The organism is Streptomyces sp. NPDC001108, assembly GCF_053598535.1.
Genome location: NZ_JBSFKL010000023.1, coordinates 1 through 57,671, shown reverse-complemented (window position 1 = coordinate 57,671; position 57,671 = coordinate 1). Strand labels below are relative to the sequence as shown.

The following is a 57,671-nucleotide window of genomic DNA, read 5'->3' as shown; positions in this document are numbered from 1 at the left end:
GTCGGCCGAGCAGCCACGCCGGACTCCGGCCTTCCAGGAGCCGTGGTTCCCGCGCGCCGAAGTCCGCGATCTCGTCGGCGAGATACAGCCAGACGACCGCCCGGTACCGGTTGAGATAGAACGCGATGGGCGTGAGGCATCCCGCGCGGGCGAGCTTGGTGAACCGGTCCGGGCTGATCCCGAGCTGCTCGGCCCCCTGCGCCGTGCCGACCGTGCGCACCCTGGCTCGCAGGACGTCCGGAAAGCCCTCCTGCGACCGGAGGCGTTCGACCTCACCACAGCCGACCCGAGACCGCCTGCCGTCCCGCGAGGAGCTCAAGCGGATCAGCCCGAGATGCGCGGCGATCACGAACTCACCGCGTTTCAGCTCCAGTTCGCGCGCCGCCGCACCCACCGTCATCGTGCCTTCGGCGGCCGCGCCGCCCGCCCCCGGACCGGCCGCTTCTGTCCGCGCTTCTTCGGCAACAGCCATGTCGCTCTCCCCCACGAGGTTTCGGTTACTCTCTGTGAGCACCGTAACCCCGAAGAGGATCCGCCCGTCGGGCCTGTGGATAACTCCGACGACCGGCCGGATACCGCCGCACCGGTCAGGCGCGGTCGTCCTCTTCCTCCTCCGACTGCCGTGCCTCGACGCCCAGGTGCTCGCCGACCCTGTTGACCAGCAGCGTCATCTCGTACGCGACCTGTCCGACATCCGCCTCGGCATCGCTCAGCACACAGAGACAACTGCCGTCGCCGGCCGCCGTCACGAAGAGCATCGCCTCGTCGAACTCCACCATGGTCTGACGAGCCCTACCGGCCCGGAAGTGGCGCCCCGATCCCCGCGCGAGACTGTACAAACCGGATGAGACGGCGGCCAGATGCTCGGCGTCCTCGCGAGCCAGACCCGCGCTCGCGCCCGTGACGAGTCCATCGTTCGACAGCACCAGCGCGTGCCGTATGTACTCGACCCTGCTCGTGAGATCGTCAAGGAGCCAGTCGAGTCCCCTGTTCAGCGCCATTTCCCCGCTCCTCCCCGCTCATACGTTCCCCGTGCCCCGTTGGTACAAGCCTTACGCACCGGTCACGTGGGGGCAAGGACTCCTCTCTCATGTGGCTTGGTCCGGCACCTACACTGGACGCTTCGGGAACGGAAGACACGAACGGACCGCACGGACGGACGACGGTGTCGCCCGGGCCACGCGGAGCGGAAGCGGACAGGGAGAGCGAAGAGTGCCGACAGCTGCCGATGGCGGTTTCGAGGATCCGCCCCCGGAGGTGCTGGCGGAGGCCGCCGCGGCCTTCGGCCTGCTGGCGACGCCCGCGCGGCTGCACATCGTCTGGGCTCTCGCCCAAGGCGAGAGCGATGTGACCGGTCTCGCCGACCGGGTGGGCGGCACGCTCCCGTCGGTGAGCCAGCATCTGACCAAGCTCAAGCTCGCGGGACTCGTCCGCTCCCGGCGGGAAGGCCGCCGCCAGGTGTATCTGGTCGACGACCCCGACGTGGTGACCGTCGTCCGGCTGATGGTCGGCCAGCTCGCCGAGCGCGCCGGGCACGCCCCCGCACCGCCCTCACGCCTCCGTGGACTCGGTGCCTGAGAGCAGTGCCGCCGCAGGTCCCGGCAGCACAGACCCCACCAGCACCCTCCCCGCCGGCGCCGGTCACGACGGCCCGTCCGCCGTGGTCCTGCCGTTGCCGGGAACACGGAGAGCCCCGGCCCCCGCCGCCGCTGCCGCTGCCGCTTCCGTCCCGACCGCCGGGACGGAAGCCGGTTCCACCTCTCTCCAGGTGCTCCGTTCACTGGACAGCGGTCCGCGCGGGCTGCTGGAGGAAGAGGCCGCCGACCGGCTCGTACGCTGCGGCGAGAACGTCCTGCCCGCCTGGCGCCCGGTCTCCTGGCCCCGGCGTTTCCTGCGGAGCCTGCGCGACCCCTTCACCTCCGTGCTGCTGTGCCTGGGCCTGGTCTCGGCGGCCGTGTCCTCCTGGGGAACGGCCTGCGTCACGCTGGTGCTCGTGGTCGTCAGCTGCCTGCTGCGCTCGGTGGAGGAGCACCGGGCCGACCGTTCGACGGCCGCGCTGCGTGCGCTGGTCGCGACCACCGCGACCGTCCTGCGCCGCACCGGCCCGGACGCGGCACCGCAGGCCCGTGAACTGCCCGTCGCGGAGCTGGTCCCGGGCGACCTGATCCGGCTCGCCGCCGGCGATCTCGTACCCGCCGATGTGCGGCTGCTGCGGGCGAGCGGGCTGACCGTCCACCAGTCGGCCCTCACCGGCGAGTCGGTGCCGGTCGCCAAGCATCCCGTCGAACCGGTGCCACGACCGCGCTCCACAAGGGACGCGCACGGCGGCCCCGAAGGACTGTTCACCCGGCCGGAGCTCTGTTTCCAGGGCAGCAGCGTGGCCTCCGGCAGCGCCACGGCGGTCGTGACGGCCACGGGCGGGGACACCCGGTTCGCCGCCGCCTACGACGGTTCGGCCCGTCGACGCGGTGCCAGCGCCTTCGACCGGTCGGTGCACGGGATCTCCTGGACGCTGATCCGTTTCATGCTGCTGACCCCGCCGCTGGTCCTGATGGCCAACGCGGCGCTGCGCGGCCGGGGCCTGGAGACGCTTCCGTTCGCCGTAGCGGTAGCCGTCGGGCTCACGCCGGAGATGCTGCCGGTGATCGTCACGACCGCGCTGGCCAGGGGCGCTTCGCTGCTCGCCAGGGACCACCGGGTCATCGTCAAACGGCTGCCCGCGCTGCACGATCTCGGTGCCGTCGACGTGCTGTGCGTGGACAAGACCGGGACCCTCACCCAGGACCGCCCGGTCGTCGAGCAGGCGCTGGACGCCTCGGGCCGGGAGGACCCCGAGGTACTGCACTGGGCCGCGGCCAACGCACTGTGGACGCTGGAGCTCGCCGACCTGCCCTCCCCCGACGCGCTCGACGAAGCGGTGCTGGACGCGGCCGAGGAACGCGGCGAGGACTGGTCCGCGTACGACGGTGTCGCGGCGCTGCCGTTCGATCCGGCGCGCCGCCTCTCCACCGCGGTCGTCCGCCGCCCGGGCGGGCTCGGGGTGCACACCCTCGTGACCAAGGGCTCGGTCGAGGCGGTGCTGGAACGGTGCGTGCTGGAGGAGACCGAGCGGAGCCGGCTGCGGGCGCTCGCCGCGCGGGAGACCGCGAGCGGACTGCGACTGCTCGCGGTGGCCCGGACCGACCGGCCTGCCCGGGCGCGCGCGTACACCCCGTCCGACGAGCGGGGGCTGGTCTTCCTCGGCTTCGTCACGCTGCGGGACGCGCTCGCGCCGAGCGCGTCCGGCGCGCTGGCCGCGCTTCGGAACCGGGGGGTCGACGTCAAGGTCCTGACCGGCGACGATCCGGGCACCGTGGCCCGGGCCTGCCGGAACCTCGGCCTCGATCCGGGCGAGGTCGTACCCGCCGAGCGGCTCGACGCGCTGTCGGACGCGGAGGTCTCCGAGGCCGCCGAGCGGGCCACGGTCTTCGCCCGGTGCACTCCGGAGCACAAGGCCCGCATCGTCTCCGCGCTGCGCACCACCGGGCGGACCACCGGGTTCCTCGGGGACGGTGTCAACGACCTGCCTGCCATGCATGCCGCGGATGTCGCGATCTGCCCGCGCGACGCGGTCGACGTGGCGCGGGAGACCGCCGACGTGGTGCTGGCCGAGAAGGACCTCGTCGCGATCGACGACGCCATCACCGCGGGACGACGGTCCAGCGGGAACATCGCGACGTATCTGCGCATCACGCTCTCGTCCAACCTGGGCAATGTCATCGCGATGCTGGCGGCGGGGCTGATGCTGCCGTTCCTGCCGATGCTTCCGGCGCAGGTGCTGGTGCAGAACCTCTGCTTCGACGTGGCGCAGCTCGCCTTCGCCTTCGACCGTCCCGCCGCCGAGGTGCTGCGCCGGCCCGCGCTGCTCCGGCCACGCGACTTCCTCCGGTTCATCACGGGTTTCGGGCTGATCAACGCCACCGCCGACCTGGCGACCTTCGCGGTGCTGGCGATCGCCCTGCACGGCTCCACGGCCTCCGGCGAGCAGGAGGCTTTCCACTCGGGGTGGTTCACCGAGAACCTGCTCACCCAGGCCCTGGTGATGCTGCTGCTCCGCACGGGCGGTCGGGCCGCCGGCGGTCGCGGCGGGGGGCCGCTGCGGATGGCCGCCTGCGGCCTCGCGGTGGTCGGCCTGCTGCTGCCGCTCACGCCGTTCGGCGGACTGCTGGGCATGAGCGCGCTGCCGCCGCTGTACTACCTGCTGCTGGCATCGGTGCTGACCTTGTACGCGGCCGCGTTGCGGGCGGCCCGCAACCGCTACGAACGGAAGTGGAGCCAGTCATGAGCCCACCGCACACCCACCCCTCGACGCAGCCCGGTGGCCATGCGGAGCGCGTTGGCCCGGGCGGGACACGTGCCCGTCGCGCCACGCTCGACGACGTGCCGGCGCTGGTGCGGCTGCGGGGGCTGATGCTGGACGGCATGGGGGTGGAGACCGGTGGCCCCGACGCGCCGTGGCGGGCGGCCTCGGCCGACTGGTTCACCGACCGACTGGGGCGGCCCGGTCTGTTCGCGGCGTTCCTGGTCGACGATCCCGAGCTCGGTGTGGTCTCCGGCGCGGCAGGGGCGTGCGACGCGCGTGCCCCGGGGCCGACGAACCTCGGCGGCCTCCAGGGGCACGTCTTCAACGTCAGCACCGACCCCCGTCGCCGCCGTCTCGGTCACGCCCGGGTCTGTCTCGACGCCCTGCTCGACTGGTTCCGCACGGAGACCTCCGTCGCCGAGGTGGCCCTGAACGCCACCGGGGACGGGACCGCGCTGTACGAGTCGTACGGCTTCGCGCCGCCCCGTCACCCGGTTCTGCGGCTCCGGCTGGCCGGGCCGTCGCGCTGACCGGGCCGGTCCCTGGGGGGATCGTCAGCCGTACGAGAGGTTGGCGCACGGGTCGTCGTCGGCGGACCGGCCCTCGTCGGCGACGGTGGGGGGAACGGTGGTGGGCGCGGTCGCCCCGGGGGCGGCCGTGGGGTTCTGGGCGTACGAGGTCCCCAGGATGACCTGGATGCCAGGGGTGGTGGACTCGACCGCCCTGGCTCCGGCGAAGAGCCGCGCGGTGGTCTCGGCCTGCTCCCGGAGGCCCGGCCCGTACTCGACGACGGTCGTGGCGTGGTCCTGGCTGCTCGCCGTGCCGGTGGTGGTGACGGTGAATTCCCGGGAGCGCAGGAGCTCGGTCGCCTGCGCGGCGAGGCCGGGGGTCGTGGTGCCGTTGTAGACCGCGACGCTGATGCCCCTGCCGGAGACCGGGGCGTTCGCGGCGGCCCCCGGGTTGCCTCCCTTACCGTCGCCGCTGTCGGACTTCTTGCCGCTGGCGTCCTTCCCGTCGATGGTGCGGTCGGCCTTGAGCGCCGCCCAGAGGGCACCGGCGTCCGGCTCGACGATCGCGACACGTGGGCCTTCGTAGCGCCAGGGAACGGTGACGAACTTGGTGTTGTGCAGGTCGACGTTCTTCATCGACAGGGCGAAGGACAGCAGCTTGTCCGCCGATCCGAGTCCGGGGTCCACGGTCATCGCGTCGGTGGCCGCGTTGGCGAGCGGCAGCAGTGTGGTGGGGTTCAGCCCGTTGGACTTGACCTTCTTGATGAGGGCGGCGACGAAGGCCTGTTGCCGTTTGATACGCCCTATGTCCGAGCCGTCACCGATTCCGTGCCGCAGCCGGACGTAGTCGAGCGCCCGTTGTCCGGAAACGGTCTGCCGCCCCTTGGAGAAGATCTTCTCGCCCCGGGTGGGGCGTTTCGGGCTCAGGTCCCGCTGATAGACGTCATTGGGCAGGCAGACCGGGACGCCGCCGACGGCCGAGGTCAGTGCGGAGAAGCCGACGAAGTCGACGACGATGGTGTGGTCCACCCGCAGACCGGTGAGCTGCTCCACGGTGTTCTGGGTGCAGGCGGGATTGCCCTCGGCGGTCTCCCCCACCGTGAACGCCGAGTTGAACATCACGCGGTGCTGCGGCTCGGTCCACTCGCCGTCCCGTCCCTTGCAGGGCGGTATGTCGACCAGCGAGTCACGGGGGATGGACACCGCCACCGCGTGCTCGCGGTCACCGTACACGTGCAGGAGGAACGCCGTGTCGGAACGCCCCACCTCGCCCGTGCCACCACCCAGACCGCTGTTGTCGCCCGAGCGCGAATCCGACCCGATGACCAGGACGTTCTGCCCCTGCGCGGAGCCGGGCGGCCGGTTGTCCGAGATCCCGTCCGCGCTGAAGGTGTCGATGGAGCCGCCGAGCTTGAGGTAGGCCCATCCGGCGCCCGCGACGAGCAGCACCATGAACGATGTCCCGACCAGGGCCGTGCGCCTCAGTCGCACCGCGCCCCTGCTCGCTGCCGCTTTCCGACGTCCCGCCATCGGCCCACCCCATCCGTCCGGTTTCCATGAGGGAGGACGTGCGCCACCCCCTCATGGTTGTACAGTTGCGCAATGTAGCAAGTGTCGGTGCCCAAGTGGATCATCGGACCTGCCCATAGTCAGCCTGAAGCACTGCCAGTCGGCGCGGGGCGGAAACTCCGGCCAAAGAACCGAAAGGAAGGGCGAGACCCTCCATGTTGCGAAACGGCCTCGAACCCTGGCACCTGTTGATCGTGGCGATTGTGGTGATCGTGCTGTTCGGCTCGAAGAAGCTGCCGGACACGGCCCGGGCCCTGGGCAAATCCATGCGGATCCTGAAGAGTGAGGCGAAGGCCATGAAGGAGACCGACACACCGACACCAGGGGCCGATGCGCAGACGCCTCGCACCGAACCGCAGACCGCCCGCACCGGCGCGCAGGTGATCGGTGGAACAACGGCGCCGCACACCGACCCGCGCACCGCCCGCACCGAACCGACCGCGTAACACTCCGCACCACCCCCGCGGGAAGCATCTCGCGGAACGATCACTTCACGGCTTGCGCAAGCATGGGAACCATGGTCACGATGCCGTCGTTGACCTGGTGACGACAGCCGAGGCTCCGTCACCGAACCGCTGGACCACTGGATCAATGGAGGATGTTTCATGGGTGTGACCCTGGCCAAGGGCGGCAACGTCTCCCTGTCGAAGGAGGCACCTGGCCTGACCGCAGTGACGGTCGGCCTGGGCTGGGACGTACGGACGACGACGGGCGCCGACCACGACCTCGACGCGAGCGCGCTGCTCTGCTCGGAGTCAGGCAAGGTCCTCTCCGACCTGCACTTCGTCTTCTACAACAACCTCACGAGCCCGGACGGCTCGGTCCAGCACACCGGCGACAACCTCACCGGCGAGGGCGAGGGTGACGACGAGTCCATCAACGTGGACCTGGCGACGGTCCCGTCCGACGTGGCCAAGATCGTCTTCCCGGTCTCGATCCACGACGCGCAGAGCCGCGGGCAGAGCTTCGGCCAGGTCCGCAACGCGTTCATCCGTGTCGTCAACCGGGCGAACGGTGTGGAGCTGGCCCGTTACGACCTCAGCGAGGACGCCTCGACGGAGACCGCCATGGTCTTCGGTGAGCTCTACCGGCACGGCGGCGAGTGGAAGTTCCGCGCCGTCGGCCAGGGGTACGCCTCCGGCCTCGCGGGAATCGCGTCGGACTACGGCGTCAACGTCTGAGGCGGCGGCGCGGGACGGGCGGCCGTCGCGGGCCCGCCCCTTCCTCGGGGGCCAGGCCCGTTACGGCCGCCGTTCCGCGCCCGGTCACGACCCGGCCAAGCTCGCCCGGGTGGTGCGACCGGAACGGCGGCCGGCACCCCTCCACCCGATCGGGCGGGCCGCCCTCGCGGCGCGCCACGGCCGCCCGGCCACCGACGGCGATCTGCGGGCCGGGCCCAACCCCCGCCCGCTGCTGGCGCGTTCGGGCTTACAGCTCGACGCGTACACCGATGAGGACGGCGGTTTCCTCGCCCTTGCCGCGCGGACGCCCTGGCCTCTCCCCCGTACCCTCGTGGTCATTCCGCCGGGGCGCCGGGGCGGTGCTGGTGCCGTACCGGGCAGCCGCCGACGCCGGGGCGCGGGAACGTGCCCAGCTCGGCGACCTCGTAGCCGTCCGGGTAACCCTTGACCTCAGGGTTCTGCCGGGCGTAGTGCGGGTGGGTGCGTGGGGGCAGGAGCCGCATCACCCGGGCCCGGAGCCGCAGGGCGCCCCGGGTCAGATTCCGGGCCGCGGGGCCGGGGCGGTGGTAGCGGAAGGCCCGGAGCAGGGAGTCGTCGAGCAGCGCGAGGGCGGCCTTGCGGGCGACGGGGGCCAGGGGGCGCGGGTACCAGGAACCCATCAGGTCCAGAGTGGCGTCGGACACCCGGCGCGCGCCGTCGTCCCAGCCGAAGTGCTCCGCCTCGTAGGCGTCGAGGGTTCGCTCGAAGTCCTGGTAGGTCTGGGGCAGGTCCTTGATGCCCATGTGGCCGCCCAGGGTCCGGTAGTAGGCGGCGCAGGCCCGCAGCTCGTGGTCGGAGAGCCTGCGCCAGCCGTAGCTGTCGAGCCAGCGCTTCGGGGTCACGACGAAGGTGCAGAGCACATAGCGCATGTCGTCGTTGCCGATGTCGTAGCTGCGGTGCATCTGGTTGATCCGGCGCAGCGCCGTGCGGCCCGATCCGCTGTCGAAGCCGTGCTCCAGGACCGTGTCGAGGAGCAGCGCGGTGTCGTCGTAGCGCTTCTGTGAACGGTCCGTCAGCTCGGCGGTCCGCGCGAGGAGGCGGCCGATGCTGGGCACGGCGTAGGTGCGGTAGAGGGCCAGTTCGAGGGCGCGGGCGAGGTCCCAGGGGAACTCGTAGGTCGCCGTGATCCGGTAGATGCGCAGGAAGTCGCGCTCCGGGTCGAGACGCTGGATCTCCTTCAGCCGGTCGTACCGCTTCACCGCGCTGCCCCCTGTTCGTCGGCCGGAGATCCAACTCTAGCCGCGCCGGGGTGGTTCTCACGGGGATACGGAGAGGCCCGCGTTCACCGGGCTCTGCGGCCTCGACGCACGGGGCGCTCAGTCGTTAAGGTGCGCCGACGACCCAAGGACGACCGACGAGGAGGGTGCTGTGGCCACGCCGAACGACACGGTCGCCGACGACGACGCGCTGTATGTGCTGACCGCGGCGCTGCTCACCCCTGCGCAGTTCCCGACCGCGCTCGGCGACGACTATCCGGCCGCGTGTGCGGTGCTCGGCATCGAGCCGTATGCCGAGGGGTACGGGCTGGTGCTCGGGCAGGACGGCGCGGGCGCGCGGTGGACCGTCGTCGTCGAGGACGTGTCGCTGGTCGCCGTGGCGATCGCGGCCTGGGACTGCGGCATGGAGTACGACCTGTCCCCGGACGACCGGTCGGTGGTCTGCGCGCTGCCGGGCTGGCCGCTCCCGCTGGCGGTCGCCGCACCGGGCGTGGCCGCGCCCCACGATCCCGCACCGGATCCGGAGGCCGAGGGCGCCGATCGTGCGCCGCTGTCGCCGCCGGACACGGAGACGTGGGGGCCCGCCCAACGGCGCATGGGAGCGGACGAGATCGCCCACCAGTGGGCGGCGTGGCGGCAGCAGATCGACGACGCGACCGACTTCGCCCCCGCCTCACCGGCACCGGACTCTCACCCTGAGGTAAAGGGTGAGAGTGAGGCCGGCTCCGGGGCCTCGTCCGGTGCGCACCCCGGGGTGCGCCGGGTGCTCGCGGAGGCCCGGGAGTACGTCGACTCCCCGCCGCCGCCCGGCCGTGTCCGATCCTCCTTCGCCACGGAGGACGCGCGGATGCTGCGCGCCGACGGCCCCGGCTGGTCCCTGGTGGCCAGGACCGACGACATCGCCTTCGTGCTGTTGGACGAGGAGCCGGGCGAGGTGCTGCCGGTCGGCCGGGGAGCCGAGCTGCCCGGCCTGCTGTCGGCCTTGGACGCGCTGGCGGTCCGGCCCGCCTGACCGGCCCCCGCCGGCCGTCCATGGGGCGGGACCGCGTCGGCCGTCCATGGGGCGGGACCGCGTCGGCCGTCCATGGGGCGGGACCGCGTCGGCCGTCCATGGGGCGGGACCGCGTCGGTGGCCCCGCGTTGCTCGGGGCCCTTCCCCCGGCTCAGCGGCCTATCTCCTTACGCGTGATCCGGCGGAGTCTGCGCCGCTGCCCGGGATCCAGCAGCAGATAGCCGACGACCGGGACTCCGACCAGGACCAGCAGCGACAGCCAGAAGCCGATGAACGGCATCAGGACGACCGCGGCGAGCACTCCCCCGATGGCGATCTTCGCGCTGTTCGACATCGTCCGTATCCTCCTTCACGGCCCGAAGCCGCATCTGCTGTGAGAACGCCTGTGCGTGTCCGTCGGTTCCAGGAGTGACGGACGTTCAGCGCAGGGGTTCGCCGACCTCGTGCATGTGCCGCAGCGCCTGCCGGTAGGACTCGACCAGTCCCGTCTCCGCGTACGGCATGCCCAGTGCCTGGCAGTGGGCCCGTACCAGGGGCTGGGCCAGCCGCAGATGGGGCCGGGGCATGCTCGGGAAGAGGTGGTGCTCGATCTGGTAGTTCAGCCCGCCCAGGAACCAGTCGGTGAGGGCGCTGCCGCGTACGTTGCGGGAGGTGAGGACCTGGCGCTGGAGGTGGCCCCATCGTTCGCCGTCCGGGTCGGGCATCTCCATCCCCTTGTGGTTCGGCGCGAAGGCCATGCCCAGATGGAGGCCGAACAGCGCGTGGTGGAGGAGCGCGAAGGCGACGGCCTTGCCCGGCGACAGGACGGCGAGGAGGAGCGCGGCGTAGAGGCCCAGGTGGGCGACGAGGAGCAGGGCCGAGAGCAGGCGCTCCCGGGCGGGCTGCCGTCGCAGGTACTGGAAGCCGGAGACCTTGAGCGCGATGCCTTCGAGGAGCAGCATCGGGAAGAAGAGCCGGGCCTGGTTACGGGTGAGCCAGCGGGCGAAGCCGGCCCTCCGGGCGGCCTGGTGCCGCGTCCAGACGAGTGCCCCGACGGCGACGTCCGGGTCCTTGTCTATGTGGTTGGGGTTGGCGTGGTGGCGGACGTGCTTGTCGTTCCACCACGCCTCGTTCATACCGAGCAGCAGATTGGCGTGGAAGAGGCCGATGGCCCGGCACGCCCGGCCGTCGCCGGTGATCTGGGCGTGTCCGGCGTCGTGCCCGATGAACGCGGTGCGCGACCAGAAGACCGCCAGCGGCAGCGCGAGGAACAGCGTCCACCAGGTGTCGCCGAGCAGGAACATCCCGGTGATCACGGCGGCCAGTGCGGCCAGGTTGACGGTGATGCCGGTCGCGTACCAGCCGGTCCGCCGGTCCAGCAGCCCCTGCCCCTTGACCGCCCTGAGCAGGGGCGCGAAGTCGCTGCCCCGGGGCGGAGCGGTTTCCTCCGCGCCGGTTGCCGCAGGCGTGGTGGCGGGATCTTCCGCAGCGCTTGCCGCACCGTCGCGGGTGGCTCCCGCCGTGTCGGCCATGGCCTGGGGCATGATGTCTCCGGTCTCTGGAAAAGCTGCGTTGACCTGGAAAAACGTAGGGCTGTCACCGATGCGTCGACCATGGCGCCAGCACCCCGGAATCCTGGGGGCAACCCCCCTTCCCCCAGGGGGTGCTGCCTCTACCCCCGGCGTCCCGGAAGAGCGCCTTCCGGCATGAGGGCACAGCCAGGGGCTCCGGAACATGTCGCATGTCACAGCGATCGCGCTCACGTCGCGGGGCGGGGGTGGGGTACCCTCGGCGCCCCCGACGCCCCGACATCCCACTAGTCAAATTTGAGGAATTCGGCTTCGCTGTGCACAGACTTCCTGCCGCAACGCTCTCCGAGGTTTCCGCACTCTCCGCCTGCTCCGTGGTCTTCCTCCCGGGGGACCCCGCCCGTACCGGCCGGATCGCCTTCTGGCGTCCGGACGGCAGCGCTCCCCCCGACGGTCCCGGTGCCGTCGAGGAGCTCACCGTCGTCGACGCCGACGCACGGCCGTACGCCGTACCGGCACGGCTCCTCCCGGTCCGGGAGGCGCTGCCGGTACTGACGCGTGCGCGCCTTTCGGCGGACGCGTCCGCCCCGGCCGCCTTCTGGGGCGCGGCCGCGCTCCTCGCCCTTCAGTTCGCCGCCCGGGGGCTGCTGCTGCCGGGGCTGAGCGCCACCGATCACGAAGCCTGGCGGGTCGGCCCGCTGACCGCCGACGACCAGGCGCTGATCCGGACGCTCGCGGCCTCGATGCCGCCGTCGGCCCACGCCGTGCCGATCGACGGTCCGGCCGGGCAGCCTCTTCTGCTCCCCGGGCCCGAACGGCTGTTGCGCGCGTTCCTCGACGCCGTGGCGGACGGGCTGCCCAGGACCCCGGCGGCCGTGGCGGCCGGCGGCGGCCCCGCCTTCGCCGCGGACGAGCCCCAGCGGCTGCCCGGCGACAGGGCCTGGGCCGCCGACGTCGCGGCCGGGCACGACGCGGGCGTACGCCTCTCGCTGCGGGTGGAGGTCTCCGGCCTCACCGCACCGGAGGCGGACGGCGTCGACACGGAGCGGGCCGGGGGCCCGGCCTTCCGGGTGGTGCTCCAGATCCACAGCGTCAGCGACCCCGCGCTGGTCGCCGACGCCGTGGAGGTGTGGGCGGGTGACGCGCGCACGGCCGCCGCGTTCGGGCCGCGCGCCCGGATGGACGTGCTGCTGGCACTGCGCCGGGCCGCCCGCGCCTGGCCCCCGCTGTCGCCGTTGCTGTCCGCCTCGGTCCCCGACGCCGTGGAACCGGCCGACGACGAACTCGTCGAGCTCCTCGGCCCCGCCGGACGCGCTCTGGCCGCGGCCGGTGTCCAGGTGCACTGGCCCAAGGAGCTGGCCCGCAAGCTCACCGCGCGTGCCGTGATCGGACCGCCCGACGAGGAGCGGGACGAGGAGGGAGGCGGCGCGGCCCGTACGGAGTCCGGGGCGGACACCTTGCTCTCCGCCGACGCGCTGCTGGCGTTCGACTGGCGGTTCGCGCTGGGGGACCAGCGGCTCGACCGGGCCGAGCTGGACCGCCTCGCCGAGGCGAACCGGCCGGTGGTGCGGTTGCGGGACCAGTGGGTGCTGATCGACCCGGAAGAAGCCCGGCGCGCCCGCGAGACCCAGGACCGCAAGGTCGCCCCGATCGATGCCCTGGGTGCCGTCCTCACCGGCTCCGCCGAGGTCGACGGGCGCCGGGTCGAGGTGCAGGCCACCGGCTGGCTGGAGCGGCTGCGCCGGCGCCTGGCCGATCCGGACGGGGCCGAGCAGCGGATCGGCCCGCCCGAGGCCCTGGACGCGACCCTGCGCGACTACCAGCTGCGCGGGCTGAACTGGCTCCACACCATGACCTCGCTCGGGCTGGGCGGCTGCCTCGCCGACGACATGGGACTCGGCAAGACCATCACGCTGATCGCGCTGCATCTGCACCGCCGGACCGTCGAATCCGCCGCCGGGCCGACGCTGGTGGTCTGCCCCACCTCACTGATGGGGAACTGGCAGCGGGAGATCGAGCGGTTCGCGCCGGGCACCCCCGTACGCCGCTTCCACGGCTCCGCGCGCAGCCTCGACTCGCTGGCGGACGACGAGTTCGTCCTCACCACGTACGGCACCATGCGGCTCGACGCGGCGAGGCTCGCGGAGACCGGGTGGGGCATGGTGGTCGCGGACGAGGCGCAGCACGTGAAGAACCCGTACTCGGCGACGGCCAGACAGCTGCGGACGATCGGCGCACGGGCCCGGGTGGCGCTCACCGGCACCCCGGTGGAGAACAACCTCTCCGAGCTGTGGGCGATCCTCGACTGGACCACCCCCGGCCTGCTGGGCCGGCTCGGCACCTTCCGCACCCGTTACGCGCGGGCCGTGGAGGGCGGTGACCCGGCGGCCGCGGAACGGCTCGCCGCGCTGGTGCGGCCGTTCCTGCTGCGGCGTCGCAAATCCGATCCGGGCATCGCGCCGGAGCTGCCTCCGAAGACCGAGACCGACCGCACGGTGTCGTTGACGGCCGAGCAGGCGGGGCTGTACGAGGCGGTGGTGCGCGAGACCCTGGATGCGATCTCCGGCGCCGAGGGCTTCGCCCGGCGCGGTCTCGTCGTCAAGCTGCTGACCGCGCTGAAGCAGATCTGCAACCACCCGGCGCAGTATCTGAAGGAGGAGGAGCCGCGGGTCGCGGACCGCTCGGGCAAGGTCGAGCTGCTCGACGAGCTGCTCGACACGATCCTGGCGGAGGGGGCGAGCGTGCTGGTGTTCACCCAGTACGTGCGGATGGCCCGGCTGCTCGAACGGCACCTGGCGGCACGCGGGATCCGTACGCAGTTCCTGCACGGCGGCACGTCCGTCGCCGAGCGCGAGGCGATGGTCGGCCGCTTCCAGGCGGGCGAGGCACCCGTCTTCCTGCTGTCGCTGAAGGCGGCCGGAACCGGCCTCAACCTCACCCGGGCCGGCCATGTCGTGCACTTCGACCGCTGGTGGAACCCGGCGGTCGAGGCACAGGCCACCGACCGCGCGTACCGGATCGGGCAGACCCAGCCGGTCCAGGTGCACCGGCTGATCGCCGAGGGCACGGTCGAGGACCGGATCGCCGACATGCTGGCCCGCAAGCAGGGTCTCGCGGACGCGGTGCTGGGCTCCGGCGAGGCGGCCCTGACCGAACTGTCCGACGCGGAACTGGCCGAGCTGGTGGAGCTGCGAGGGGGCGCACGATGAACGGCATGCACGAGAGCGACCATGACGCGTACGAAGGCGACGCGTACCCGGGCGAGGACGAGGAGGCGACGGGCCCCGGTCAGGAGCGGACGTTCGCCGCGCTGCCGCCCGCACAGGGCCGGGGCTTCGCCGTGACGTGGTGGGGCCGGGCCTGGCTCAAGGCGCTGGAGGACACCGCGTTGGACGGCCAGCAGCTCAAGAAGGGACGGAGGTTCGCCCGCGAGGGCCGGGTGGGCGCGGTCTCCGTACGGCCCGGCCGGATCACCGCGCTGGTCCGCGACGGCGACGCCACGTACCGCAGCGACGTGCTGCTCCAGGAGCTGGACGCGGCGGAGTGGGACCGCTTCCTGGGCATGGCAGTCGAGCGGGCCGGGCACATCGCGGCGCTGCTGGACCGCGAGATGCCCCCGCATCTGGTGGAGGACGCCGAGGCGGCCGGGGTGGAGCTGCTGCCCGGAATCGGTGACCTGGACCCGGAGTGCACCTGCGAGGCGTGGGACCACTGCCCGCACACCGCCGCGCTCTGCTACCAGGTGGCGCGACTGCTGGACCAGGACCCGTTCGTGCTGCTGCTGATGCGGGGGCGCGGTGAGCGGCGGCTCCTGGACGAACTCCAGATCCGCATCGCGGTCCGCGCGGAGGGACACGGGCCCACGGGTGACTCCCCTGTACCGGCCGACGACGAGGGCGTACCGGCCGACGAGGCGTTCGCGGCCCGGGACATCCTGCCCCCGCTGCCCGCTCCTCCGCCACTGCCCGACGCTCCCGGGCCGGCTCCCTCGCTGGACACCGAGACCGAGCCGCGGGCCGGTATCGATCCGGCGGCGCTGGAGCTGCTGGCGGCGGACGGTGCGGCGCGCGCCCACCGGATGCTGGCCGATGCGCTCGCGCCCGGTCATGAACACCGTCCGCCGCCCATGCCCCTGACACCACGTCAGGACGCCGTGCGACTGGCCGCCGAGGCCCGCCCCGCCCCGTGGATCACGAAGCGGCTGGCGGCCGGCTCGCGGCGGAGCCCCGCCGAGTTCGACGCGGCGGTCCGGGCGTGGCGGTACGGAGGGCTCGCCGGGCTCACCGTGCTGGAGGAGGAGTGGACACCGGACCGGGAGGCGCTGGCCCGGGCGCGCGCCCGGATCGCGGCGGCCTGGGACGAGGGCGAGCGGCCCGCACTGCGGGAGGAGGGCAACCGCTGGACCTCGGCGGACGGCGGCGTCCAGCTCCGGTTCGGGCCGGACGGGCGGTGGTGGCCCCTGCGCGAGGAGGACGGCCGGTGGGTTCCGGCCGGTCCGGCGGACGAGGATCCGGCGGCCGCGCTGGGCGGTTCGGCGCCGGCGGAGGGTTGAGCGGGGACGACGCGGGACGTGGCGGCCCCGGGCTCCCCCGGGCCGCCGCCGCGTTCCCCCCGCGCGTTCAGCCCGATGTCACCTTCCGTTGAGAACGGAGACGGAACCTGACGGCCGTCAGGACTGTTCCGTCAGGACTGTTCGTTCTCCCAGGAGGTTCCATGTCCGTGCGTGTTGTCCGTCGTTCCCTCGCTGCCGGGCTGCCGCTCGCCGTGCTCGCGACGGTGTGCGTGGCCGGAACGGCGACCGGTGCGCCGGACGGGCACGGGCGCCCGGAGCGCCAGGCCCGGGTCACCGGCACGGCCGTACTGGGCGACGTACCGCTGGGCCGGTTCAGCAACGGGCTGCTGCCGGGGACGGTCCCGGACGACCGCGGGGTGAAGCTCGGCGGCATCGGCAGCGACATCTACCCGGCGGAGCGCCCGGGCGAGTTCTGGACGGTCACCGACCGGGGCCCGAACGGGCAGATCAAGGTCGGCGGGAAGAAGCGGCGCACCTTCCCGGTGCCCGGCTTCAACCCGTCGATCGTCAAGGTGCGGGTCAGCGGGAAGCACCTGCGGGTGGTGGACGCGATCCCCGTCACCACCCACTCCGGCGCCCCGGTGACGGGGCTCTCCAACCAGTCGGGCCGCGACGAGGCCCCGTACACCTACGACGCCTCGACGCCGCTGGAGTACAACCCCGACGGTCTGGACACCGAGGGCATCGTCCGCGCCGCCGACGGCAGTTTCTGGCTCGTCGACGAGTACGGACCCTCGCTGGTCCACGTCTCGCCGCGCGGCCGGGTGCTCACCCGCTACGTGCCGCGGGGGCTCGATCTGGCCGGTGCGGACTACCCGGTCGTGGAGGCGCTGCCCGGCGTACTGCTGCACCGCAAGATCAACCGCGGTTTCGAGGGTCTGGCCCTCCTGCCCGGCGGCGACCTGGTGATCGCGGTGCAGAGCCCGCTCTCGCTGCCCGACCAGGGCGCGGGCGAGTCCTCGCGCAATGTGCGGCTGCTGCGTTTCTCCACGGAGAAGCAGGCCGTCACCGCGGAGTACGCCTACCGGTTCGACCCGGTGGACGTCGTGGACCCGGGCGAGGACGACACCTCCGAGCTGAAGATCTCCTCGGTCGTCGCGCTCGGCGGGAACGACCTGCTGGTCGAGGAGCGCACGGACCGGGCGGCCCGGCTGCACCGGGTGACGCTCCCCCGGGACCGGGGCATCCTCGGCTCCGCCTGGGACGACCCGACGACGTCCCCGTCCTACGAGCAGCTCGGCGACCCCGCCGCCGCGGGCGTACCGGTGCTCCGCAAGAGCCTGGTCGTCGACCTCGGCAAGGTGCCCGGCGTACCGGGGAAGATCGAGGGGGTCGCGGTGACCGGCCGGGACACCGTCGCGGTCATCAACGACAACGACTTCGGGATGACCGACGGCCCCGAGGCGTTCGACGCCGCCGGCCGTCTGGTCGACAGCGGCATCAGGACATCGGTGACGCAGATCAAGCTGCCGCGCCCGCTGCGCGGCTGACCGGAGCGCGGCGCGTGCCCGTGTGCGCCGCCCCGCCCCGGTCCCCGGCGGCCCGTCCCGCCGGGGACCGGGATCCTCGCTCCACCCCGTCCGCTACGTCCGTACCGACATCGCCGTACATGCCGGTGTCCTCCCCCGCGCGGGGGAACCGTTTCCCTCTCCCACCGTCTTCCGCGAGCCGTGCGGCGCCCCGTACGGTAGGGCGCGCGAGACGCAGAGCCGCACATCGGACACCGCCTTCCGGTCATCGGACACAGAGGGAGCCAGGGATGTCGGGGGAATCGAACAACGGGCTGTTACGCGATGCCGTCGGGCTGCGCGAGGTCTTGTTCCAGAGCGTCACGGCGATGGCTCCCGCCGCGGCCATCGCCGCGTCGATCCCCGCCGGAGCCACCTTCGCGGGCGGCAGTCTGCCGCTGTCGGTGGTGGTGGCCCTGGTCGCCTGTCTGTTCACCGCGTCGTGCGTCGCCGAGCTGGCCCGCCGGCTTCCGGCCGCCGGGTCCGTCGCCACCTACTCCGCCCAGGGGCTGCATCCGGCCATCGGTTTCCTCGTCGGCTGGGGCTATGTCTTCGTCGAGGCGCTGGTGCCCGCGCTGCTGCTGCTCCAGCTCGGCTTCACCGTGTCGGGCACGGTGCACCAGGAGTGGTCCTCCTACCCGGCGGACCTGTGGTGGCCGTGGTCGCTGCTGGGGGCGGTGGTCATCGCGCTCGCCGGGTACTTCGGGGTCCGGGCCTCGGCCCGTTTCGGGACCGTGCTCGGCATCTTCGAGGTGCTCGTCTTCGTCGTCTTCGCGGCGCTGCTCATCGGCCAGGCCGGTTCCGACAACACCCTCTCGGTGTTCGGCACGTCGCACACCGCGGAGGGATACGGCGGTACGAGCGGGATCTTCGCCGGTTCCGTCTACACCGTGCTCGCCTTCGCGGGATTCGAGGCCGCGGCCCCGCTCGCCGAGGAGACGAAGAACCCGAGACGCACGATGCGGCGGGCCGTACTCGGAGCGGCGCTCTCCATCGGTCTGGTGTACGTGCTGACCACGTACGCCATGTCGGTGTACTTCGGGCCCGACGAGTTCGCCGGGTTCGGCAGCTCGGGCGCGGCCTCGTGGGAGGGGGTGGCCCGTGCCTCGTTCGGGCTGTTCTGGGTGCTGCTCTTCCTCGCCGTGGTCAACTCGACCGTGGCGAACGCCAACGCGTGTGCCAATGTGTCGACCCGTACCGCGTTCGCGCTCGGCCGTATCGGGGTCTTCCCGCGGGGCTTCGCCCGGCTGCACCCCCGGCGGCGCTCCCCCGTCACGGGAGTGGCGGCGCAGTTCGTGATCGCGGTCGGCGCGACGCTCGGGCTCGGGTTCGCCTACGACCCGGTGACCGCGTTCACGCTGTTGGCGACGGTGATCGTCACCGTGATCATCGGTGTGTACATCGTCGTGAACCTGTCGTGCGCCGGATACTTCCTGCGCCGGCGCCGGGACGCCTTCAACCCCGTGCTCCACCTTCTCTTCCCCGTCCTGGGCATCGCGGCGTTCGTGCCCGCGCTGCTGACCGCCGCCGGGATCCCCGCCTTCGACTTCGTCTCCGAGCTCAGCGCACCCGTGTCGTACGCGGGGCCGGTCGTCGGTGTCTGGATGCTGATCGGGGTCGTTGTGCTGGTGGTGCTGATGCGCCGGCATCCGGAGCGGGTGGCGGAGACCGGGCGGATCCACCTCGACGACGACCCGGCACCGGCCGGGACGACTGCGACAGGAGCAGAGCAGCGATGAGCGACCCCCGTGTCCTGACCGTCCGGCCCCAGGAGGGCGAGTACGCCTGGACGTTCGGCGGAGCGGCCCCGGTGGCCCGGATCGAGCCGGGCACCTTCCTCGACCTGTACACGGAGGACTGCTTCGCCGGGCGGGTCCGTTCCGAGAAGGACCTGGTCTCCGAGGTCTGCGAGTTCCCGTTCCTCAATCCGCAGACCGGCCCGTTCCACGTGGTGGGCGCGGAGCCCGGGGACACGGTCGCGGTCCATTTCGTCTCGATCGAACCGGCCAGGGACTGGGCCGCCTCCACGACCGTGCCGCTCTTCGGGGCACTCACCTCCACCCACACCACCGCGTCGTTGCAGGCCCCGCTGCCCGAGGTGGTGTGGATGTGGCAGCTGGACCGGGCGCGCCGCACCTGCCTGTTCAGCGCCCGGGACAGTGACATCCAGGTGGAGCTGCCGATGGACCCGATGCACGGCACGGTCGGGGTGGCCCCGGCCAATCTGGAGGTCCGGTCCGCGCTGGTGCCGGACGCGCACGGCGGCAACATGGACACGCCCGAGATGCGGGCGGGCGTCACCTGCTACCTGGGGGTCAACGTCGAGGGCGCGCTGCTGAGCCTGGGCGACGGCCACGCCCGCCAGGGCGAGGGCGAGACCTGCGGGGTGGCCGTGGAGTGCGCGATGAACACGGTGGTGCTGGTCGAGCTGTTGAAGGGCGTCAGTACGCCGTGGCCGCGCATCGAGTCCGACACCCATCTCATGTCGACCGGATCGGCCCGTCCGCTGGAGGACGCCTTCCGGATCTCCCAGCTGGACCTGGTGCAGTGGCTGTCGCGCGACTACGGCCTGTCCGAGCTCGATGCGTACCAGTTGATCAGCCAGGCGGGCAAGGCACCGCTGGCCAATGTGTGCGACACCAACTACACCAGCGTGGCGAAGATCCGCAAGGAGTGGCTGCCCGCGGGTGACCCCCATCGTGGCCTCCACCGCCATCTGCGGGAGACCTCGGCACTGTTCGACCGCTGACTCCGGCCGGGCTCCCCCACCCTGCCCGTCCCTCCTCCCGTACCGTCCGTTCCTCCCCTGCCCTGTCCACCTCTCTCCCCCCACACACAACAGGAGCGCTCATGCACCGCAGAAGGATTCTCCAGGGAGCCGCCGCCACCGCGGCCGCCGCCCTGCTGCCCGCCTCCGCCCGCGCCGCGGCGACGACCACGGCGGGCGACACGGACTACCCCCTCGCGCACTGGACGCCCGCCTCCACCTCCAACTACACGGTGTCGAGCCGCCCTTCGGCCTATCCCGTGCAGTACGTGATCATCCATGTCACCCAGGAGACGTACGGAAACACGATCGGGATCTTCCAGAATCCGGCGAAGCAGGTCTCCGCGCACTACGTGGTGCGCTCGTCGGACGGCTACGTCGGTCAGTGCGTCCGGGAGCAGAACATCGCCTGGCACGCGGGGAACTGGGACTACAACACGCGCAGCATCGGCATCGAGCACGAGGGCTGGGTGGACCAGCCCTCCTACTTCACCAACGCCCTGTACGAACGGTCGGCGCTGCTGACCGCCTCGGTGTGCGACCGGTACAAGATCCCGAAGGACCGCGCGCACATCCTCGCCCACGCCCAGGTACCGGGCAGCGACCACACCGATCCGGGCCCCCAGTGGGACTGGGTGCGCTACATCCGGCTCGTCAACCTGTACTCGACGGGCTGATCCGGCCGCACCACCCGAACCGGTGCTTCCGGTGCGCGGCGGTTGTCGCGGCGGCCCGCCGCGGTGACGATGGGGGTGCACGATTCCCCTGGACCGGAGGGTGAGTTGAAGGACCCCTGGGTGGCGCTGGCCGCCGGCGTGGACCCCGGCGAGCGGATCGGCCAACTGCGCCGCGCGCACGAGGCGTTCACCACGGCCGGTCGACTGGAGGGACCGGTGCGGCCGGTCGTCGGTGAGTCCTGGCGGCGCTCGGCCAGGGCCCGGGTCGGTCCGGACCGCGCGCCCCTGGTCGAGCTGGGCCCGGAGGACCTGGGCCCGTACCGGGACGGGCATCCACTGGCCCCCGTCATGCCGCTGATCCGCGAGCTGGTGGGGGCGTACGCAGCCGACGGGGAGCATTTGCTCGCGGTCTGCGACGCGCACGGCAGGCTGCTCTGGGTCGAGGGCCCCGCAGGACCCCGTCGGGCCGCCGGCCGGATGAACTTCGTGGAGGGTGCCCGCTGGGCCGAGTCGGTGGCCGGGACCAATGCCCCGGGGACGGCGCTGGCCGTGGACCGGCCGGTTCAGGTCTTCGCCGCCGAGCACTACCTGCGCCCGGTGCAGCGGTGGACGTGCGCGGCGGCCCCGCTGCACGACCCGCACACCGGCCGGGTCCTGGGCGCGGTGGACATCACCGGCGGGGACGGGCTCGCCCACCCGCACAGCCTGGCGTTCGTCCAGGCGGTGGCGCGCGCCGCCGAGAGCCAGCTCGCGCTGCTGGCCCCGGCGCCGGAAGCCCGGGTACGGCTCAGCGCGCTGGGCCGGGACGAGGCCCTGCTGGTGGCGGGTGACCGCCGGTTGCGGCTCAGCCGACGGCACAGCGAGATCCTGGTGACGCTCGCCCGCCGCCCCGAGGGCCTGGGCGGCGACGGACTCCTCGTCGAGCTGTACGAGAACGAGTCGGTCACTCCGGTGACCCTGCGCGCCGAGCTTTCCCGGCTGCGGCGGCTGCTGGGGCGGGACCTCCTGCTCTCCCGCCCGTACCGGCTGGCGGCCCCGGTCGACGCGGACTTCGACACGGTGGCGCGCAGGCTGGCGTCGGGGGCGGTGGCCGCGGCGATGAACGCGTACTCCGGGCCGCTGCTCCCGGCCTCGCAGTCGCCGTCCGTCATCCGCCTGCGGCGTCGGCTCGACGACCAGCTGCGGGCCGCGCTGATCGCCCGGGGCGACCCGGGGCTCCTGGCCGACTGGGCGTACAGCCCCTGGGGCGAGAACGACCTCCCGGTCTGGCGGGCGCTCGCCTCGGCCGCCCCGCCCGCCCAGCGCCCGGCCCTGCTCGCCAGGGCCCACGCCCTGGAGGCCGAACAGCGCTGATCCCCGGGCGCGGCGCAACGGGGTTGCAACGTACGGCCTCCTAGGCTCGCGCCGAGGGCCGCCCAACGGCGGGCGGCACCGGATTCGGGAGGCCACAGAGATGACCCGTTACGTCGCGCCGGGTGCCGAGGGCGCCATCGTCTCGTACGAGTCCCGCTACGACCACTGGATCGGCGGCGCGTACGTGGCGCCCGTCCGGGGCCAGTACTTCGAGAACCCGAGCCCGGTCAACGGCCGTCCCTTCACCGAGATCGCCCGCGGAACGGCCGAGGACGTCGAGCTGGCCCTCGACGCGGCCCACGCCGCGGCACCCGCCTGGGGCGCCACCTCGGCGGCCGACCGCGCGCTGGTCCTCAACCGGATCGCCGACCGGATGGAGGCGCGTCTGGAGGAGCTGGCGGTCGCCGAGACCTGGGACAACGGAAAGCCGGTGCGTGAGACGCTGGCCGCTGACATCCCGCTGGCCATCGACCACTTCCGGTACTTCGCCGGTGCGCTGCGTGCCCAGGAGGGCACCCTCAGCGAGATCGACGCCGACACGGTCGCGTACCACTTCCATGAGCCGCTCGGCGTGGTCGCCCAGATCATCCCGTGGAACTTCCCGATCCTGATGGCGACGTGGAAGCTGGCCCCGGCGCTCGCGGCGGGCAACGCGGTGGTCCTGAAGCCGGCCGAGCAGACCCCGGCCTCCATCCACGTATGGCTGAAGCTGGTGGCCGACCTGCTGCCGCCCGGCGTCGTGAACATCGTGAACGGCTTCGGCGCGGAGGCGGGCAAGCCCCTCGCCTCCAGTCCGCGCGTCGCGAAGATCGCCTTCACCGGTGAGACCACGACGGGCCGGCTGATCATGCAGTACGCCTCCGAGAACATCAAGCCGGTGACGCTGGAGCTCGGCGGCAAGTCGCCCAACATCTTCTTCGACGACGTGTGGAACGCCGACGACGACTTCCGGGACAAGGCCCTCGAAGGCTTCACCATGTTCGCCCTCAACCAGGGTGAGGTCTGCACCTGCCCCTCGCGCGCGCTGATCCAGCGCGGGCTGTACGGCGAGTTCCTGGAGGCGGGCATCGCCCGCACCGAGAAGATCGCGCTGGGGCACCCGCTGGACACCGACACGATGGTCGGCGCCCAGGCCTCCAACGACCAGCTCCAGAAGATCCTCTCGTACCTGGACATCGGTGTACGGGAGGGCGCCAAGATCCTCACGGGCGGGGAGCGGATCGAGTACGACGGGGAGCTGGCGGGCGGGTACTACGTCCGGCCCACGGTCTTCGAGGGGGACAACCGGATGCGGGTCTTCCAGGAGGAGATCTTCGGCCCGGTCGTCGCGGTCACGTCCTTCTCCGACTTCGACGACGCGATCAGGACCGCCAACGACACGCTGTACGGTCTGGGTGCCGGCGTCTGGACCCGGGACACCAACACCGCGTACCGGGCGGGCCGCGCCATCCAGGCGGGCCGTGTCTGGACCAACTGCTACCACGCGTACCCGGCGCACGCGGCCTTCGGCGGCTACAAGCAGTCCGGGATCGGCCGGGAGAACCACCGGATGATGCTGGAGCACTACCAGCAGACGAAGAATCTGCTGGTGAGCTACTCGCCGAAGAAGCTCGGCTTCTTCTAGCGGCACGAAAGAAGGCGCCTGACCCGGGGTTTTCCCCGGGTCAGGCGCCTCTTTGGAGCACTCGAGCCTTCCCGTGGGAGAGGTGTCGAAATACCCCCTTCTTCCATTTCATCCCACCGGTATCCCAGTCCTGACCAGCAGTTCCGGGCCATACACGCCAGGTTGCGGCTCAGCCCTTGGCGCTGCTGTCTTCGCTGCGTCGGCTCCACTCCTGCATCGACTCCTCGATGAGCCGGTTGGAACGCTCCTGAAGATCGTCCAGAAACTTGGGGTAGTACTGGAAGAGCACTTGGATGCTCTGGTCGGCCCAGCGCGCATATTCGGCAAAATCCTCGCCGGAGTGCAGCCAGAACGAGATCCCTGCGTGCCAGAGGTCGTAAGGTCTCTTGGCGAGGAGCGGGGGGCGGGCGGCATCGGCGGATCCGCGTGATCGATATCCCCAGCACCTTGTCCATCTGGGAGTCGATGGAGGTCCGGCCGGTGTTGTCCAGCGGCTGCGACGACGCCTGGTCTGCGTCCCACAGGTCGTCGCGCAGCGACTGGGCGGCCGCGTGCGCACCGTTCGTGTTCCCCGAGCATGCGTCCTTGAGCGAGGTCGAAACAATGATCTGCAGCGCGGAGACCTTGGCAGGCGGGAACTTCTTCACCGCCTCGCCCGGAGCCCATCCGGACGGCGGAGGTGTTGTTCTCTTCCGGCGCCGGGCCGCTGTGCGGCTGGCCATGGACCCAGAGCAGCAGGCCCGTGGTCGCGACGGCGAGAAGTCCGAAGCCGGCCAGCGCGACACGCTCCTTGCGCGGGTAACCGGTGGCGTGTTCGGCATGGGCCGCCTCGTCGGGCTCGGTCACGTCCGGGCGCGTCACTGTCAGGTAGGTCACCGTCGCCAGGATGAGACCGAGGAAGATCAGGCTGGTGGTGAAGGTGCCCAGCACGAGACCTTTCGGCTCGCCCGTCTGAGCGATCTCCGGGGGACGCGAGCCAGTCGCCGACACTGGCGCCCAGCGGGCGGGTCAGGATGCAGGCGAGCCAGAAGGACAGCACCGGGTTGGCGTCGGACTTTCACAGCCGCGTGATCGCCGCCATGTGGCCGAGCAGCAGCACCGAGGCGCCCGGGCTCCAGCTGGTCAGCTCGAGGGTCCAACGGGCAGTCCGTAATACGAACACGTTCGTTACGATCAGGTTTATGACTGCGAGAAGAGAGCCGACCAGCCGCCGGGAGCGTCCGGCGAAGCCCTCCCTGTCCCGGCGCTGGATTGTGGACACCGCCGTGCGGATCATGCGGGCGGAGGGGCTGGGGAAGGTCACGATGCGCCGTCTGGCGCAGGAGCTGGATACCGGCCCGGCGTCTCTGTACGTCTACATCGCCAACACCGCCGAGCTGCACGCGGCCGTTCTGGACTCTCTGCTCGGCGAGGTAGACCTGACCGGTCGGGACGGCGGTGAGAGCTGGCGTGAGCAGCTCCGTGCCGTCATGACGTCGTACACCCGGGTGCTGTTCGAGTACCCGCAGCTGGCGCGGGCGGCGCTCGTCGCCCGCCCGAGCGGCGAGAACTACCTGCGCCTGGTGGAGCGCATTCTCGATCTCCTTTCGCAAAGCGGCGCCGGTCGTGAGCAGGTCGCCTGGGGGATGGACAAGCTGCTCCAGGACGCGACGGCCACTGCTGCCGAGCACTCGACGCGGGAGCATGATCCCGCCTCTGAGGACGACTGGAACGCTACGGTGCGTGCGCTGCACGCCGTGGACGGCGCCGAGCGTCCGGCGATCGCGGCACACATGCCCGCGCTGATCGGCGGCTCGGTGCCGGACAGGATCCGCTGGAGCTTCGACGTCCTCATCAACGGCATCGTGCACACGCCCGTTCCGGGCGCAGAGGGCTGAGTTCCGGGCGGGCTCGCTCGCCCTGCCGACGGCTGACTTGGTTGGACGCAGTCTTCCCGCCGCCTCCCGCCATGGCTGTACCGAACTTGTTCGTACCGAACTTGTTCGTAACGAACATGTTCGGTACGGTTTCTGTGTGGCCGGGTCATTGCTCGCCGATCACGCGTACGCCGGCTTTCTCCAGAACTGGGCGGCGTCGGCGGGACCAGCTCGGCGGACAGAGGTGTTCCCTACTGCTTTCGGAGGCCCCATGAGCACCAGCCACTTCCCGATCGCAATCGTCGGCGCGGGCCTTGGCGGCCTGATGGCCGCCCGTGTCCTGCACGTCAACGGCATCGAGTCGGCGATCTTCGAGCTGGAGGCGTCGGCGGCGGCCCGTACGCAGGGCGGGATGCTCGACATCCACGAGAACAACGGGCAGAAGGCCCTGCACGCCGCCGACCTCCACAACGACTTCCTCAAGATCGTCCATGAGGGCGGTCAGGCCATGCGCCTGCTCGGCTCCGACGGCACGGTGCACGTGGCAGCGGAGGACGACGGCACCGGCGGCCGGCCGGAGGTGGACCGCGGCGACCTGCGGGACCTGCTGCTGGGCTCCCTGCCCGATGGCACCATCCACTGGGGACGGAAAGTCACCGGGGCCCGGGCGCTGGGCGACGGGCGTCACGAGGTGACGTTGGCCGACGGCTCGGCCATCACCACCGATCTCCTGATCGGCGCGGACGGCGCCTGGTCCCGGATCCGTCCGCTGGTCTCGAACGCCTCGCCCGTCTACACCGGCATCTCCTTCGTCGAGACCGACCTGTTCGACGCCGACACCCGCCACCCGCGCAGTGCCGCGGTGATCGGCGGCGGGTTCTTCATCGCCCTGGGGGGAGAACGCGGCGTCCTCGCGCACCGGGAAAGTGACGGCAGTCTCCACGTCTACACGGCACTCAAGGCCGACGAGGGCTGGCTGGACACGGTCGACTTCACCGACCACGCAGCCGCCAAGGCGGCGGTCCTCGCCCACTTCGAGGGCTGGGACGAGGACCTGCGCGGCCTGGTCGCCGACGCGGAGACGATCACCCCGCGCCGTATCCACGCCCTGCCCGTGGGGCACCGCTGGGACCGCGTCCCGGGCGTGACGCTGCTCGGTGACGCCGCCCACGTGATGTCCCCCTTCGCCGGGGAGGGCGCCAACCTCGCCATGTTCGACGGCGCCGAACTCGCCCTGGCCATCGCCGCCCACCCCGGCGACACCGAAGCCGCCCTGACCGCGTACGAGGAGGCCCTCTTCCCGCGCAGCGAGGCGACCGCCGCCGAGTCCGCCGCCAACCTGGACACGATGTTCGGCGAGCGGGGCCTGGAGCAGATGGTCGCGTTCTTCACCTCCGGCACGGCAGCCCGGTAAGGCCCGCCCCGACGGCCACCACCCCCTCAAGTCACCGAACCCACCCGCCTCAGCCAATCCGGGAAGAACAATGACGTCACACCATCGGCGCACCATCCCGCTACGGCCCGGCCTGGACCTCGAAGTGCGCAAGGCCGGCACGGGCAGCAGCCCGGTCCTCGTCCTGCACGGCGGCTCCGGCCCCTCCAGCGTCGCGCCCCTGATCGACCACCTCGCCTCGGATCACAGGGTGGTGGCGCCCACCCACCCGGGCTGGGACGCCACCCCGCGGCCCGACAACCTGGACTCCGTGCCCGCACTCGCCGCTGCCTACCTGGATCTGCTCGGCCACCTCGGGCTGGACAACGTGACGGTGATCGGCACGTCCTTCGGCGGCTGGGTCGCCGCCCAGGCCGTCCCAAACGACCGCGAGGGCCGGATCTCCCGACTCGTCCTCATGGACGCCATCGGCCCCGTCATACCCGGCCAGCAGATCACCGTGCCCGCCGGTCCACCGGCTGCGGCGCCGCAGGGCGGACCGCTCGCACAGGCGATGGCCGCCATGCGCGCCTACGCCGGGCCGACCATGGCAGACGTCGGCATGCTGCCCCGCCTTTCCACCGTCACCTGCCCGGTCCTGGTGATCTGTGGCGCCGACGACGCAGTCGTCACCCCCGACTTCGGCCGTGCCTACACCGCGGCGTTCCCCCACGCGCGATTCGAACTCATCCCCGGCGCGGGACACCTGCCCATCCGCGAGAAACCCGAGACGGTCTTCACTCATCTCGACTCCTTCCTCACCAGTAGTGCTTCGTTGGGTTCTGCGTCTGCTGCGGTTGCGGGGCAGGGGCGGTTGCAGGTGGTGCAGGTGCCGGTCCAGCCCTTCAGTAGATCCTGGAGGACGTCCAGGGTCTGATAAGAGTGCATCTGATCCAGGCAGTTGGCGTTCTGGGATGTTCTTATGACTGGAGGCCGGCGCCGTCGTTGCCCGGGGTATGAGTACTCGGCGTGCGTATCGCAGTGACGTCTCCGGTGCCCACTGGGCATTGATCGAACCGACGTTCGCTGCTTGGCAGGCCGCACGGTCGGGGCCCGGGACCGCGGCGAGAGTGCAGATCCGAGGGAGTACCTGCCACACGACTTCCGCCGTTTAAGACCGTCTACGACTACTTCGCCAAGTGGGAGGCGGACGGGACCACCGAGCAGGTTCATGACCTGTTGCGGGACAGGACCCGGCGGGTGAACGCCCGGAGCGGGGCCCTGTCTGCGGATGCCGGCAAGGAGATCAAAGGTCGGAAGCGTCACCTGATCACCGACGCCCTCGGGCTGGTGCGGACGCCGACGCCGATCGCCGCGCCCGCCGCGTGACGGGACCAGGGCGCCGAACTGCCGCGTCCGTGTCAACGGCGTCGCGTTGGACGGGTGATACGTAACGGCGAGCCCGCCGGTCTTGAGGCCGTGGACCAGTCCCGGGCGCGGGTCCGGCGCGCCTTCCGTCACGCTCGCGGTGGACGCGGCCCGAACATCCCGAGACGGCAGGGCCGATCAGTTCCGGCGGGTGGAAAGCGGCCCCGGAAGAGGATGGCAAGTACATGCCTCCGGCCGTACCGCCCGCGTGCGCACAGAAGGTGGAGAACTCGGGAGGGGTGGCCGAGGCGGCGGGGCCGGGCCGGAGTTCGGCGCGCCTCGTCCGGGCAACGTGAACGGCCACTCGGCGCCGCTCCGAATCGTTCCGCAGCCATGGCTTTCCTTGCCCGGCCGACTGGCCCCGGAATCAGTGCGGCAGGTGCGGCACACGCCCGTAGGGCACGGTAAACCTATGCGTCAGCAGGACTTCACCCGCCACGGGGATTGAACTCGACGCCCGCCGACTCCCCCGTGGAACCTGTGCCTGCACAAATGCCCACCGCTTTACTTTGAGTTCTATCCGGAACGGATGATGCGGCCAATCGGAGGGCGCCGGAGGAGGCTTCCCACGTCTTTCCCGAGCAGCACTCGGCAATGCCACGGGAAAGGCCGAATCCATGACTTCCCACGGTTCCGCTTCGGCATTGGTCCGGGATTCGTCACCCGTCATCGACTTACGGTCCTTACCTCCGTTCCACGGGACGGCCCGACGGGGCGGGGCAGCAGCACATCCACCCGACCGGACGCGGTCGCACCGGTCAGGACCTGATGTTCGTCGAACATGCGCCGGGTTCTTGTGCGGGCCATCTGTCCCCGAACGGACTTCTTGACCGGTCGTTCGCGAGGTTCTACCGTGCGTTCCGGAACGCTTGCACGGAAGCCTTGTCCTATCGGATGGCTTTCAGCCGGGAGGCCCTTCTCATGCGTGTGTTCGTCGCGGATACATCGGGTTCGCATGTGCTGCCTTGGCCACACAGTCATCCGATTTCGGCCACCGCCCGACGGAACCGGCCCGCCCGTTCCGCACCACCCATCACCAGGGCGCCCCGGTGACCGAAAGCTGTCCGGGGAGCGAGAGATCCGGACAACTTAGGTGTGAAGCAGAGGAATTCGCTCCTCATTGATCACACTGGCCAGGGGAGCGCCCCGCCCATTCGGCGGGTAGGAGCCCGACGTCGGCGCGATTCGTGCGCCATTCCGCCGGTACCGCGTTCACGGCAGAATCGGCCCGAGCTCGACCGCGACATCACGCACGTCACGTTCGAAAGGCATACGCACTCGGTATGACGTACATCATGGAAGAGCAGCAGCGGTACCCGTCGACGTCGGAGCTGAAGCTCGAAGCCTTCGGAGTGATGAGGGCCCGGCACGGTGCCGAGCCGGTCCACCTCGGTCCGCCCCGGCACCGGGCGGTCCTCGGGCTGCTGCTGCTCCGGCCCGGCCGGATCGTCCCCGCCGACCAGCTCATCGACGAGCTGTGGGCGGGCCGCCCGCCCCGGCGACCGCACGCCACCCTCCAGACGTACCTGTCCCACCTCCGCCGCGCATTGGAGCCCGGCCGAGGTGCGGACAGGGCAGCCGCTCCCCTGCACTACCGGGCCCCCGGGTACGTCCTCGGCCTGGAGCGGGACGCGATCGATGTCCACAGGTTCGACCGTATGGTGACAGAGGGTCAGCATCGGCTCTCCGAAGGGGACTTCACGACCGCGCGTGCCCTACTGGGGGACGCCCTGGAGTTGTGGCGGGCCGACCCGTTCCTGGACCTGACCGCCTACGCGCCGTTGGAGGAGGAGAGCGCGCGACTACGGCAGTTGCGGACCGCCGCCGTGGCGGCCCGCTCCGACGCACTGCTCGCCCTCGGGGAGACCGCCGACGCCGTCGCGGCGCTACGCCCCGAGGTGGCCCGCCACCCCACCGACGAGCACATGGTCGCCGGCCTGATGACCGGTCTGTACCGCCTCGGCCGGCAGGACGAGGCCCTGCGCCTCCACGACCGGACCCGCGCCCATCTTGCGGAGGAGCTCGGCGTCGGCCCCGGCGAGGAACTGCGCCGGGTCCATCTGGCCGTGCTTCGCCACGAGATCGGTCCGAGCGCCGCTCGAAGCACTGTTCCGAGCGCCGCTTCGAGTACCGGGAAACACAGCTTCCCCGACGGGCCCGGGCCGCACGGGAGCCGTCACCGGGAGGCCGGGGAGGTACGGCCGGGCGGCTCCCCGGTCCCGGCCCCGCCGCTCCAGGGGCGCGAGCACGCCCTCGCGGCCCTGCGGTCGTACCTCGGCTCCGCCCTGCGGGGCAGCGGCCGTCTCACCGCCGTCGTCGGGGAGGCCGGGGTCGGCAAGACCGAGCTGCTGGCCCGGGCCGTCGCCGGACCGGAACCCCTGCCAGGGAACCCGCAGGTGATCCGCTTCGACTGCCGGAGCGCGGAGGGAATGCCGCCCGGCTGGGTGTGGCAGCAGGTCCTGCGCCGTCTCGACGCACCGCATTCCCCCAATGCCAGGGCCATGACAACGCTGTCGGAACGGGACGACTGGCCCGCCGGAGCCACCGACCCCGGTACGCGGCTGCGCTTCCTGGCCAACGACGCGTTCTGCGAGGCGGTTCTCGACCGTACCGACGGCACCCCCCTACTGCTCGTGCTGGAGGACGTGGACCGTGCCGACCGGCTCACCCTGGACGTACTGGGCATGCTCGCCGCCCGTACCCATGGCCGCCCGCTGGGCCTCGTCATCACCGTCCGCGAGCCGGGGCTGGGCGCCGGGCCCGAGCGCGGTGGGGCACTGGAGACGCTCCTCGCAGACTCCCGCACCGAGGTCGTCCATCTCGGCACCCTCTCCGCGGAGCAGGTGGACGCGCTGATCGCGGGCCGGGCCGGGCCGGAGGTGAACAGGGCCGTCGCACGGACGCTGTACGAGCGCAGCGGCGGCAACCCGTATCTGCTCGGGCAGTTGCTGGCCCAGGCGGGAGACGTCCGGCAGCTGACCGCCCGGCCCGCCGAGGACGCCGCCCTCGCCGTGGTCCCGGCGGGCGTCCGTACCATGCTGCACCACCGCTTCGCCGGACTGCCGCCGCACACCCTGCGGGCGCTGCGAGCCTGCGCCGTGCTGGGCAGCGCCGCGGAGCGGCGGATACTGACGGAACTGCTGGGCGGTACGGAGGTCCACCGCGCCGTGGAAGAGGCGCTGCGGACCGGTCTGCTGCGGCAGGCTCCCGACTCCCCCCACCGGCTCGCCTTCCGGCACGGACTCGTACGCGAGGTGCTGCTGGCGGAGATGTGCTCCCAGGAACGCGCCGACCTGCACGCCCGCGCCCTCGACGTCCTCGACGCGCGCCGCACCGACGCCCCCGAGGCGATCCGGGAACGGGCCCGTCACGCCTGGCAGGCGACGCTGACGCTGCCCGCAGAGAAGGCGCTGCCCCATCTGATGCGGGGCGGCGACCAGGCGGCGGCCGAAGGGAGTTACGCCATGGCCGAGGAGTGGTACGGACGGGTCGGCGCCCTGGTGTCCACCCTGCCGTCGCCCACCGGAACGGCGGTCCAGAACACCCTTGACCTGGACAGGAGGCTCCTGCACCTCACCAGCGTCACGCGCGGGTACGCCGACCTCACGGTGCAGTCCGAGGCACGCCGTCTGCTGAAACTGTCCGATGCGCGGGCCGACGCGGCGGAGCAGTCGGTGCTGCTGTTCAGCCACTGCATCACCCAGCTCGTCGTCGGCCACAACCGGGAGGGCGCCCGGTCCGTCCAGCGGCTCCTGGTCCTCGCGGAGCAGTCCGGCGCCCCGAAGGCACGGCTCTGCGCGTTCCTGGCCCGCGGGATCCAGCTGCTGTCCAGCGACGCGAACGGTGCCCTGACCGCGCTGACCGAGGCGGCGCGCATCGCCGAGGGCCTCCCCTCCGCCGACCGCGTCGGGCTGACCCGTGTCCTCCACCACGACCTGCGGCACATCGCGATGAACCACCGTGCCCTCGCCCTGAGCCTCCTCGGCGCCGACGACGAGGCGCTGCGGGTGTGCGAGAACCTGCTCCCGGTGACCGGCCAGGACGGTACGCCGGTGGACCGGGCGAGCGCCCACTACTTCCACGCGCTGGTGGCCGCGTTGGCCGGGGACCCCCAGACGGCCGCGTCGTCCAGCGGCCGGGGGCTCGACGTCGCCGCCGCCCACGGACTGACGTACTGGTCCGGCCTGCTCCGGGTCTGCCGTAGCTGGGCGCAGCAGCAGCTGGCGGAACCGGGCGCGCTCGACGCGCTGGAGTCCGCGGTGGCGGAGCTGCGTGAACGCCGCGTGCTGATCCGGCTGCCCCTGCACCTCGGGCTGCTGGCGGAGGCCCAGTACAGCGCCGGGGGCATCAGGACCGCGCAGGAGACACTGCGCCGGGCGGGACGGGAGATCAGGTCCCGTGGGGAACGGACCTACGCCAGCCCCACCCTGTCGTTCAACGGGCTGCTGCCGCAGCAGCGGCCCTATCTGTCCGTGCCGAAGTAGCGGTCCCCGAAGTCGCCGATGCCGGGCAGCATCCACGCGCTCTCGTTCAGCCGCTCCTCGATCGCGGAGGTCACGATCCGGATGCGTGGATGCCGCTCGCACACGGCGGCGATGCCCTCGGGGACGGTGATGAAGTTGACGAAGACCACCTTCTCCTCGGGCACCCCGAGGTCCCCCAGTACCTGGAGCGCCGAGAGCGCGGTACCGCCCGTCGCCATGACCGGGTCGAGCAGCAGGACGTGCCGCTCGGCGATGTCGGAGGGCAGGGAGGTGTAGTAGAGGTGGGGCCGTTTGGTCGTCTCGTCCCGCTGGATGAGGATCTTCCCGATCCTGACCCCCGGGCAGACGGCCCGCAGTTCGCCCTCCATGCTCTCCCCGGCGCGCAGGACGGTCACGCCGCACAGCCCGGAGGCGAAGCGCAGCCCCTGGTACGCCTCCCCGGTCGGGGTGCGGACCTCGTGCGGTGCAAAGGGCAGCAGGCCGAGTCCGGCCTCGATCAGCAGGCGGATGATCCGGCGGGAGTGGTGGACGAACTCCTCCCGGCCGGCGTCCCGGTCGCGGATCACGGTGTGCAGGGCGCGCAGCTGTCCGGTCTGGGGCAGCAGGCGGACGCTCGTGCCGAGGTACTTCTCGATCGACGGGGTGGTCGGCGCGGTCATGGACGTATGTCTCCCTCAGGTTCTCGGGACGAACTTCACGGGAAGCGAGTCGAACCCCCACAGCAGGTTCGAGCGCAGGCGGCGGACCTGGCCGGTGAGTTCGGCGACCTCGACCCGGCGCAGAAGTTCCTCGAACATCACCGTCAGTTCCAGCCTGGCGAGCGAGGAGCCGATGCAGTAGTGGTTGCCCTGGATGAAGCCCAGGTGGCGGTTGGGGTCGCGCCCGATGTCGAAGCGTTCCGGGTCGTCGAACACCTTCTCGTCGCGGTTGGCGGACGGCAGCCAGGCGACGACGTGGTCGCCGGCGCGGATGCGGGCTCCGCCGAGCTCGGTGTCCTCGGTCGCGGTGCGCAGCGCGTGCATGACGGGCGAGGTGTGGCGCACGATCTCCTGGATCGCCGTGGGCATGAGGCCGGGGTCGTTCCGCAGCCTGTACCACTGGTCCGGGTTGTCGATGAGGGCGAGGAGTCCGCCGACCGTGGCGTGGCGTGTGGTCTCGTTGCCGCCGGAGACGAGGGCGTCGCAGTTGTAGAGGATCTCCTGGACGGTGAGCGGGGCGCCGTCGACCTCGCCGTGGACCAGGGCGCTCATGAGGTCGTCCCTCGGTACCCGCCTGCGTTCCTCGGCCAGCTCCTGGAAGTGGACCAGGATCTCGGTGTGGACCTGTACCTTGCGTGCCTCCTCCGCCTCGTCCCGCGCGGTGGAGGACCAGGCGAAGCGGGTGCGTTCGACCATGAAGTCCCGGTCGGCCGGTGCGACGCCGAGCATGTCGCAGATGACGGAGACCGGGAGCTGCTGGGCGACCCGGGTGAACTCGCACTCCCCGGCGGCCAGCGCGTCGTCGATGGCACGGGCGGCGGTCGCCCGCATGGTGGTCTCCAGCCGGTTCACCGTCCTCGGGGTGAACGCCGCGCTGACGACCTTCCGGATCTTGTCGTGCCGGGGCGGATCGGTGATGTTGAGCATCCGGCCGGCCGCCGCTGCGAGGACCTGCGGGTCGGAGTCGAGCCGCATCCCGTTCTCGGAGCTGAACAGGCGGGGGTCGGTCAGCATGTCCGTGCACAGGCCGTGGGTCATCACCGCCCAGAAGTGCTCCCCGTTCGCGCGCCGGTTGCGGTACACGGGGTGTTCGGCGCGCAGCCGCTTCCAGACCGGTACCGGATCGGAGTCCCGGTAGAGGAGCGGGTCCGACAGGTCAACGTTCATCGGTTCTCCCGGTGTCGATGGTGCCGTCGGGGGCGGGTGGCGCCGCGTGGACGCCCCGGACGGGCGGGCCGAGGACCTCGCGCACGGCGCGCAGCACCTCGTCCGGGTGCTCCCCCGGGTAGAAGTGGCCGCCGGGGAAGGTACGGAGTGCGAAGCGGCCCCGGGTCACGGTGGCCCAGGCGCCCGCGTCGCCGACGCCCACCGCCTCGTCCTGGCGGCCCACGAACGCGGTGACGTCGGTCCGCAGGACCGGGCCGCCGGTGCGGGGGACGTAGGACTGGACGATCCGGTAGTCGTCGCGGACCGCGGGCAGGAAGGCCGAGCGCATGCCGGGGTCGTCGAGCAGGGCCGTGTTGTCGGCGCCCAGGCTTCTGAGCAGGGCCACGAGCCGGTCGTCGGACAGGAGGTGGGCCGCTTCCTGGCCCGCGAAGGGGCGTACCCGGTGCGGGGCGCCGCATCCCGAGACCACGAGGTGGCGCACGGCGTGGTCCCGGTCCTCTGCGGCCAGGCGGCGCAGGACCTCGTAGCCGACGACGGCGCCCATGCTGTGCCCGAAGAAGACGGTGGGCCGGTCGAGCAGCCCGCCGAGCACCTCCGCGGCCCGGTCCGCCAGGGCGTGCAGGTCGGAGGAGAACGGCTCCCGGATCCTGTTCTCCCTGCCCGGGTACTGGACAGCCCACACCTGCGCCCCGGTTCCTTCACCCCAGTCCCGGAAGTAGCCGGCCGCTCCCCCGGCGTGCGGGAAGCACACGAGCCGTACCGGGGCGGCGGGGCCCGGCGGCCCGAAGGCGCGGATCCACGGGGTGCCCGGTCCGCGTCCGGGCCGTGCGGCGGCGGTCGCTCGCTCCGCCACGGCCGGTCAGCCCCGCCCCGGGCGGTCCGCGGCGTCGCCGCCCGACATGCGGGTGACGGCCTCGGCGAGTCCGACGATGGTGGGCGACTCGAACAGCACGCGGGCCGTCATGGCGACGTCGAACCGGGTACGGATCCGGGAGACCAGGCTCGCCGCGAGCAGGGAGTGGCCGCCCGCCTGGAAGAAGTCGGCGTCGACGCTGATGTTCCGCTGGCCGAGGATCTCCTCCCAGATGGCCGCCAGGGCCTCTTCCACGGGGGTGCGCGGTGCGGTGTGGGCGGCCTCGGCGGTGTCCGGTTCCAGGGTGAGCAGGGCGGTGCGGTCGGTCTTTCCGTTGGGTGTCACGGGAAGCGTGTCCAGGACGTGGACGGCCGCCGGGATCATGTACCACATCAGCTGCCGCCGGAGGTGGGCTATCAGCCCGGCCGCCTCCGGTGCGGCGCCAGGGGCCGCGGTGACGAAGCAGACCAGGGCGCGGTCCGGGTCCTCCCCCTTCACCAGGGCGACGCAGGCCCGGACGTCCGGGTGCTCGGCGAGCACGGACTCGATCTCGCCGAGTTCGATTCGGTAGCCGCGCAGTTTCACCTGGTGGTCCCGGCGGCCGATGAACTCGGCGCAGCCGTCGGCGTCCGCCCGCACCAGGTCCCCGGTGCGGTACAGCCGGCTGCCGGGCACGCCGGAGAAGGGGTCGGGCAGGAACCGTTCGGCGGTCGTCCCCGGCGCGTTGAGGTAGCCGACGGCCACACCCGCCCCGCCGATGTACAGCTCGCCGGGGGTTCCCGGCTCCACCGGGCGCATGGCGTCGTCGAGGACGTACGTCCGGACGTTCTCGACGGGGCGGCCGATCGGGACGGAGGCGTATCCGTCCGTCTCCCAGTCGGGTCCTGGTTCGTGGACCGTCGAGGTGATGGTCCCCTCGGTCGGGCCGTAGACGTTGAACCACCGGATGTCCTCACCGACCCACTTCTTCCAGGTCAGCAGCGCCTGCCGCCGTGCCTGCTCACCGGCCACGATCATCGTGCGCAGCGCGGACTCCGAGGCCAGCCGGACCAGGCAGTCCTCCTCGGCCACCCAGCTGTGCCAGAAGGCCGTGGGGACGCTCAGGAAGGTCGTGCCGGTGTCGATCACCAGCTGGGTCAGGGACCGGAACGTCCGGCGCAGCGGATCGTCGCCGAGGACCAGGGCCGCGCCGTGCAGCAGCGGGGGGAAGATCTCCTCGGCGGCGGCGTCGAAGCCCAGCGGCCGGCACTGGAGCACGCGGTCGCCGGGACCGAACGCGAAGTGACGATTCACCGCCGTGCTGTGGTTGGCCAGCGAACGGTGCGTCACCAGCACGCCCTTGGGCCGGCCCGTGGAGCCGGAGGTGTGGATGACGTAGGCGACGTCCGAGGGGCGCGGGCCGGGACCGTCCGGCGCGGCGCCGGTGTCCGGGAGTTCGCTGTCGAGGCGGACGATCTCGCCGCCGTAGTCGGGGAAGAGCTGCCGGAAGGGCTCCTGGGTGAGGAGGAGCCGGGCCCCGGTGTCGGCCAGGACGTGGCGCAGCCGGCCGGCCGGGTACTCGGAGTCCAGGGGCACGTAGGCCGCTCCGGCCTTCAGGACGCCCAGCAGGGCGACGATCATCAGCGGTGACCGCTCGACGCACAGCCCCACGAACGCCCCGGGCCCGATGGAGCGCCGCCGCAGGTACGCGGCCAGCCGGTCGGACTCCTCGTCGAGTTCGCGGTACGTCAGCCGCTCGTCGCCCCGGATCAGGGCCGGGGCCAGCGGGGTGCGCGCGGCCTGGGCGGAGAACAGGTCGTGCAGACAGCCGCCCTGGGACCGCCCGTCGTCCGGCGGCCCGGCGGGGCGGATGTCCGTCCAGTGGGCGCCGACGTACCGCAGGGCCTCCCGGCGGTTCTCCGCCCGGTGCACGATGCGCCAGCCCGGCGGCGCGGCGGGGCCGTCGGCCCACAGGGCGTGCGCGCCCTCGCCGTTCACCAGGACCAGGCATCCGCCGTCGATGTCAGGATTCGGGTTGGCCACGGCTCTCGGTCCCCTTCGGATGCTGGGCGTGCGGCGTACGGAGCGGCGTCGTGCTGAGGCGAGGTCCCCACGGGGGAGGCGGCGGGCGCGGCTCCCGGGGCGTGCCCGCCCAGCATGGGGTCGCGGCCCTGCGAGGGCCTCGACGGCTCGCTTGCCCCGGCGGCGGGCCCGCCTGCGACGCGCTCGCCGGTGCTTGCCGCGGAGGTCCAAGCGATCTGTCGAGCCGTCCGCAGGGCCCGTCCCACATGCTCCTCGGCATCGGCAGTGCACCGCTTCCGGAGCCGGGTCTCCCGTACGGCGCGGCGGGCGGCACCACGCGAAGGAGGCATCGTGCGTTCGAGTTCGGCCCCGACCTTCCTGGTCCTCAACACGAAGAAGATCCTGGACCGGCTGCCCGAGTGGTTCCCCGAGGCGGCGCAGGAACTGATCGTGGTCAGCAGCCGCGGGGCGCTCGACGGTGCCGGCTTCCCCGGCATGGCACGGCTCTTCCGCCATCTGCACATCGTCGAGGACTTCGACCACCCCTCGCTGGAGGACGAATTGGTCGCGCTCTGCCGCCAGTTCGGCGTACAGCGGGTCCTGTCCACCGGTGAGCGCGATCTGCTGCGGGCCGCCCGGCTGCGCGAGCGGCTCGGTCTTCCCGGGCAGAGCCTGGAGTGCGCGACCGCCTATCGCGACAAGTACGTCATGAAGACCACGCTCGCCGCCCGCGGCATCCCGGTGGCCCCGATGCGCCGGCTGCTGCGCGCCGAGGACCTGACGGAGTTCGCCGCCGAGGCGGGCTTCCCACTGGTGCTCAAGCGGCTGGACGCGGGCGGGTCCAACGGCACCCGGGTCCTGTGGGAGGAGGCGGGGCTGCGGGAGTTCGCCCGGGAGTGGACGCCTGGTCGGCCCGGGGGGCCGCAGCTCGCCGAGGCGTGGGTGGAGGGAGAGTTCTACCAGATCAACGGGTTGATGGACAGTGGCAAGGTACTGCTGGGCCAGCCGTCCTACCACCCCTACTCCGACTGGTTCTCGGTCGCCTACGACGCACCGGGCATGAGCGGGATGATGCCCGAGGAGCATCCCCTCTCGGACCGGCTCAGGCGGACGGCCGCGGACGTGGTCGGCGCGCTGCCGCCGGTGCCCGCCGTGTGCGCCTTCCAGGTCGAGTTCTTCCACACGCCCGACGACCGGCTGGTGGTCTGCGAGGCGGCGTCCCGGATGGGCGGCTCGATGGCGGTCGACACCCATGAGGCAACCCTCGGCGTGAACATGCACGGGGCGAGCCTGCTGGGCCAGGCGGGCCGGGGCGACCAGGTCCGGTTCTCGCCCTCGGGGCAGCGGCAGGGCTACGCCCGGTTCCCGCCCGCCCGGGGGGTGCTGCGCCGGCTCCCGAGGGAATGCCCGCTGCCCCGGACCCTGCGGTACGCCGCCTTCGGCGAGGAGGGGCGGTCCTACGACGGGTCGACGGCCCTCGGGCCGTCCCTGGCCGACCTCGTGTTCTCCCTCTCCGGCCCCGACATCGTCGCCGAGATGCGCGAGGCCGAGGAGTGGTGGGACGCCAACGTCGTCTGGGAGGGGCGGCGGAACCCCGTTCCCTCCCGCTGGAAGTTCACCCACCGGCGGATCCCGGTCTGATCCCCGCCCGCACACCCCGAGTTCCTCCCTCTCCAGCCGAAAGGTGACTTTGGCATGCACGGACTGACGCCCCACCGGGACGCGCCGCAGGACGGCGCCGGCCTGTCGGTGCGGGGCGGCAACCGGCTCTCCGGAGCCGTGCGCACCTCCGGCTTCAAGCACTCGCTCGTCACAGTCGCCGCGGCAGCGGCGGCGGCCGACGCGCCGGTGCGCATCGACAACTGCCCCGACATCGTGGAGACCAGCGTCCTGAGCGAGCTGTTCCGGGCGCTCGGCGGGTCCGCCGAGCACGGCGACGGCACGCTGGTCCTGGACGCCTCCGGCATCACAGGGGCCGACCTCCCGGCCGGTCTGGCCCACCGGATCCACGGCTCCGCCTATCTGCTGCCCGCCCTGCTGAGCCGGGCGAAGCGGGTGCGGATGCCCCCGAGCGGCGGCTGCCGGCTCGGTGAGGGGCAGCACGGCCGACCCGCCGAGCACTTCGTGAGCGTCCTGGAGCGCTTCGGCGCGACGGGCCGGATGCTGCCCGACGGCGGTCTGGAGCTCACCGCCGACCGGCTGACCGGCTGCACCGTCGACCTGCTGGACTACACCGCCAACCGGGCCGTGATCACCGGCTCCACGTACAGCGGGGCCACGAAGACGGCACTGCTGGCCGCGTCGGTCGCCCACGGCACGACCACGCTCCACCACCCCTACCGCAAGAGCGACGTCACGGACCTGATGGTGGTGCTGCGCGAGCTCGGCGCCGACATCGAGATCACCGGCCCCGAGACGCTGGTGATCCAGGGCCGCGGACCCGGGACGCTGCGCACCCCCGTCCGCCACACCCTCGTGCCGGACCTGATCGAGGTCGTCACCTGGATCTGCGCCGGAACGCTCCTCGCCGACGGCCCGCTGTACGTCGCCGGGCCGGGCATGCACCGGGCGGTCGGGGTCCTCGGGCCGGAGTTCGAACTCCTGGAACGGATGGGTGTACGGGTGGACACCTCGCTGGCCGGGCTGACCGTGCATCCGGCGCAGGGCCCCCTGCGCCCGGTGGACTTCACTGCCGCGTCACGGGGCGTCTTCAGCGACAACCAGCCCTTCTTCGCGCTGCTCGGCGCGTATGCCACCGGCTCCACCACCATCACGGACGCCGTCTGGGCGAACCGGTTCGGCTACGCGCCGGGCCTGGCCGCCCTCGGCATGCGCGTCACCCACGACGGACGGAGCCTGCGGATCGACGGGCCCCGCCCGCCGCACCGGGCCGGACAGCATGTGCGCGCCACCGACCTGCGCGCCGCCGCCGTGCTGCTGCTCGCCGCGCTGGCGGTGCCCGGCCGCACCACCCTGGCCGAGACCCACCACCTGGCACGCGGCTACCGCGATCTGGCCGCGGACCTGCGCGGGCTAGGCGCCGACATCACGTCCATCGAGGCCAGCAGCGCCGTCACCGAGAAGGAAACGGTCCATGCCTGAACGCGTCCTCCTGCCACAGACCATCACCCACCGGCCGCGCGGCGGCGGCCCCCGGCGGATGCTCGTCGTCTGGCCGCCGCAGGTGCTCAGCTACTTCAACGCCGGCCACCACCTGGCGCTCTACCAGGTCACCGGCTACCTACGCGCCGTCCTGCCGGACACCGAGGTCACCGTCCTCGACGCCAGTGTCGAGCGGACCACCTGGAAGGACATCGGCAACGACCTCTTTCAGAACCAGTACGACGTCATCGCCGTCATGAACGAGTTCGACGGCGTCGACGGGCTAGGCCGCATGCTGCGCTACATCAGGGCGCTGAGCCCCGGCTCCCGGGTCGTGACCTTCGGCCGGCTCAGCGGCGTCAACGCCGAGTACTTCCGCCGGCTCGACCTGGACGCCGTCGTGGAGAACGGCGACTTCGAGGCCGGTGTGGTGGCCGCCGTCGAGGCATTCCAGGGCCGCACCGACTCCGCCCCCGGCGTACACCTGCGCGGGCCGGACGGGAGCTGGACCGCGCCGGACGGCCCGGGTGGCGTACTGCCGCCCGAGGTGTGGCACCTGCCGGCCCCGGACGAGATCCCCTACGCACGCTACGACGAGCTGTACCGCAACGACGCCAACAAGTTCTGCGGCATCCCGCAGCGGCGCGAACTCGTCGTCCCCGCCGCCCGGGGCTGCCCCGTCGGCTGCTCGTACTGCGAGGTCCACCCGATCTTCGGCAAGCGAGAACGCCGGCTGACGGTGGACCGGACGCTTGAGTACATCCGTGCCTCGTTCAGCGCCGCGCCGTTCGAGTACGTCGCCTTCTACGCGCCCACGTTCACCCTCGACCGGCAGTGGACCGGCGAGCTGTGCCGGCGGCTGGTGGAGCTGGGCTCGCCGTACCCGTGGAAGTGCGCCACCACCCTGCACCACCTGGACGAGAAGATGGTCCTGGCGATGGGCGAGGCGGGCTGCGTCAGGATCAGCATCGGCCTGGAGACCCTCGACCCGCTGGGGCACGACGCGCTGCCCCGTGCCAAGCGGAAGTCGGAACGGGACCTGGAGGACCTGGCCTCCTGGTGCACCGCCGCCGGCGTGGAGCTGAACTGCTTCGTCATCGCCGGACTGCCCGGCACCACGATGGCCGGTACCCGCCGCACCATCGCCAAGGTCAAGGAGCTGGGCGGCCGTTCGCGGCCCACGGTCTACGCGCCCTGGGAGGCCATGCGCGCGGGCATGGACGAGCACGCCATGTCCGCCTTCAACCGCCAGCTGTTCGTCCCCGGCACCCACGACCTGGGCCCGGACGAGCTGCGCGAGGCGTACGACGTGGTCTTCGGCCGCCAGACCGACGAGACCGTGGTGTACGAGAACGTCCCGCGACGCGCACCGGACCCCGGCACGCCGCCCGCCGCGTCCGCCGACGGCCTGCCGAGGACCGCATGAGCGCCCGCGAGACCCTGGCCGGTCCCCGCACGGAGCAGTCGCCCTTCCGGCTGCCCAGCGCCGGCGGGCGGTTCCGCAGCACCCGCACGCGCGGCCCCGGCGAGGTCAACCTCAAGAGCGCCGGTCTGCTGCACCCCCGCGCCGCCGCCCTGCACCGGCGCACGCTCGACGAACTGGACCCGGCGGAGATCCTCACCTACCCGGTGCTGCGGTCCACCTATGCCATGCTGGCCGAGCGCCTGGACGTGCCCGCCTCCTGGCTGGTCCTCACGGCGGGCAGCGACCCGGGGCTCTCCCTGCTCACCCGGGCCTTCCACGCCGCGGCCCGGATCGTCCTCCACACCCCGTACTACGACAGCTGGGAGAAGTTCTCCCGCATCGCCGACTGCGCGCTCGACGCCGTCCCCCCTCACACCGGGGCCGGCCGGTTCGTGCTCGACGACCTCGCCGCCCGGCTGCGTCAGGGGCCGCCCGCGTTCGTGGTGGTGACGCAGCCGCACAGCTTCACCGGCCAGTTGCACACGGCCGCCGAACTGGGCGCGCTGGCCGACGCGGTGGCCGAGCACGGCAGCCTCCTGGTGGTGGACACGGCCTACCTCGCCTTCGCGGAGGGCGGCGAGGACACGGTGCGGGACGTGACGGGACGTCCGCACGTCGTACGGGTCAACAGCTTCTCCAAGAGCTACGGGCTCTCCGGGGCGCGGGCCGCGGTGCTCGTCGCGCACCCCGCGACCGCCGAGCACCTCTTCGACATCGACCCGGAGTCCCCGGTGTCCGGGGTCACGCTCGCCCTGCTGCGCTCCGCACTGGCCCAGCACACGGTCTTCGAGGAGATCTGGGCCGAGGTCCGGATACTGCGGGATCGGTTCGCCCGGGAGATCGAGGAGATGCTGCCGGGCTGGCGGTCCAGGCCCGGCGCGGGCAACTTCGTCACCTGGGACGTGCCCGACCCGGCGCAGGCCGCCGGCGCCACCGGGTACCTCCGCGAACACGGCTACGTCGTAAGGGACGTGTCGGGCCGTCCGGGACTACGGGCGGCCGTCCGGATCTCGGTGACCGACGAGCCGAACGCGCGCCAGGTCTCCCGCCTGCTGAGCGCCTGGCGGCAGGCCCGGAGCCTGCCGTGACCCCGGCCCACCGGGAGGCCCTTCGCACCCGGACCATCGCCCTGCCCGGACTCCCCAACGTGCGCGACAGCGGCGGACTGCTGGGGCCCGGCGGGGCCCGGCTGCGGCGCTCGGTGCTGCTGCGCGGCCCGGCCCCGAGCGCGGACACCGCCCCCGTCCTGGAGGCCGTCGGCGTACGCACGGTGGTGGACCTGCGCCACCCGGACGAGCACGCCGAGCAGGACGGGCCGGGGACGATGTCGGTCCGGGTGCTACGACGGCCGGTGTACGGCGACGTGACCCGGATCAGGGGCGTGCGGCGGCCCCCGCCCAGCGTCTACCTGGACAACTACCGGGACATGCTGGCCATGGCGGCACCCGTGGCGGCGGAGGTCGTGGGGCTGCTCGCCGCCCCTGCCCCGACGCCGCTCTACGTGTGCTGCACGGTCGGCAAGGACCGCACCGGAGTGGTGAGCGCGCTCGTCCTGCGCGGGCTCGGCGTTCGCCTGGCGGACATCGTGAACGACTACGCGCTCACCGGCCGCGCCTACCGGGCGCTGCGCCCGGACGACCCGCGCCCGGCCTGGACGTACACCTACCCCCTGCCGGACCTGCGGGCCCGTACGGCCTCCCCCGGGTGGATCATGCGCAGCCTCCTCACCGGCATCGAGAACGAACACGGCTCCGTCCCGCTGTTCCTGGAGCGGCACGGACTGCGCCGGGCGGACCGGCGGGAAGCGGTCCGGCGGGTCTTCCGGCCGGCGGAGAACAGCCCTGGAGAGGAGAGGTGACCATGCCCGTACTCGATCTGGACGCCCTGGAGCGCGCCGAGCTGGAGCACGACCCGTACGAGTACGCCGTCATCCCGCGGTCGTTCCGGGACGGGGCGACGGCCCGCGCGCTGCGGGAGGAGTTCGCCGTGGACGGCTTCGTCCGCTCCGAGCGGGGCCCCGCCGAACGCGGCAAACAGTACCTGAACCACAACCGGACCGTGATCGACGGAGGGAAACCGCGGGAGACCTCCCCGGGCACGCTGTCCGAGCGGTGGCGGCTGCTCGTCGAGGACCTGCTGTCGGACCGGTACCGGGCCGCGCTCGCCTCGCTGACCGGCGTCGGGCTGAACGGCTGCGCGGTCGAGGCGCGGCTCACCCGCTACTCGCCGGGCTGCTGGATCGAGCCGCACACCGACCGCGCGGACAAGGCCGTCACCCAGCTCTTCTACTTCAACGAGACGTGGCGCGACGCATGGGCCGGCGACCTGCGGGTGCTGGGCGGGCCGGACATGGACGACTGCGTACGGCGCGTACCACCGCTGCTGGGCACCTCCGTGGTGATCGTCCCCTCCGACCGCTCGTGGCACGCGGTGCCCCCGGTCACCCCGGAGTGCCCGGACGACCGCCGGGCGCTGCTCGTGCACTTCGTCCGCCCGTGAAAACCCTGCACAAGGAGAAAGTCATGCACATCCTGCACGACACGGCGCTCTCCACGGAGACCGACGTCCCCGGAACCATCGTCCGCGACGGGTTCGCCCTCCTCCGCGGCGACCAGCTGCACATCCCGGAGACGATCGCCGGCGCCGTCCAGCCCTTCGTGGACTCGTACGACGACATGCCGCTCGACCCGTACCTGCCCGACGGCGGCCGGTACCGCTACCGGCGGCACACCCGCTACGCGTACCACGTGGGCACCGGCGAGATGCGGGTGAAGGAGAACCCGGGCTACTTCCAGTCGCTGGAGAACAACCCCTTCGCGGGCGGGCAGTGGCGCAGGTACGAGGAGTTGGAGGACTCGGTCCGCTACAACCCGTTCCTCACCTCGCTGTTCGCCTTCAACGTCTCCCAGCTGCCCGCCAAGGACGTCGAGTGGTGGGAGATCCAGGCGCACTGCGTGCGGATCGTCGCCCGGCCGGGGGCGCTCGGCAGGCCCACCCCGGAGGGCATGCACCGCGACGGCTGCACCTTCATCAGCCTGCACATGGTGCGCCGTTCCAACGTGAACGGCGGCGAGACCCGTGTCTACACCCCCGAGGGCGAGCCGGTCGTGGAGACGCTGTTCACCGAGGCGTTCGACTCGCTCTTCGCGGAGGACGTACGCATCCGGCACGGCGTCGGGGACGTCTCGATCGCCGATCCCGCCCTGGGCATCGGTACCCGGGACATGCTCCTGATGAGCTACGACCCCATGGACCCCGCGTGAGTCCCCGGACACCCGGGACCGCCGTGGTGACCGGCGCCTCCTCGGGGTTCGGGTTCCGTACGGCCCTGCTGCTCGCCGAGGAGGGCCACACGGTGGCCGCCGTCGCCCGCCGCGAGGACCGGCTGGAGGAGCTGGCCGCGGCCGCGCCGGCGGGCCGGATCGTCCCGGTCGTGGCGGACGTGCGGGACCGGGACGCGCTGGAGACCGCGTTCGGCAAGGTCCTGGAAGAGCTGCCGGACGTCACCGTCGTGGTGAACAACGCCGGGCTCTCGCGGGGGTTCGGGCCGGTGCAGGGCGCCGATCCGGAACACTGGCGGGAGATGGTCGACACCAACGTCACGGGTCTGCTCAACGTGACGGGGCTGCTCCTGCCCGGCCTGGTCGGGCGCGGCACCGGCCATGTCGTCAACATCGGCTCCGTGGCGGCCCGTTACCCCTACAGCGGCGGCAACGTCTACGCGGCCACCAAGGCATTCGTCCACCAGCTCAGTCTGAGCATGCGCACCGACCTGGAGGGCACCGGGGTGCGCGTCACCTGCGTCGCCCCCGGAATGGCCCGCACGGAGTTCGCACTGGTCCGCTACGACGGCGACGGGGACCGCGCCGACCGGCTGTACGACGGCGTGGCCCCGCTCACCGCGGACGACGTGGCCCGGACCGTCCTGTGGTGCCTGGCGTGCCCGCCCCACGTCAATGTGAACCTGGTCGAGATCATGCCCACCGACCAGCCGTTCGGGCTCGGCCTCGGCCGGCCTCGAAGCGCCGGCCGTGCCTAGGGCGAAGCATCCCGGGACCCGGCGCGCGGTCCGCCTGCGGGCGGCCCGGCCCGCGGACGTGCCGGCCATCGTGGCGCTCTCCCGGCGCTACGCCGCCCAGGACCTGTTGCTGCACCGGACGCGGGACCGGATCGAGGCCGGCGTCGGCGAGTTCCTGGTCGCGGTGGACGCGGAAGGGCTCCTCGGCTGCGTCGGACTGTCCCGGCGCCCGCAGGGGCTGCTGGTCTACAACCTGTGCGTAGCCGCGGAGGCGCAGGGCCAGGGGATCGGGGCGCTGCTGGTCGACCGCGCGGACCGGATCGGGGCGGAGCAGGGCTGCGCCCTGCTGATCGCCGCCTCCAAACACAGCGGCGCCTGGTTCGTCCGGCGCGGATTCATCGAACTCACCCCGCGGCGGGCGCCCTGCGCCGGCCCCGGCCTCGCACCGCCGGACCGGGGCTCGCGGTTGTACGTGCGGCCGGTCGCGGGGTACGTGCCGCCGGCCGGACCCGCCCGGCAGGCGTCGGTACAGACACTCGGAGGAGCGACAAGCAATGATCATCTGCGGACTCAAACTCACCCATGACGGCGCGGTGGCGCTGCTGGACGGCGACCGGCTGGTGTTCAGCGTCGAGATGGAGAAGCTCGTCAACAGCCCGCGCTACAGCGCGATTCCCGACCTCGGCGCCGTCCGGTCCGTCCTCGCGGACTTCGGGTACCGGCCCTCGGACGTGGACGAGTGGGTGGTCGACGGCTGGGACGGAGACGCGCGGGGCTCGGTGCACACCTCCGACCGGGGCACCGCCCTGGAGCTGCCGGTCGGCCCCTACCGGGAGTCGGAGGCGTGCCCGGAGCTGGACCGGTCCTACGTCTCGGGCGAGTTGAGCATCGAGGGTGCCGTCCACCCGTACACCAGCTACTCGCACGCGGCCGGGCACGTGCTCAGCACCTACTGTTCGAGTCCCTTCGCCCGCAGCGGCGAGCCCGCCCTCGTGCTGGTCTGGGACGGCGGCCTGTTCCCCCGGCTCTACCGGGTCGGCCCGGAGCACGGGGTGGAGAGCGGCGGCGCGCTGTTCCCACTGATCGGGCACACCTACGCCACGGCCGGCCACCACTTCGGGCCGTTCCGGCGGGCGACCCAGTCGTCCAGGGTGGACGACCTGTCGGTGGCCGGGAAGCTCATGGCGTACATCGCCAAGGGGCAGGTGGACGAGGCGGTCCTGGCGGTGCTGCGGCGGGCGTTCCACGAGCGGTTCGAGAGCGACGCCGGTGCGGCGGTGGAGTACCGGCGGACCGTGGGCGGTTACGGCAGCCTCTTCGAGCCGTCGATGCCGCCGCTGCACGAGTTCTTCGCGACGGTGCGCGAGGGGACGGACCGGCTGGGCGTGTCCGACGAGGACGTCCTGGCCTCCGTCCACCACTTCCTCCAGGAGCTGCTCGTCGAACGGCTGGTGGCGACGGCCCGCGGCTGGGAGGGCGAGGGTCCGTGGAACCTGTGCTTCGCGGGCGGCTGCGCGCTGAACATCAAGTGGAACAGCGCCCTGCGGGCGCTGCCGGAGGTCCGGCGGATGTGGGTGCCGCCGTTCCCCAACGACTCCGGCTCCGCGATCGGCGCCGCCCTGCTCGGCAGGAACCGGCACACCGGCATCCGCCCCCTGGAGTGGCATCCCCGGCTCGGCCCGGCCCTGACGCCGACCGTCGGTATCCCGGCGGGCTGGGTCTCGGGCCGCTGCTCGCCCCGCGAGCTGGCCCGGGTGCTGCACGAGACGGGCGAGCCGGTGGTCGTGCTGAACGGGCGGGCCGAACTCGGCCCGCGCGCACTCGGCGGCCGGAGCATCCTGGCCGCGGCGGTCGCTCCCGAAACGAAGGACGTCCTCAACCGGATCAAGGACCGCGAGCCGTACCGTCCGGTGGCGCCCATCTGCCGGGTCGAGGAGGCGGCCAAGATCTTCGATCCCGGCACCCCCGATCCGCACATGCTCTTCGACCACCGGGTCCGGGACGAGTGGACCTCCCGGATTCCCTCCGTGCTGCACCTGGACGGCACCGCCCGGCTGCAGACCGTCGCAGAGGAGGACGACCCGCTGCTGGCCGAGGTGCTGGCGGAGTACCACCTGCTCAGCGGTGTCCCGGTGCTCTGCAACACCAGCGCCAACCTGAACGGCAGCGGCTTCTTCCCCGACGTGGCCTCGGCCATGGAGTGGGGCCGGGTCGACCGGATCTGGAGCGAGGGGACCCTCTACCGGCGATGGGAGTGAGTACTTCGCGCGGCGGGCCCTTCCACCACCGGGAGGCCGCCGGGAAGGCGCGCGTCCTGGCCGGGACCCTGCCCGGTCTGCTGCGGCTGGCCGGGCGGACCGTGGTCGTGGCCGTGGACCCCGGCCTGCTGCGGAGCGGGCGGCTCGCCGAGTCGTTCGCCCAGGACGTGGCCTTCCTTCGGACGTTCGGCGTACGGGTCGCCGTGCGGACCGCGTCCCGCTGCGCGGCGGCCGAGGAACTGCCGGCGCGGGTGAGCGCCCACGGCCCGCCCGCCGTGGGGCTGCTCGGCGCGGACCCCGGCACGGTGCGGGCGCTGCTGGACGGCGGCCGGGTGCCGGTCCTGTACGGGCCGTCGGAGCCGGCTTCCCTCGCCGCCGCGCTCGCCGCCGACGAGGTCGCCGTGGCGACCGGGGGGCGGGAGGCGGGGCGTGCGGCGGCCCCGGGCTCGCCACGGGTGGTGGACGGCCGGGTCCCGCACGCGCTGCTGATCGACCTGTGCCGGCTGGAGGACCACGACGAACCCCCTACCGAGGACGGACCGGAATCCGGGAGCGAAGCGTGAGGACAGGACGGGAGCGCCGCCTCGGCCACGGGCTGCGCCGCTATCTGCTGGCCAATCTGATCGACAACGTGGGTACGGGGCTGTGGGCCCCGCTCTCGCTGATCTTCTTCACCCGGGCCCAGCACCTCCCGATCGACGACGTCGGCGCCGCGCTGAGCGCGGGCGGCCTGCTCGGGCTGCTGGCCGGTCCGCTCGCCGGCAACCTGGTCGACCGCTGGGGCCCGGCCCGGTTCGTGGTGCTGGGCAATCTGGCACGGGCGGGGATCTGCGCGCTGTACCCGGCGGTCGGTTCGGCCTGGCAGGTGTGCGTGCTCGCGGCCGTGTTCACCGGCTGCGAGCGGCTCTTCTGGACGGCGAACGCCCCGCTGCTCGGCGCACTGGTCCCCGAGCCCGATCTCACCTGGGCGTTCGGCCTGCTCAGCACCTCCCGGCTGGTCGGGCTGGGGGCGGGGGCGGGTCTGGGCGCGGCGTTCGGCGGGGGTCTCGTCGGCGACGCGGGCGGGCTGCACCTGATCGCGTACGGCAACGCGGTCAGCTATGCGGGGGCGGCCGTGCTGGCGTCGGCCGCGGGGAGCGGGCGGTACCGCGCGGACCGCTCCGGGCCGGGCCCCGGTACGGCCGACGGCGGGTGGCGGTCCCTGCTGGCCGACCGGCCGTATCTGCTGCTGTGCCTGCTCCAGGTGCAGCTCACTCTCGCCACCCAGAGCCTCGTGGTGATCCTCCCGGTCGTGGCGCTGGACGTCCTGCGCGGTCCGGCCTGGCTGCCCGGTGCCCTGGTCGTCCTGGCCTGCTGCTGCCTGGTCCTGGCCCGTGGACCGGCGCTGCGGCTGGTGGAGCGCCGCTCGCGGACGTACGCCCTGCGGCTCTCCTGTCTGCTCTTCACCGTGGCGTTCCTCGCGATGGTGCCGGCGGGGGTGGTGCCGGCCGGGTGGGCGGTGCCGCTGGCCCTGGCCGTGGCGGCGGTGGGCGGCACCGCCGAGGCGCTGTACGCGCCGGTCACGATGGCGATGGCGAACGAGGTGGCGCCCGCGGCCCTCAAGGGCCGGTACAGCGCGCTGTTCCAGACCGCCTTCGGGCTCGCGGGTGCCGCCGGGCCGGTCCTGTTCACCACCCTGCTGGCGGTGGGCAACGGCACGCTGTGGGCGGTCATGGCCGGGCTGTCCCTGGTGAGCACCCTCGTGGTGCCCCCGGTCCTCCGCGCCTTGCGGCGCCCGCCCACCCCTTGCTCCTCGCCGGCCGCTCCCCCGTCCGGCGGGCCGGGGCGGTCCGCGGATCCGGTGCCGCGCCGGATCGTCCTCGCGGGCGTCCCCGGGGCGGGCAAGACCACGCTGGCCGCCCGGCTGTCGCTACGGCTCGGCGTCCCGCACATCGAACTGGACGGCCTCTACCACGGGCCGGACTGGTCGACGCGGGACGAGTTCGCGGACGACGTCCGGGCGGTCACCGCGGCGCCCGGCTGGGTCTGCGACGCCCCGTACTACTGGGTCGTCGGCGACATCCTCGGCAGCCGCGCCGACACGTTCGTCTGGCTGGACCTGCCCCGGCGCACCGTGCTGCGCCGGGTGGTCCGGCGGTCGGTCGTCCGCGTCGTCACCGGCCGCCGGCTCTGGCACGGCAACGTCGAGACCTGGCGTTCCCTGCTGTTCAACCCCCAGCACCCGGTCCGCCTGGTGTGGGCCCGGTACGGGCAACGGCAGCGGGAGACGGCGGAATTCCTCGCCCGGTATCCGCACGCCAGGGCCGTACGGCTGACCAGCCCCGCCGAGGTTCGCCGCTGGCTCGGCACGCTGCCGGACCGGCTTACGGCCGACGCCCCCCGAGAACCAAGGACTCCGGGCACTCCCCGGGAATCCACGCAACCCACGAGATCCACGGAACCCACGAAAAAGGAAGGTGCCATGTTCAACACCGACACCCGCTTCATGCGCGTCGAGTCCCCGTACGAGGTCCACCTGGCGCAGAACACCCTGACCCGGGAGCAGGTGGCCCGGCTCTACGAGACCGCGCCGATGGACCGGACGGCCGCCATCTCGCGGACCGACCCCCGCCACGAGAAGCTGTACCAGATGAACCTGGTGTACCTGATGGTGAACAACCAGGAGAGCCGGATCATCGAGTCGCTGCCCGAGGAGTGGCAGGAGCTGTACGCCGACCTCAGCGGGGGCCGGGTCACCCGCTGGCTGTCGGAGGGCACCGGCATCAAACTGGACGGCCTGTCACTGGACATCGGCGTGTACACCCACCACGACGGCGACTTCCTGTCAGCGCACAAGGACAAGCCGGACAAGGCCATCACCGCGCTGCTCTACCTGAACGAGGAGTGGCCGGCCCACTCCGGCGGCGAGTTCGAGATCCGGGTCTCCGGGGACCACGCCACCCCGCCGGTGTTCTCCATCGCACCGCAGCCGGGCCTGGTCCTGGCTTTCCCGCCCAACGACAAGTCCTGGCACTCCGTGTCCCGCATCGCCACAGGGGGCTCGCCCACCCGGCTGCTCATCCAGTTCGAGTACTGGTACGAGCACAAGGACCGCTACCCGCTGTACCACTGACCACCGCTCGCGGCCGGGGCTGTCCGCGCCCCGCGCACTCCCCGGCCGCGAGCCGTGCCGCCAGGTTCCAGCCCCTTACCACCGGCAGGAGGCCAGCACGTCCCCCGGCATCCGTCCCGGGTCCTGAGCCAGTCCGTGGGCAGACGTCAGCACCCCGTCCTTCCCCAACTGTTCCGGAACGGCGACCAGGCCAGACCCGCGCGCCACACCGGCACCACCGGCTTCGGCTTCGCCGCCTGCGAAGGCATGGGCAGCGTGGGCGATTCACCGTGATCCGACGACCTTTCGAAGAATTTGCTGGTGAGCTAATCGCCGAAGAAGCTCGACTTCTTCTAGGCGCACGAGGAAAGGCGCCTGACCTGGACATTCGCCGTCAGGCTCCTTTCGCTCAGCCCGCAGGGCGACTTCGAAGGGCCGTACCGCAACGGCACCTTCTACGACCCGCACGCCCGCGGACGTCGAGCTCGCCGCATGACCCCAGCATCCGTGATGGTGAGGACGACCGTGCGGCCGTCCGGGTCGGTCAGGGTGTGCCGGCCCGCGGGGTGGGGCGATCCTGCATGTGCCGGAGCGGTCAGCCCCAGACGCAGGCTGCCGGTCGCTGGGTGTCGTGTGGCCGGGTACAGCTCCAGGACGCCCCCGCCCGGGAGGGGCGCGGCGTAATGCATCGGTCCGGTGCCGTGTTGTTCTCGGACGAACTCGAGGCCGATGCCGGTGTAGAAGTCCCGGCAGGCGTCGAGCCAGGGTGTGTAGATGACGACGAGGTCGATATTCACGGGCAGTCGCTCCTGGTTTCGCGGTGGCCGTGTCACGGACGGGGCCCGCCCCATCAGCCCTGAAGGACTCGTGGCATCGCCCGGCGCGCTGCGGCCGGCCTGGCCTTGGGGTCGTCGTCGCCGAGTGCGATCCACCTCGCAAGCACCTTGGATCACGTTCTGGGGCCGGGCGGAGTTCACGTCCGACTTCACGCGGGAGACCGGCCGCGGGCCGGGCATGCCGTCAGGGACGGGATGCCCGGCCCGCCGACACGGAACGGCTGATCAGCTGGTCCAGAGGACCGGGCTGGCACTGTACGCGTCACCCTCCTCGAACGAGGCAACCGCGATGGGATCGGTCTTCGTGGCACTGAGCGAGCAGGTCTCGTACGACGCGCCCTTGGTGGTGAAGTCGCGGGGTGCCGTCTTGCTGTCGCACTTGCCGGGGAGGTCGCCGATCAGGATGACGCCCGTGGGGCCGCCGCCTTCCAGCTTGCCGCGCAGCCTCAGCGACGCGTACGACAGGTCGGTGCCGCCGACGTTCTCCACCTTCATCCGGATGTAGTAGGGCGTCATGCCCTTCGCCTTGTCGCCGAAGGTGGCCATGTCGGCCTCCGCGCCCTTCTCGATCGCCGTGACGGTCACGGCCACGGTGCCCTTCTTGTCGGTCCCGTACTTGAACGGCAGGACCGCTCGGTCACCGATCTTGAACTTCGTGCCCGGTGCGGCGACGTCACCACCGGCAGGAGCCGCAGCGTCGTCACTGGGGTCCGCGGACGGGCTCTTGCCGCCCGGGTCGGACGGCGCCGGGGCGGAGGCCGACGGCGAGTCCTGCGCCGGTGCCGCGTCCTCGCCGTCGTTGCAGGCCGTGAGCCCGAGCAGCACAGTGGTGAGGGCAACTGCGGAGACCGTACGTACCTTATTTATCATTTTGACCTGACTGTCAGTGAGGGCTGCCCCTACGGCAACCGGAACGTTCAACTGGGCGAAGCGCCCGGTCATGTGACCTGACGCGACGACGCGGCACGACGACAGCGGTGCGTCAACGAGGCGCGCCGCGACGCCATCTCAGGCTGAGGCGGAAATGACACAGACTCGCCACAGGCACGGCACAGACGCGGCACAGGGCGCGCGGCGAGTGCGGCACAGGTGCGGAGCGGAGCGGGTATGGTCGGTGGCCGGCGTGATCCGCATCGTCACTCGTGCCCGTGAGTTGAGAGTGACGTGTCCGGGCTGCGGTCGCGGGTCGGTGGGATGCCTCCGAAGGTGGCACGCCCGCCCGCACCCTCCGGGCAGGCCGCGCCGCCTGGCGCCGATGGAGGTTCGACGAGTGATCGATGAGCTGCTCCCACGCTCGGTGGTGGCCGTGGAGGCCTACGGCGACGACGAGGCCGACCAGGCCCTGCTCCATCCCGAGGAGCGGGCCGCCGTGGCCCGGGCGGTGGACAGGCGCCGCCGCGAGTTCACCACGGTGCGCGTCTGCGCCCGTCGCGCCATGGCGAAGCTCGGAGTACCGCCGGCTCCGATACTTCCCGGCGAGCGCGGCGCTCCGCAGTGGCCCGAAGGCCTGCTCGGCAGCATGACCCACTGTGCCGGCTACCGCGCCGCAGCCCTGGTCCGCGCCACCGATCTGGCTTCCCTGGGCATAGATGCCGAGCCCCACGCAGCGCTCCCGGACAGCGTCCTGCGCTCGGTCGCGCTGGCCGTCGAGCGGGAGCGCCTCACCCTGCTCCACGCCCGGCAGCCCGCGATTCACTGGGATCGGCTGCTGTACAGCGCAAAGGAGTCCGTCTACAAGGCATGGTTTCCCCTGACCGGGAAGCGGCTGGACTTCGAGGAGGCCGACATCGAGATCCACCCGGAATCCGAGACGGGGACGTACGGCCGCTTTCGCGCGGAGCTCCTCGTTCCCGGTCCCGTTGTGGGCTTCCGTCGTATCAGACACTTCGAAGGACGGTGGGCGGTCTCCCATGGGCTGGTCGCAACCGCGGTGGCCATTCCACATACCTGATCGATGCCGCGACGGGCGGGCCTTGGACCCTGATCTTGCTCCTGGGCCCGGCGCCCTTGAAGGGTCTCCCACCTAATATCTCCGCGAAGACGGCGCGCGCTCACCGCCGGCCGCAGGGCCGGCGGTGAGCGCGTCGCGTTTCGGCACACCTCCCAGAGGAACGGGACGGTGCCGTGGGCTCAGGCCAGCTCGCTGTCGATGAAATCGAAGATCTCATCGTCCGTCGCGCCGCTCAGCCGCCCCGTCAGATCCGTCTCCTCGCCCTGTCCTCCCTCGCTGTCCAGTCCGATGACTCTCTCAAGCGCGGCCTCCAGCCGGAGCCGGAGGTGGGTCCGCAGCGCTTCGTCCGCCGAGATTGCCGAGATCTCTGCCTCCAGTGTGTCGAGTACGGAAAGGTCACCGGCTACCCGTGAGGGTGCGTCGCCGGAGCCGGCCAACTCCGAACGGAGCAGTTCGGCGATCGCCGAGGGAGTCGGGTGGTCGAACACCAGAGTCGTGGGGAGCCCCAGTCCGGTGGCCGCCCCCAGCCGGTTGCGGAGTTCGACCGCGGTCAGCGAGTCGAAGCCCATGTCGAGCAGCCCGCGGCCGGGTTCCACCGAGCTCGGCGATGAGTGGCCCAGAATGACGGCGGCTTCGGTCTGGACGAGCTCCAGCAGGAGCCGCGTCCGCTCCGGCCCCTCACCGACGGCGGCGAGCTTCTTCCGCAGCGCCTCGGCCACGTCGACCTCGGCATGCACGGCCGCCCGCCTCAGCGGTTGCTTCACCAACGACCGGTACAGGTGGTGCAGTTCACCCGACGCCGCCCGCGCCTGCAGGGCGGCCGGTTCGAGCCGTACGGGCACCAGCAGCGCCCGGTCCGAGGCAAGCCCGGCATCGAAGAGCTCCAGGCCCTCGGCGGGCGACAGCACACCGATGCCGCTGCGTGCGAGCCGGGCCCGGTCCGCGGCACCGAGGGTCGCGGTGACGGCGCTGCCCTCCTGCGGCTCCGTCCCGGCCGCCGGCTCCGCCTCGTCGGACCACAGACCCCAGGCCAGCGAGACAGCGCTGAGTCCCTGGGCCCGACGGTGGGCGGCAAGCGCGTCCAGGTACGCGTTGCCCGCCGAGTAGTTGGCCTGTCCGGCATTGCCGATGGTCGCCGCGTAGGACGAGTAGAGGACAAAGGCGGCCAACTCGCTCTCTCGTGTGGCCATGTGGAGATTCCAGGCCGCGTCGACCTTCGGCCGCAGCACGGCGGCCAAGCGGTCCGGGGTCAACGCCTCCACCACGCCGTCGTCCGTCACCCCCGCGACGTGGATCACCGCACCCAGGGGATGTTCGTCCGGGACTGTGGCCAGCAGCTTCGCCAGGGCTTCCCCGTCGGCCGCGTCGCAGGCGGCCACGGTCACGGCCGCCCCCAATGCGACCAGTTCGTCGCGGAAGGCGCCGGCCCCGGAGGCGTCGAGCCCGCGACGGCTGGTGAGCAGCAGATGACGTACCCCGTACTCGGTGACGAGGTGTCGGGCCACTTGCCTGCCCAGCGCACCCGTTCCGCCGGTGACAAGGACCGTGGCATCAGGGTCCAGCCTCCGCGTGGAGGTCGCGGACTTCTCCTCCGTGGCCCGCACCAGACGAGGACTCAGCAACGTGCCTCCTCGAAGGGCGAGTTGAGGCGCCTCAGTAGCGAGAACCGCCTGAATCACCTCGACAGGAACGGCGCCCCGTGACTCAGCCCCTTCCCACGCCGGACCGACTTGCTGAGTCGTCTGGCCAACGTGGCCGATGTCATCGGCCTGCCCGGTCATACCGGTGTGCTCGACGTCGAGCAGGATGAACCGGCCAGGATGCTCGGACTGCGCGCTGCGCAGCAGGCCCCAGACCGTTGCCCCCGCCAGGTCGGTCACGGCGTCGTCCGGTCGTACGGCCACCGCACCGTGTGTCACGAGAAGCAGCCGCTCTGCGGGCGGCGGCTCCGCGCCGAGCCACCGCTGTACGAGTTCGAGCGCGTGTTGCGCGGTTTGATGGGCGGCGGCGACCGCGTCCTGATCCGCGACGGGGCCGGGCGTGGCGACGACGACATGTGCGGAGATCGGCTCGGTTCCGTCACCGCCGACGGGCGTGACCGGAACCCACTCCACACCGAACAGCGTGTCGCGGTGCCGTGCCCCGGGGCCGAGCAGCTGCGCCGGATCGAACGGCCGCAGCGTCAGGGACTCGACGCTCAGCACCGGCGCCCCCTCGGCGTCGGCCAGGGAGAGCGCGGCGGTGTCCTGCCCCGTGGGCGCCAGCCTCACCCGCAAGGTGGTGGCGGCCACGGAATGCAGCCGCACTCCCGCCCAGGTGAAGGGCAGCCGCAGCGGCCCCACTTCCACCCCCGGCTTGGCCGGGTCGAGGCCCAGCGGATGCAGCACGGCGTCCAGCAGAGCCGGGTGCACACACGACCCCGCGGCTTCCCCGGTCAACTCCTCAGGCAGGCTCACCTCCGCGAAGAGCGCGTCCTTGCCACGCCATACGTTCCGCAGCCCGCGGAAGGCCGCGCCATAGGTGTAGCCCCGCGCGGCGAGTTGGGCGTAGAGCTCCTCGACCGGCACCTCGGTGGTACCGGCGGGAGGCCAGGAAGCCGCTCCGAGGTGGTCACCAGGGGTCTTGTCCGATCCCGCCAGAAGCCCCACGGCATGCCGGGTCCAGTACGCCTCTTCCGAATCCCGCGCGCCCGTCGCGGGCCCCTCGGACGAGTGGACGGTGATCCGGCGTCGCCCGGACTCGTCGGCGTCTCCGACCACCACCTGGATCTGGACGGTGCCGTGTTCGGGGATCACCAGCGGCGCCTCCAGTGTGATCTCCTCGACCTGATCGCAGTCGACGTGGCTGCCGGCGTACAGGGCCAGTTCCACGAAGGCCGCACCCGGAAAGAGGGCGGTCTCCGAGATCGCGTGATCTGCGAGCCAGGGGTGACCCGCCAGGGAGAGCTTCCCGGTGAATACATGCCCCTGCCCGTCCGCGAGCACGAGCGCGGCCCCGAGCAGCGGATGGCCGGCGGCCCCCAGCCCCAGGTCGGCGGCCTCGCCCGACACGGCGGGGGTGTCGAGCCAGTAGCGGCGGCGTTGGAAGGCGTAGGTGGGCAGGTCGACGGTACGGCGGTCGGCCACGGGGCCGAAGACCGCGTCCCAGTCGGGCTCGAGACCGGTATGGACGTGCAGCCCGCCCAGCGCCGAGACCACCGCATGCGCCTCGGG

At 72.1% G+C, this 57,671-nt stretch carries 46 protein-coding genes and 1 pseudogene (1 of these 47 running past the window's edge); 33 read left to right on the top strand and 14 right to left on the bottom strand.

Annotated elements, in window-relative coordinates:
• Both ACWC97_RS31690 and ACWC97_RS31685 read right to left on the bottom strand, forming a co-directional pair.
• Nucleotides 1–472, bottom strand: the 5' portion of a protein-coding gene (locus ACWC97_RS31690; protein WP_450653068.1) for a DUF6397 family protein. 734 nt of this gene lie to the left of the window's left edge; only the first 472 of its 1,206 coding nucleotides appear in the window; the start codon lies at nucleotides 470–472; its stop codon lies off the left edge, out of view.
• 115 nt (nucleotides 473–587) lie between these two features.
• Nucleotides 588–1,001: a roadblock/LC7 domain-containing protein gene (locus tag ACWC97_RS31685; protein WP_450653066.1), complete on the bottom strand. Its 414-nt coding sequence runs from the start codon at nucleotides 999–1,001 to the stop codon at nucleotides 588–590.
• A 211-nt stretch (nucleotides 1,002–1,212) separates the two neighbouring features.
• Here ACWC97_RS31685 and ACWC97_RS31680 point away from each other — a divergent pair, with 211 nt between their 5' ends.
• The 3 genes from ACWC97_RS31680 to ACWC97_RS31670 are packed head-to-tail and all read left to right on the top strand — an operon-like array spanning nucleotide 1,213 to nucleotide 4,872.
• Entirely contained in the window at nucleotides 1,213–1,578 is a 366-nt protein-coding gene (locus ACWC97_RS31680) for an ArsR/SmtB family transcription factor (RefSeq protein WP_450653064.1), read from the top strand.
• Complete coding sequence (gene mgtA, locus ACWC97_RS31675; protein WP_450653062.1) at nucleotides 1,562–4,324, top strand: magnesium-translocating P-type ATPase; 2,763 nt, start codon at nucleotides 1,562–1,564, stop codon at nucleotides 4,322–4,324. Before ACWC97_RS31680 ends, mgtA begins: the two co-directional genes overlap by 17 nt.
• Nucleotides 4,321–4,872, top strand: coding sequence for a GNAT family N-acetyltransferase (locus ACWC97_RS31670; RefSeq protein WP_352280350.1), 552 nt, complete (start codon nucleotides 4,321–4,323; stop codon nucleotides 4,870–4,872). Before mgtA ends, ACWC97_RS31670 begins: the two co-directional genes overlap by 4 nt.
• Before the next feature lie 24 nt (nucleotides 4,873–4,896).
• Here ACWC97_RS31670 and ACWC97_RS31665 read toward each other — a convergent pair whose 3' ends face one another.
• Nucleotides 4,897–6,381 carry an LCP family protein gene (locus ACWC97_RS31665; RefSeq protein WP_450653059.1) on the bottom strand — a complete coding sequence of 495 codons (1,485 nt, stop codon included), beginning with the start codon at nucleotides 6,379–6,381 and terminating at the stop codon, nucleotides 4,897–4,899.
• Nucleotides 6,382–6,575: 194 nt separating this feature from the next.
• On the opposite strand from ACWC97_RS31665, the gene tatA reads away from it, so the two are divergent.
• The 3 genes and pseudogenes from tatA to ACWC97_RS31650 all read left to right on the top strand — a co-directional run.
• Complete coding sequence (gene tatA / locus ACWC97_RS31660; protein WP_450653057.1) at nucleotides 6,576–6,866, top strand: Sec-independent protein translocase subunit TatA; 291 nt, start codon at nucleotides 6,576–6,578, stop codon at nucleotides 6,864–6,866.
• 159 nt (nucleotides 6,867–7,025) lie between these two features.
• Nucleotides 7,026–7,601, top strand: coding sequence for a TerD family protein (locus ACWC97_RS31655; RefSeq protein WP_352280347.1), 576 nt, complete (start codon nucleotides 7,026–7,028; stop codon nucleotides 7,599–7,601).
• Between the two features lie 85 nt (nucleotides 7,602–7,686).
• Nucleotides 7,687–7,908, top strand: a pseudogene (locus tag ACWC97_RS31650) (SAM-dependent methyltransferase); the annotation flags it as partial.
• Nucleotides 7,909–7,936: 28 nt separating this feature from the next.
• On the opposite strand, the gene ACWC97_RS31645 reads toward ACWC97_RS31650, so the two are convergent.
• The gene (locus ACWC97_RS31645) at nucleotides 7,937–8,839 is read right to left on the bottom strand and encodes an oxygenase MpaB family protein (protein ID WP_450653055.1); all 903 of its coding nucleotides are present in this window, start codon (nucleotides 8,837–8,839) and stop codon (nucleotides 7,937–7,939) included.
• Between the two features lie 169 nt (nucleotides 8,840–9,008).
• Here ACWC97_RS31645 and ACWC97_RS31640 point away from each other — a divergent pair, with 169 nt between their 5' ends.
• The gene (locus tag ACWC97_RS31640; protein ID WP_450653053.1) at nucleotides 9,009–9,869 is read left to right on the top strand and encodes a hypothetical protein; all 861 of its coding nucleotides are present in this window, start codon (nucleotides 9,009–9,011) and stop codon (nucleotides 9,867–9,869) included.
• A 151-nt stretch (nucleotides 9,870–10,020) separates the two neighbouring features.
• On the opposite strand, the gene ACWC97_RS31635 is transcribed toward ACWC97_RS31640, so the two are convergent.
• Together ACWC97_RS31635 and ACWC97_RS31630 are read right to left on the bottom strand one after the other, a co-directional pair.
• On the bottom strand, nucleotides 10,021–10,203 hold the full coding sequence (locus ACWC97_RS31635; RefSeq protein WP_385217027.1) for a hypothetical protein: 183 nt from the start codon (nucleotides 10,201–10,203) through the stop codon (nucleotides 10,021–10,023).
• 85 nt (nucleotides 10,204–10,288) lie between these two features.
• Nucleotides 10,289–11,392, bottom strand: a complete 1,104-nt coding sequence (locus ACWC97_RS31630) for an acyl-CoA desaturase (protein WP_450653050.1) — start codon at nucleotides 11,390–11,392, stop codon at nucleotides 10,289–10,291.
• A gap of 302 nt (nucleotides 11,393–11,694) precedes the next feature.
• Between ACWC97_RS31630 and ACWC97_RS31625 the strand changes: the two genes are divergently transcribed.
• The 8 genes from ACWC97_RS31625 (at nucleotide 11,695) to exaC (ending at nucleotide 23,879) form a co-directional block, all read left to right on the top strand.
• Nucleotides 11,695–14,586, top strand: coding sequence for a DEAD/DEAH box helicase (locus ACWC97_RS31625; protein WP_450653048.1), 2,892 nt, complete (start codon nucleotides 11,695–11,697; stop codon nucleotides 14,584–14,586).
• A gap of 5 nt (nucleotides 14,587–14,591) precedes the next feature.
• Nucleotides 14,592–15,929 (top strand): SWIM zinc finger family protein, encoded by a 1,338-nt coding sequence (locus tag ACWC97_RS31620; protein WP_450653046.1) that lies wholly within the window; start codon nucleotides 14,592–14,594, stop codon nucleotides 15,927–15,929.
• A 161-nt stretch (nucleotides 15,930–16,090) separates the two neighbouring features.
• On the top strand, nucleotides 16,091–17,440 hold the full coding sequence (locus ACWC97_RS31615) for an esterase-like activity of phytase family protein (RefSeq protein ID WP_450653044.1): 1,350 nt from the start codon (nucleotides 16,091–16,093) through the stop codon (nucleotides 17,438–17,440).
• A 269-nt stretch (nucleotides 17,441–17,709) separates the two neighbouring features.
• Complete coding sequence (locus tag ACWC97_RS31610) at nucleotides 17,710–19,197, top strand: APC family permease (protein WP_450653042.1); 1,488 nt, start codon at nucleotides 17,710–17,712, stop codon at nucleotides 19,195–19,197.
• On the top strand, nucleotides 19,194–20,207 hold the full coding sequence (locus tag ACWC97_RS31605) for an acetamidase/formamidase family protein (protein WP_450653040.1): 1,014 nt from the start codon (nucleotides 19,194–19,196) through the stop codon (nucleotides 20,205–20,207). Before ACWC97_RS31610 ends, ACWC97_RS31605 begins: the two co-directional genes overlap by 4 nt.
• A 101-nt stretch (nucleotides 20,208–20,308) precedes the next feature.
• Nucleotides 20,309–20,902 carry an N-acetylmuramoyl-L-alanine amidase gene (locus ACWC97_RS31600; RefSeq protein ID WP_352280337.1) on the top strand — a complete coding sequence of 198 codons (594 nt, stop codon included), beginning with the start codon at nucleotides 20,309–20,311 and terminating at the stop codon, nucleotides 20,900–20,902.
• A 69-nt stretch (nucleotides 20,903–20,971) separates the two neighbouring features.
• Nucleotides 20,972–22,255 (top strand): GAF domain-containing protein, encoded by a 1,284-nt coding sequence (locus tag ACWC97_RS31595; RefSeq protein ID WP_450653038.1) that lies wholly within the window; start codon nucleotides 20,972–20,974, stop codon nucleotides 22,253–22,255.
• Between the two features lie 100 nt (nucleotides 22,256–22,355).
• Nucleotides 22,356–23,879, top strand: coding sequence for an acetaldehyde dehydrogenase ExaC (exaC, locus tag ACWC97_RS31590; RefSeq protein ID WP_450653036.1), 1,524 nt, complete (start codon nucleotides 22,356–22,358; stop codon nucleotides 23,877–23,879).
• Nucleotides 23,880–24,522: 643 nt separating this feature from the next.
• On the opposite strand, the gene ACWC97_RS31585 is transcribed toward exaC, so the two are convergent.
• Nucleotides 24,523–24,918: a hypothetical protein gene (locus tag ACWC97_RS31585; RefSeq protein ID WP_450653034.1), complete on the bottom strand. Its 396-nt coding sequence runs from the start codon at nucleotides 24,916–24,918 to the stop codon at nucleotides 24,523–24,525.
• Nucleotides 24,919–25,060: 142 nt separating this feature from the next.
• Here ACWC97_RS31585 and ACWC97_RS31580 point away from each other — a divergent pair, with 142 nt between their 5' ends.
• The 5 genes from ACWC97_RS31580 to ACWC97_RS31560 all read left to right on the top strand — a co-directional run bounded on the left by ACWC97_RS31580 (nucleotide 25,061) and on the right by ACWC97_RS31560 (nucleotide 33,019).
• Entirely contained in the window at nucleotides 25,061–25,756 is a 696-nt protein-coding gene (locus ACWC97_RS31580) for a TetR/AcrR family transcriptional regulator (RefSeq protein ID WP_450653032.1), read from the top strand.
• A gap of 250 nt (nucleotides 25,757–26,006) precedes the next feature.
• A complete protein-coding gene (locus ACWC97_RS31575) occupies nucleotides 26,007–27,149 on the top strand; it encodes an FAD-dependent oxidoreductase (protein ID WP_450653030.1) in 1,143 nt (380 codons plus the stop codon).
• A gap of 70 nt (nucleotides 27,150–27,219) precedes the next feature.
• Entirely contained in the window at nucleotides 27,220–28,044 is an 825-nt protein-coding gene (locus ACWC97_RS31570) for an alpha/beta fold hydrolase (RefSeq protein ID WP_450653028.1), read from the top strand.
• Nucleotides 28,045–28,367: 323 nt separating this feature from the next.
• Nucleotides 28,368–28,496, top strand: a complete 129-nt coding sequence (locus tag ACWC97_RS31565) for a hypothetical protein (RefSeq protein ID WP_450653026.1) — start codon at nucleotides 28,368–28,370, stop codon at nucleotides 28,494–28,496.
• A gap of 1,322 nt (nucleotides 28,497–29,818) precedes the next feature.
• Nucleotides 29,819–33,019, top strand: coding sequence for a BTAD domain-containing putative transcriptional regulator (locus ACWC97_RS31560; RefSeq protein WP_450653024.1), 3,201 nt, complete (start codon nucleotides 29,819–29,821; stop codon nucleotides 33,017–33,019).
• Here ACWC97_RS31560 and upp read toward each other — a convergent pair.
• From upp to ACWC97_RS31540, 4 genes are all read right to left on the bottom strand, one after another.
• Complete coding sequence (upp, locus tag ACWC97_RS31555) at nucleotides 32,998–33,678, bottom strand: uracil phosphoribosyltransferase (RefSeq protein ID WP_450653022.1); 681 nt, start codon at nucleotides 33,676–33,678, stop codon at nucleotides 32,998–33,000. The two genes, ACWC97_RS31560 and upp, sit on opposite strands and share 22 nt — an antisense overlap.
• A 15-nt stretch (nucleotides 33,679–33,693) precedes the next feature.
• Entirely contained in the window at nucleotides 33,694–34,884 is a 1,191-nt protein-coding gene (locus tag ACWC97_RS31550; protein ID WP_352280903.1) for a cytochrome P450, read from the bottom strand.
• Nucleotides 34,874–35,635, bottom strand: a complete 762-nt coding sequence (locus tag ACWC97_RS31545; RefSeq protein WP_450653090.1) for a thioesterase II family protein — start codon at nucleotides 35,633–35,635, stop codon at nucleotides 34,874–34,876. Before ACWC97_RS31545 ends, ACWC97_RS31550 begins: the two co-directional genes overlap by 11 nt.
• A 108-nt stretch (nucleotides 35,636–35,743) precedes the next feature.
• Nucleotides 35,744–37,759: an amino acid adenylation domain-containing protein gene (locus ACWC97_RS31540; protein ID WP_450653019.1), complete on the bottom strand. Its 2,016-nt coding sequence runs from the start codon at nucleotides 37,757–37,759 to the stop codon at nucleotides 35,744–35,746.
• Nucleotides 37,760–38,089: 330 nt separating this feature from the next.
• On the opposite strand from ACWC97_RS31540, the gene ACWC97_RS31535 reads away from it, so the two are divergent.
• From ACWC97_RS31535 to ACWC97_RS31480, 12 genes are read left to right on the top strand one after another with little or no spacing between them, the layout of a single operon-like run.
• Nucleotides 38,090–39,379: an ATP-grasp domain-containing protein gene (locus ACWC97_RS31535; RefSeq protein WP_352280908.1), complete on the top strand. Its 1,290-nt coding sequence runs from the start codon at nucleotides 38,090–38,092 to the stop codon at nucleotides 39,377–39,379.
• 54 nt (nucleotides 39,380–39,433) lie between these two features.
• The gene (locus ACWC97_RS31530; RefSeq protein ID WP_450653017.1) at nucleotides 39,434–40,840 is read left to right on the top strand and encodes a hypothetical protein; all 1,407 of its coding nucleotides are present in this window, start codon (nucleotides 39,434–39,436) and stop codon (nucleotides 40,838–40,840) included.
• Nucleotides 40,833–42,266, top strand: a complete 1,434-nt coding sequence (locus tag ACWC97_RS31525; RefSeq protein ID WP_450653015.1) for a B12-binding domain-containing radical SAM protein — start codon at nucleotides 40,833–40,835, stop codon at nucleotides 42,264–42,266. The genes ACWC97_RS31530 and ACWC97_RS31525 overlap by 8 nt, the downstream gene beginning before the upstream one ends.
• Nucleotides 42,263–43,393, top strand: coding sequence for an aminotransferase class I/II-fold pyridoxal phosphate-dependent enzyme (locus ACWC97_RS31520; protein WP_352280914.1), 1,131 nt, complete (start codon nucleotides 42,263–42,265; stop codon nucleotides 43,391–43,393). The genes ACWC97_RS31525 and ACWC97_RS31520 overlap by 4 nt, the downstream gene beginning before the upstream one ends.
• Complete coding sequence (locus tag ACWC97_RS31515; protein WP_450653013.1) at nucleotides 43,390–44,163, top strand: tyrosine-protein phosphatase; 774 nt, start codon at nucleotides 43,390–43,392, stop codon at nucleotides 44,161–44,163. The genes ACWC97_RS31520 and ACWC97_RS31515 overlap by 4 nt, the downstream gene beginning before the upstream one ends.
• Nucleotides 44,164–44,165: 2 nt before the next feature.
• On the top strand, nucleotides 44,166–44,804 hold the full coding sequence (locus tag ACWC97_RS31510) for a 2OG-Fe(II) oxygenase (protein ID WP_352280918.1): 639 nt from the start codon (nucleotides 44,166–44,168) through the stop codon (nucleotides 44,802–44,804).
• Between the two features lie 23 nt (nucleotides 44,805–44,827).
• Nucleotides 44,828–45,568 carry a 2OG-Fe dioxygenase family protein gene (locus ACWC97_RS31505; protein WP_352280920.1) on the top strand — a complete coding sequence of 247 codons (741 nt, stop codon included), beginning with the start codon at nucleotides 44,828–44,830 and terminating at the stop codon, nucleotides 45,566–45,568.
• Entirely contained in the window at nucleotides 45,565–46,344 is a 780-nt protein-coding gene (locus ACWC97_RS31500) for an SDR family NAD(P)-dependent oxidoreductase (protein WP_352280922.1), read from the top strand. The genes ACWC97_RS31505 and ACWC97_RS31500 overlap by 4 nt, the downstream gene beginning before the upstream one ends.
• Nucleotides 46,337–46,909 carry a GNAT family N-acetyltransferase gene (locus tag ACWC97_RS31495; protein ID WP_450653010.1) on the top strand — a complete coding sequence of 191 codons (573 nt, stop codon included), beginning with the start codon at nucleotides 46,337–46,339 and terminating at the stop codon, nucleotides 46,907–46,909. Before ACWC97_RS31500 ends, ACWC97_RS31495 begins: the two co-directional genes overlap by 8 nt.
• Nucleotides 46,878–48,581 (top strand): carbamoyltransferase N-terminal domain-containing protein, encoded by a 1,704-nt coding sequence (locus ACWC97_RS31490; protein WP_450653008.1) that lies wholly within the window; start codon nucleotides 46,878–46,880, stop codon nucleotides 48,579–48,581. Before ACWC97_RS31495 ends, ACWC97_RS31490 begins: the two co-directional genes overlap by 32 nt.
• A complete protein-coding gene (locus ACWC97_RS31485) occupies nucleotides 48,578–49,144 on the top strand; it encodes a hypothetical protein (RefSeq protein ID WP_352280928.1) in 567 nt (188 codons plus the stop codon). Before ACWC97_RS31490 ends, ACWC97_RS31485 begins: the two co-directional genes overlap by 4 nt.
• On the top strand, nucleotides 49,141–51,693 hold the full coding sequence (locus ACWC97_RS31480) for an MFS transporter (RefSeq protein ID WP_450653005.1): 2,553 nt from the start codon (nucleotides 49,141–49,143) through the stop codon (nucleotides 51,691–51,693). The genes ACWC97_RS31485 and ACWC97_RS31480 overlap by 4 nt, the downstream gene beginning before the upstream one ends.
• A gap of 434 nt (nucleotides 51,694–52,127) precedes the next feature.
• Here the strand turns inward: ACWC97_RS31480 and ACWC97_RS31475 are convergent, their stop codons facing one another.
• Nucleotides 52,128–52,469 carry a VOC family protein gene (locus ACWC97_RS31475; RefSeq protein WP_450653003.1) on the bottom strand — a complete coding sequence of 114 codons (342 nt, stop codon included), beginning with the start codon at nucleotides 52,467–52,469 and terminating at the stop codon, nucleotides 52,128–52,130.
• Between the two features lie 264 nt (nucleotides 52,470–52,733).
• A complete protein-coding gene (locus ACWC97_RS31470) occupies nucleotides 52,734–53,378 on the bottom strand; it encodes a hypothetical protein (RefSeq protein WP_385217114.1) in 645 nt (214 codons plus the stop codon).
• 400 nt (nucleotides 53,379–53,778) lie between these two features.
• Here ACWC97_RS31470 and ACWC97_RS31465 point away from each other — a divergent pair, with 400 nt between their 5' ends.
• On the top strand, nucleotides 53,779–54,459 hold the full coding sequence (locus ACWC97_RS31465; RefSeq protein WP_450653001.1) for a 4'-phosphopantetheinyl transferase family protein: 681 nt from the start codon (nucleotides 53,779–53,781) through the stop codon (nucleotides 54,457–54,459).
• A 179-nt stretch (nucleotides 54,460–54,638) separates the two neighbouring features.
• On the opposite strand, the gene ACWC97_RS31460 is transcribed toward ACWC97_RS31465, so the two are convergent.
• A partial coding sequence (locus ACWC97_RS31460) for an SDR family NAD(P)-dependent oxidoreductase (protein ID WP_450652999.1) occupies nucleotides 54,639–57,671 on the bottom strand: 3,033 nt, incomplete at its 5' end.

Excerpts from the sequence above, each read along its gene's own strand:
- upp (WP_450653022.1), bottom strand. The coding sequence starts at position 33,678 with ATGACCGCGCCGACCACCCCGTCGATCGAGAAGTACCTCGGCACGAGC.
- ACWC97_RS31615 (WP_450653044.1), top strand. The coding sequence starts at position 16,091 with ATGTCCGTGCGTGTTGTCCGTCGTTCCCTCGCTGCCGGGCTGCCGCTC.
- ACWC97_RS31560 (WP_450653024.1), top strand. The coding sequence starts at position 29,819 with ATGACGTACATCATGGAAGAGCAGCAGCGGTACCCGTCGACGTCGGAG.
- ACWC97_RS31635 (WP_385217027.1), bottom strand. The coding sequence starts at position 10,203 with ATGTCGAACAGCGCGAAGATCGCCATCGGGGGAGTGCTCGCCGCGGTC.
- ACWC97_RS31570 (WP_450653028.1), top strand. The coding sequence starts at position 27,220 with ATGACGTCACACCATCGGCGCACCATCCCGCTACGGCCCGGCCTGGAC.
- tatA (WP_450653057.1), top strand. The coding sequence starts at position 6,576 with ATGTTGCGAAACGGCCTCGAACCCTGGCACCTGTTGATCGTGGCGATT.
- ACWC97_RS31525 (WP_450653015.1), top strand. The coding sequence starts at position 40,833 with ATGCCTGAACGCGTCCTCCTGCCACAGACCATCACCCACCGGCCGCGC.
- ACWC97_RS31490 (WP_450653008.1), top strand. The coding sequence starts at position 46,878 with ATGATCATCTGCGGACTCAAACTCACCCATGACGGCGCGGTGGCGCTG.
- ACWC97_RS31470 (WP_385217114.1), bottom strand. The coding sequence starts at position 53,378 with ATGATAAATAAGGTACGTACGGTCTCCGCAGTTGCCCTCACCACTGTG.
- ACWC97_RS31505 (WP_352280920.1), top strand. The coding sequence starts at position 44,828 with ATGCACATCCTGCACGACACGGCGCTCTCCACGGAGACCGACGTCCCC.
- exaC (WP_450653036.1), top strand. The coding sequence starts at position 22,356 with ATGACCCGTTACGTCGCGCCGGGTGCCGAGGGCGCCATCGTCTCGTAC.
- ACWC97_RS31665 (WP_450653059.1), bottom strand. The coding sequence starts at position 6,381 with ATGGCGGGACGTCGGAAAGCGGCAGCGAGCAGGGGCGCGGTGCGACTG.
- ACWC97_RS31600 (WP_352280337.1), top strand. The coding sequence starts at position 20,309 with ATGCACCGCAGAAGGATTCTCCAGGGAGCCGCCGCCACCGCGGCCGCC.
- ACWC97_RS31520 (WP_352280914.1), top strand. The coding sequence starts at position 42,263 with ATGAGCGCCCGCGAGACCCTGGCCGGTCCCCGCACGGAGCAGTCGCCC.
- ACWC97_RS31530 (WP_450653017.1), top strand. The coding sequence starts at position 39,434 with ATGCACGGACTGACGCCCCACCGGGACGCGCCGCAGGACGGCGCCGGC.
- ACWC97_RS31610 (WP_450653042.1), top strand. The coding sequence starts at position 17,710 with ATGTCGGGGGAATCGAACAACGGGCTGTTACGCGATGCCGTCGGGCTG.
- ACWC97_RS31605 (WP_450653040.1), top strand. The coding sequence starts at position 19,194 with ATGAGCGACCCCCGTGTCCTGACCGTCCGGCCCCAGGAGGGCGAGTAC.
- ACWC97_RS31550 (WP_352280903.1), bottom strand. The coding sequence starts at position 34,884 with ATGAACGTTGACCTGTCGGACCCGCTCCTCTACCGGGACTCCGATCCG.
- ACWC97_RS31580 (WP_450653032.1), top strand. The coding sequence starts at position 25,061 with ATGACTGCGAGAAGAGAGCCGACCAGCCGCCGGGAGCGTCCGGCGAAG.
- ACWC97_RS31595 (WP_450653038.1), top strand. The coding sequence starts at position 20,972 with ATGGGGGTGCACGATTCCCCTGGACCGGAGGGTGAGTTGAAGGACCCC.
- ACWC97_RS31510 (WP_352280918.1), top strand. The coding sequence starts at position 44,166 with ATGCCCGTACTCGATCTGGACGCCCTGGAGCGCGCCGAGCTGGAGCAC.
- ACWC97_RS31630 (WP_450653050.1), bottom strand. The coding sequence starts at position 11,392 with ATGCCCCAGGCCATGGCCGACACGGCGGGAGCCACCCGCGACGGTGCG.
- ACWC97_RS31575 (WP_450653030.1), top strand. The coding sequence starts at position 26,007 with ATGAGCACCAGCCACTTCCCGATCGCAATCGTCGGCGCGGGCCTTGGC.
- ACWC97_RS31620 (WP_450653046.1), top strand. The coding sequence starts at position 14,592 with ATGCACGAGAGCGACCATGACGCGTACGAAGGCGACGCGTACCCGGGC.
- ACWC97_RS31685 (WP_450653066.1), bottom strand. The coding sequence starts at position 1,001 with ATGGCGCTGAACAGGGGACTCGACTGGCTCCTTGACGATCTCACGAGC.
- ACWC97_RS31670 (WP_352280350.1), top strand. The coding sequence starts at position 4,321 with ATGAGCCCACCGCACACCCACCCCTCGACGCAGCCCGGTGGCCATGCG.
- ACWC97_RS31655 (WP_352280347.1), top strand. The coding sequence starts at position 7,026 with ATGGGTGTGACCCTGGCCAAGGGCGGCAACGTCTCCCTGTCGAAGGAG.